General features: G+C 46.4%; 51 protein-coding genes (1 of these 51 running past the window's edge). 31 read left to right on the plus strand and 20 right to left on the minus strand.

Features of this window, described 5'->3' with window-relative positions; genetic code table 11:
* Positions 1 to 370: 370 nt before the first annotated feature.
* Entirely contained in the window at positions 371 to 1,135 is a 765-nt protein-coding gene (locus tag MHO32_RS00005) for a TatD family hydrolase (protein ID WP_239210467.1), read from the minus strand.
* A gap of 186 nt (positions 1,136 to 1,321) precedes the next feature.
* Here MHO32_RS00005 and hemB point away from each other — a divergent pair, with 186 nt between their 5' ends.
* From hemB to MHO32_RS25880, 4 genes are all read left to right on the plus strand, one after another.
* Entirely contained in the window at positions 1,322 to 2,383 is a 1,062-nt protein-coding gene (gene hemB / locus MHO32_RS00010; protein WP_005448548.1) for a porphobilinogen synthase, read from the plus strand.
* 125 nt (positions 2,384 to 2,508) lie between these two features.
* Positions 2,509 to 2,943, plus strand: a complete 435-nt coding sequence (locus MHO32_RS00015; protein ID WP_239210468.1) for a GNAT family N-acetyltransferase — start codon at positions 2,509 to 2,511, stop codon at positions 2,941 to 2,943.
* A 606-nt stretch (positions 2,944 to 3,549) separates the two neighbouring features.
* Positions 3,550 to 6,342, plus strand: a complete 2,793-nt coding sequence (gene polA, locus MHO32_RS00020) for a DNA polymerase I (protein ID WP_050907070.1) — start codon at positions 3,550 to 3,552, stop codon at positions 6,340 to 6,342.
* Between the two features lie 193 nt (positions 6,343 to 6,535).
* The gene (locus MHO32_RS25880; protein ID WP_438356636.1) at positions 6,536 to 6,583 is read left to right on the plus strand and encodes a hypothetical protein; all 48 of its coding nucleotides are present in this window, start codon (positions 6,536 to 6,538) and stop codon (positions 6,581 to 6,583) included.
* A gap of 516 nt (positions 6,584 to 7,099) precedes the next feature.
* On the opposite strand, the gene yihA is transcribed toward MHO32_RS25880, so the two are convergent.
* The gene (yihA, locus tag MHO32_RS00025; protein WP_009698995.1) at positions 7,100 to 7,759 is read right to left on the minus strand and encodes a ribosome biogenesis GTP-binding protein YihA/YsxC; all 660 of its coding nucleotides are present in this window, start codon (positions 7,757 to 7,759) and stop codon (positions 7,100 to 7,102) included.
* A gap of 159 nt (positions 7,760 to 7,918) precedes the next feature.
* On the opposite strand from yihA, the gene MHO32_RS00030 reads away from it, so the two are divergent.
* The 5 genes from MHO32_RS00030 to hemN all read left to right on the plus strand — a co-directional run bounded on the left by MHO32_RS00030 (position 7,919) and on the right by hemN (position 12,536).
* A complete protein-coding gene (locus MHO32_RS00030; protein WP_005448544.1) occupies positions 7,919 to 8,536 on the plus strand; it encodes a c-type cytochrome in 618 nt (205 codons plus the stop codon).
* 743 nt (positions 8,537 to 9,279) lie between these two features.
* Complete coding sequence (locus tag MHO32_RS00035; protein WP_005448542.1) at positions 9,280 to 9,918, plus strand: class I SAM-dependent methyltransferase; 639 nt, start codon at positions 9,280 to 9,282, stop codon at positions 9,916 to 9,918.
* Positions 9,918 to 10,463, plus strand: a complete 546-nt coding sequence (gene yihI, locus MHO32_RS00040) for a Der GTPase-activating protein YihI (protein WP_005448540.1) — start codon at positions 9,918 to 9,920, stop codon at positions 10,461 to 10,463. Before MHO32_RS00035 ends, yihI begins: the two co-directional genes overlap by 1 nt.
* A 7-nt stretch (positions 10,464 to 10,470) precedes the next feature.
* Entirely contained in the window at positions 10,471 to 10,959 is a 489-nt protein-coding gene (locus MHO32_RS00045) for a DUF2489 domain-containing protein (RefSeq protein WP_009702678.1), read from the plus strand.
* A gap of 185 nt (positions 10,960 to 11,144) precedes the next feature.
* On the plus strand, positions 11,145 to 12,536 hold the full coding sequence (hemN, locus tag MHO32_RS00050; protein ID WP_005448537.1) for an oxygen-independent coproporphyrinogen III oxidase: 1,392 nt from the start codon (positions 11,145 to 11,147) through the stop codon (positions 12,534 to 12,536).
* A gap of 67 nt (positions 12,537 to 12,603) precedes the next feature.
* On the opposite strand, the gene add is transcribed toward hemN, so the two are convergent.
* The 6 genes from add to glnA form a co-directional block, all read right to left on the minus strand.
* Positions 12,604 to 13,608 carry an adenosine deaminase gene (gene add / locus MHO32_RS00055; protein ID WP_239210469.1) on the minus strand — a complete coding sequence of 335 codons (1,005 nt, stop codon included), beginning with the start codon at positions 13,606 to 13,608 and terminating at the stop codon, positions 12,604 to 12,606.
* 148 nt (positions 13,609 to 13,756) lie between these two features.
* Positions 13,757 to 16,303 carry a bifunctional diguanylate cyclase/phosphodiesterase gene (locus tag MHO32_RS00060; protein ID WP_239210470.1) on the minus strand — a complete coding sequence of 849 codons (2,547 nt, stop codon included), beginning with the start codon at positions 16,301 to 16,303 and terminating at the stop codon, positions 13,757 to 13,759.
* A 112-nt stretch (positions 16,304 to 16,415) separates the two neighbouring features.
* Positions 16,416 to 17,819 carry a nitrogen regulation protein NR(I) gene (glnG, locus tag MHO32_RS00065; protein ID WP_005448532.1) on the minus strand — a complete coding sequence of 468 codons (1,404 nt, stop codon included), beginning with the start codon at positions 17,817 to 17,819 and terminating at the stop codon, positions 16,416 to 16,418.
* A gap of 60 nt (positions 17,820 to 17,879) precedes the next feature.
* Positions 17,880 to 18,926: a nitrogen regulation protein NR(II) gene (gene glnL / locus MHO32_RS00070; RefSeq protein ID WP_005448530.1), complete on the minus strand. Its 1,047-nt coding sequence runs from the start codon at positions 18,924 to 18,926 to the stop codon at positions 17,880 to 17,882.
* A gap of 130 nt (positions 18,927 to 19,056) precedes the next feature.
* Positions 19,057 to 19,638, minus strand: coding sequence for a DUF4124 domain-containing protein (locus tag MHO32_RS00075; protein WP_239210471.1), 582 nt, complete (start codon positions 19,636 to 19,638; stop codon positions 19,057 to 19,059).
* Between the two features lie 196 nt (positions 19,639 to 19,834).
* Positions 19,835 to 21,244, minus strand: a complete 1,410-nt coding sequence (gene glnA, locus MHO32_RS00080; RefSeq protein ID WP_005448527.1) for a glutamate--ammonia ligase — start codon at positions 21,242 to 21,244, stop codon at positions 19,835 to 19,837.
* Positions 21,245 to 21,774: 530 nt separating this feature from the next.
* Between glnA and typA the strand changes: the two genes are divergently transcribed.
* Together typA and MHO32_RS00090 are read left to right on the plus strand one after the other, a co-directional pair.
* Positions 21,775 to 23,604, plus strand: a complete 1,830-nt coding sequence (gene typA, locus MHO32_RS00085; protein ID WP_005448526.1) for a translational GTPase TypA — start codon at positions 21,775 to 21,777, stop codon at positions 23,602 to 23,604.
* A gap of 75 nt (positions 23,605 to 23,679) precedes the next feature.
* On the plus strand, positions 23,680 to 24,228 hold the full coding sequence (locus MHO32_RS00090; protein WP_239210472.1) for an AAA family ATPase: 549 nt from the start codon (positions 23,680 to 23,682) through the stop codon (positions 24,226 to 24,228).
* Between the two features lie 97 nt (positions 24,229 to 24,325).
* Here the strand turns inward: MHO32_RS00090 and MHO32_RS00095 are convergent, their stop codons facing one another.
* Positions 24,326 to 24,967, minus strand: coding sequence for a DUF2959 domain-containing protein (locus MHO32_RS00095; RefSeq protein ID WP_026138173.1), 642 nt, complete (start codon positions 24,965 to 24,967; stop codon positions 24,326 to 24,328).
* A 35-nt stretch (positions 24,968 to 25,002) separates the two neighbouring features.
* Here MHO32_RS00095 and MHO32_RS00100 point away from each other — a divergent pair, with 35 nt between their 5' ends.
* The 3 genes from MHO32_RS00100 to MHO32_RS00110 all read left to right on the plus strand — a co-directional run bounded on the left by MHO32_RS00100 (position 25,003) and on the right by MHO32_RS00110 (position 27,379).
* Positions 25,003 to 25,947 carry a virulence factor BrkB family protein gene (locus tag MHO32_RS00100; protein WP_005448517.1) on the plus strand — a complete coding sequence of 315 codons (945 nt, stop codon included), beginning with the start codon at positions 25,003 to 25,005 and terminating at the stop codon, positions 25,945 to 25,947.
* Positions 25,919 to 26,353: a D-aminoacyl-tRNA deacylase gene (gene dtd / locus MHO32_RS00105; protein WP_005434513.1), complete on the plus strand. Its 435-nt coding sequence runs from the start codon at positions 25,919 to 25,921 to the stop codon at positions 26,351 to 26,353. The genes MHO32_RS00100 and dtd overlap by 29 nt, the downstream gene beginning before the upstream one ends.
* 108 nt (positions 26,354 to 26,461) lie before the next feature.
* Positions 26,462 to 27,379, plus strand: coding sequence for a bifunctional GNAT family N-acetyltransferase/hotdog fold thioesterase (locus MHO32_RS00110; RefSeq protein WP_005448516.1), 918 nt, complete (start codon positions 26,462 to 26,464; stop codon positions 27,377 to 27,379).
* On the opposite strand, the gene MHO32_RS00115 is transcribed toward MHO32_RS00110, so the two are convergent.
* The 4 genes from MHO32_RS00115 to hslR all read right to left on the minus strand — a co-directional run bounded on the left by MHO32_RS00115 (position 27,365) and on the right by hslR (position 33,008).
* Positions 27,365 to 29,584: an AsmA family protein gene (locus MHO32_RS00115; RefSeq protein ID WP_239210473.1), complete on the minus strand. Its 2,220-nt coding sequence runs from the start codon at positions 29,582 to 29,584 to the stop codon at positions 27,365 to 27,367. The two genes, MHO32_RS00110 and MHO32_RS00115, sit on opposite strands and share 15 nt — an antisense overlap.
* A 164-nt stretch (positions 29,585 to 29,748) precedes the next feature.
* Complete coding sequence (pckA, locus tag MHO32_RS00120; RefSeq protein WP_005448514.1) at positions 29,749 to 31,377, minus strand: phosphoenolpyruvate carboxykinase (ATP); 1,629 nt, start codon at positions 31,375 to 31,377, stop codon at positions 29,749 to 29,751.
* A gap of 337 nt (positions 31,378 to 31,714) precedes the next feature.
* Complete coding sequence (gene hslO, locus MHO32_RS00125; protein ID WP_005448509.1) at positions 31,715 to 32,590, minus strand: Hsp33 family molecular chaperone HslO; 876 nt, start codon at positions 32,588 to 32,590, stop codon at positions 31,715 to 31,717.
* A gap of 31 nt (positions 32,591 to 32,621) precedes the next feature.
* Complete coding sequence (hslR, locus tag MHO32_RS00130; RefSeq protein WP_005448506.1) at positions 32,622 to 33,008, minus strand: ribosome-associated heat shock protein Hsp15; 387 nt, start codon at positions 33,006 to 33,008, stop codon at positions 32,622 to 32,624.
* 256 nt (positions 33,009 to 33,264) lie between these two features.
* Between hslR and gspC the strand changes: the two genes are divergently transcribed.
* Genes gspC through MHO32_RS00190 form a run of 12 tightly spaced genes read left to right on the plus strand, consistent with a single transcriptional unit; the run spans position 33,265 to position 44,632 of the window.
* Positions 33,265 to 34,188, plus strand: coding sequence for a type II secretion system protein GspC (gene gspC / locus MHO32_RS00135; RefSeq protein ID WP_239210474.1), 924 nt, complete (start codon positions 33,265 to 33,267; stop codon positions 34,186 to 34,188).
* A gap of 36 nt (positions 34,189 to 34,224) precedes the next feature.
* On the plus strand, positions 34,225 to 36,258 hold the full coding sequence (gspD, locus tag MHO32_RS00140; RefSeq protein ID WP_239210475.1) for a type II secretion system secretin GspD: 2,034 nt from the start codon (positions 34,225 to 34,227) through the stop codon (positions 36,256 to 36,258).
* Entirely contained in the window at positions 36,251 to 37,753 is a 1,503-nt protein-coding gene (gene gspE, locus MHO32_RS00145) for a type II secretion system ATPase GspE (RefSeq protein WP_005448500.1), read from the plus strand. Before gspD ends, gspE begins: the two co-directional genes overlap by 8 nt.
* The gene (gene gspF, locus MHO32_RS00150) at positions 37,753 to 38,973 is read left to right on the plus strand and encodes a type II secretion system inner membrane protein GspF (protein ID WP_038897937.1); all 1,221 of its coding nucleotides are present in this window, start codon (positions 37,753 to 37,755) and stop codon (positions 38,971 to 38,973) included. Before gspE ends, gspF begins: the two co-directional genes overlap by 1 nt.
* A 60-nt stretch (positions 38,974 to 39,033) precedes the next feature.
* The gene (gspG, locus tag MHO32_RS00155) at positions 39,034 to 39,477 is read left to right on the plus strand and encodes a type II secretion system major pseudopilin GspG (RefSeq protein WP_005434493.1); all 444 of its coding nucleotides are present in this window, start codon (positions 39,034 to 39,036) and stop codon (positions 39,475 to 39,477) included.
* A gap of 31 nt (positions 39,478 to 39,508) precedes the next feature.
* The gene (locus tag MHO32_RS00160; RefSeq protein ID WP_033001300.1) at positions 39,509 to 40,114 is read left to right on the plus strand and encodes a prepilin-type N-terminal cleavage/methylation domain-containing protein; all 606 of its coding nucleotides are present in this window, start codon (positions 39,509 to 39,511) and stop codon (positions 40,112 to 40,114) included.
* Positions 40,095 to 40,490: a type II secretion system minor pseudopilin GspI gene (gene gspI / locus MHO32_RS00165; protein ID WP_020480854.1), complete on the plus strand. Its 396-nt coding sequence runs from the start codon at positions 40,095 to 40,097 to the stop codon at positions 40,488 to 40,490. The genes MHO32_RS00160 and gspI overlap by 20 nt, the downstream gene beginning before the upstream one ends.
* A complete protein-coding gene (gene gspJ / locus MHO32_RS00170; protein WP_009702504.1) occupies positions 40,477 to 41,196 on the plus strand; it encodes a type II secretion system minor pseudopilin GspJ in 720 nt (239 codons plus the stop codon). Before gspI ends, gspJ begins: the two co-directional genes overlap by 14 nt.
* On the plus strand, positions 41,189 to 42,199 hold the full coding sequence (gene gspK, locus MHO32_RS00175; protein ID WP_005448494.1) for a type II secretion system minor pseudopilin GspK: 1,011 nt from the start codon (positions 41,189 to 41,191) through the stop codon (positions 42,197 to 42,199). Before gspJ ends, gspK begins: the two co-directional genes overlap by 8 nt.
* Positions 42,168 to 43,370, plus strand: a complete 1,203-nt coding sequence (gspL, locus tag MHO32_RS00180) for a type II secretion system protein GspL (RefSeq protein WP_239210476.1) — start codon at positions 42,168 to 42,170, stop codon at positions 43,368 to 43,370. The genes gspK and gspL overlap by 32 nt, the downstream gene beginning before the upstream one ends.
* 7 nt (positions 43,371 to 43,377) lie before the next feature.
* Positions 43,378 to 43,869 (plus strand): type II secretion system protein M, encoded by a 492-nt coding sequence (locus MHO32_RS00185; RefSeq protein ID WP_005448492.1) that lies wholly within the window; start codon positions 43,378 to 43,380, stop codon positions 43,867 to 43,869.
* 1 nt (position 43,870) lies between these two features.
* Positions 43,871 to 44,632 carry a type II secretion system protein N gene (locus MHO32_RS00190; protein ID WP_239210477.1) on the plus strand — a complete coding sequence of 254 codons (762 nt, stop codon included), beginning with the start codon at positions 43,871 to 43,873 and terminating at the stop codon, positions 44,630 to 44,632.
* Positions 44,633 to 44,921: 289 nt separating this feature from the next.
* On the opposite strand, the gene cysQ is transcribed toward MHO32_RS00190, so the two are convergent.
* The 4 genes from cysQ to MHO32_RS00210 form a co-directional block, all read right to left on the minus strand.
* Entirely contained in the window at positions 44,922 to 45,749 is an 828-nt protein-coding gene (cysQ, locus tag MHO32_RS00195; protein ID WP_005448488.1) for a 3'(2'),5'-bisphosphate nucleotidase CysQ, read from the minus strand.
* Positions 45,750 to 45,796: 47 nt separating this feature from the next.
* Positions 45,797 to 46,363: an ADP compounds hydrolase NudE gene (gene nudE / locus MHO32_RS00200; RefSeq protein WP_009698975.1), complete on the minus strand. Its 567-nt coding sequence runs from the start codon at positions 46,361 to 46,363 to the stop codon at positions 45,797 to 45,799.
* Between the two features lie 175 nt (positions 46,364 to 46,538).
* Positions 46,539 to 47,123 (minus strand): Fe-S biogenesis protein NfuA, encoded by a 585-nt coding sequence (nfuA, locus tag MHO32_RS00205; RefSeq protein WP_239210478.1) that lies wholly within the window; start codon positions 47,121 to 47,123, stop codon positions 46,539 to 46,541.
* A gap of 97 nt (positions 47,124 to 47,220) precedes the next feature.
* Complete coding sequence (locus MHO32_RS00210; protein WP_239210479.1) at positions 47,221 to 47,946, minus strand: ComF family protein; 726 nt, start codon at positions 47,944 to 47,946, stop codon at positions 47,221 to 47,223.
* Between the two features lie 84 nt (positions 47,947 to 48,030).
* On the opposite strand from MHO32_RS00210, the gene bioH reads away from it, so the two are divergent.
* The gene (gene bioH, locus MHO32_RS00215; RefSeq protein ID WP_005448476.1) at positions 48,031 to 48,795 is read left to right on the plus strand and encodes a pimeloyl-ACP methyl ester esterase BioH; all 765 of its coding nucleotides are present in this window, start codon (positions 48,031 to 48,033) and stop codon (positions 48,793 to 48,795) included.
* A 136-nt stretch (positions 48,796 to 48,931) separates the two neighbouring features.
* Positions 48,932 to 49,396 (plus strand): hypothetical protein, encoded by a 465-nt coding sequence (locus tag MHO32_RS00220; protein WP_009698973.1) that lies wholly within the window; start codon positions 48,932 to 48,934, stop codon positions 49,394 to 49,396.
* Positions 49,397 to 49,499: 103 nt separating this feature from the next.
* On the opposite strand, the gene MHO32_RS00225 is transcribed toward MHO32_RS00220, so the two are convergent.
* The gene (locus MHO32_RS00225) at positions 49,500 to 51,821 is read right to left on the minus strand and encodes a Tex family protein (protein WP_239210480.1); all 2,322 of its coding nucleotides are present in this window, start codon (positions 51,819 to 51,821) and stop codon (positions 49,500 to 49,502) included.
* A 209-nt stretch (positions 51,822 to 52,030) separates the two neighbouring features.
* Here MHO32_RS00225 and MHO32_RS00230 point away from each other — a divergent pair, with 209 nt between their 5' ends.
* Positions 52,031 to 53,914, plus strand: coding sequence for a putative ATP-dependent zinc protease (locus MHO32_RS00230; protein WP_239210481.1), 1,884 nt, complete (start codon positions 52,031 to 52,033; stop codon positions 53,912 to 53,914).
* A gap of 72 nt (positions 53,915 to 53,986) precedes the next feature.
* On the opposite strand, the gene greB is transcribed toward MHO32_RS00230, so the two are convergent.
* Positions 53,987 to 54,472, minus strand: coding sequence for a transcription elongation factor GreB (greB, locus tag MHO32_RS00235; RefSeq protein ID WP_005448472.1), 486 nt, complete (start codon positions 54,470 to 54,472; stop codon positions 53,987 to 53,989).
* A 479-nt stretch (positions 54,473 to 54,951) separates the two neighbouring features.
* On the opposite strand from greB, the gene ompR reads away from it, so the two are divergent.
* Both ompR and envZ read left to right on the plus strand, forming a co-directional pair.
* Complete coding sequence (gene ompR, locus MHO32_RS00240; RefSeq protein ID WP_005430151.1) at positions 54,952 to 55,671, plus strand: osmolarity response regulator transcription factor OmpR; 720 nt, start codon at positions 54,952 to 54,954, stop codon at positions 55,669 to 55,671.
* Positions 55,672 to 55,796: 125 nt separating this feature from the next.
* Positions 55,797 to 57,089 (plus strand): two-component system sensor histidine kinase EnvZ, encoded by a 1,293-nt coding sequence (envZ, locus tag MHO32_RS00245; protein ID WP_239210482.1) that lies wholly within the window; start codon positions 55,797 to 55,799, stop codon positions 57,087 to 57,089.
* A 78-nt stretch (positions 57,090 to 57,167) separates the two neighbouring features.
* On the opposite strand, the gene MHO32_RS00250 is transcribed toward envZ, so the two are convergent.
* Positions 57,168 to 57,671: the 3' end of a uracil-xanthine permease family protein gene (locus MHO32_RS00250; protein WP_050922472.1), read on the minus strand. Its footprint extends 888 nt past the window's final position; the window shows 504 of its 1,392 coding nt (coding positions 889-1,392); its start codon lies off the right edge, out of view — the gene reads right to left on this strand; it ends in the stop codon at positions 57,168 to 57,170.

The raw sequence follows: 57,671 nt of genomic DNA on the forward strand, positions 1-57,671 counted from the left end.
CGATTCTTGATTTAGACCCACTAAACCTTTAAATCGCCGCCGCGTCTACAAACCAAGTCAGTCTCGCTGAACCTAGCATCTCGAGGTTACTTGGGTATACCAAGACTATGTAATTTTGCGGATGTATCCGCACCTTGAGCAGATGTATACCTCTTTGATGCCTATTAGTTTTTGCAATAGGGTGCGTTTTTGACGCTGTAAGTAAATACCGTGCTGGCAAGTGTTCATGAGCAGCCCATACCATTGAATATATGGGCAATAGTTTAGGGAGAGAAGCGCTTATATCTCAATAGCATGTTACTTATATATTTAAGGTTAATGTATTGAATTATAAGGAAATGTTTGATTTTAATTTATGTGAGTACTTACATCACTTCAGGCTAAACAACTCTTCTGCGTTTTTGGTCGTCAGAGCATCAATCGCTTCAAGGCTTTCTCCGCGTAGTTCCGCCACGCGCGCCGCCACTAAAGAAGTGTAAGCTGGTTCGTTACGTTTCCCACGATGTGGAACAGGGGCAAGGTACGGGCAGTCTGTTTCTAGAATTATCCAGTTCATATCCAAATGCGGGATAACCTTATCCATACCGCCGTTTTTGAAGGTTGATACTCCGCCCAGACCTAAGTGGAACCCAAGCTCGTTGATCGCCTGTGCTTCTTCTAAACTGCCGCCAAAACAATGGAATACACCACGCAAGCGACCATCTTGTTCTTGACGAAGTAAGGTCAGTGTTTCTTCAATTGAATCACGAGTGTGGATAACGACAGGCAAATCCATCTCTTTAGCCCAGGTTAACTGAGTCACAAACGCCATCTCTTGTTCTACTCGGAAGGTTTTATCCCAGTACAGATCGATACCGATTTCACCCACTGCAATAAAGTTATGCTTTTCAAACCAGTCACGAATGATTGCCAGTGTTTGCTCAACATTGCCATCGACGTAACATGGATGCAGCCCCATCATTGAACGACAAGTCTCAGGATAAGCCGCTTCGGTTTTTAGCATCGGCTCAATAGACTCAAGATCGATGTTCGGCAGCAGAATTTTATCAATGCCTTGTTCTAAAGCGCGCTTCACCACCTCGTCGCGGTCGTTATCAAATTCGCTAGCGTAAATATGAGCGTGAGTATCGATCATGGTTGGTCTCTATGGTTTATCGGTGTATGGAATTAGTGAGAAGTATACTTGAGTGTGAGTACGGGGTCATTTTCGGTTTTTTTCATGCCGTTTTTCCATATTGCTGCTCGCAAGGTGTATCAAGAGTGATATGATTTTGCCACCAGATGATTTGATCATCGTAACCTTCCAGACAAGGAGAAAGTGGTGTCTGTATCAATTCAAGGTCCATTCCCTGCACGCCGTATGCGTCGTATGCGTAAGCACGATTTTAGTCGTCGTTTGATGGCTGAAAACCAAGTTTCAGTAAACGATTTGATTTACCCAATGTTCATTCTGATGGGTAAAGATCGTCGTGAAAGTGTTGAATCGATGCCGGGTGTAGAACGTTTGTCGATTGATTTAATGCTAGAAGAAGCACAATACCTAGCAAACCTAGGCGTACCAGCAATCGCGCTTTTCCCTGTCGTAAACCAAGACGCTAAAAGCTTATGTGCTGCTGAAGCTTACAACCCTGAAGGTTTGGTTCAGCGCGCAGTACGTGCATTAAAAGAGCACGTACCTCAAATCGGAGTGATCACAGATGTGGCACTTGACCCGTTCACTACTCACGGTCAAGACGGCATCATCGATGAAGATGGCTACGTGATGAATGATGAGACAACCGAAGTACTTGTAAAACAAGCGCTGTCTCACGCAGAAGCGGGTGCAGACGTGGTTGCACCATCAGACATGATGGATGGTCGTATCGGTAAAATCCGTGAAGCACTAGAAGAAGCGGGTCACATCCATACTCAAATCATGGCTTACTCTGCGAAGTACGCATCAAACTACTACGGTCCATTCCGTGATGCAGTTGGTTCATCAGCGAACCTAAAAGGTGGCAACAAGAAAAACTACCAAATGGACCCTGCGAATACGGATGAAGCGCTACATGAAGTGGCGCTTGATATCAATGAAGGCGCTGACATGGTGATGGTTAAGCCAGGTATGCCTTACCTTGATGTGGTTCGTCGTGTTAAGACTGAGCTTCAAGTTCCAACGTTCGCTTACCAAGTTTCTGGTGAGTATGCGATGCATAAAGCAGCCATCATGAATGGTTGGCTAAAAGAGCGCGAGACCGTGATGGAATCTCTGCTTTGCTTCAAACGTGCAGGTGCGGATGGCATCCTGACTTACTTCGCGAAAGATGTAGCAGAGTGGTTAGCGGAAGAAAACGCACAAGCTGCAGAGCACCTAGTAAAGACTCAAGAAGCGACAGACGAGTAATTATCGCTCAATGAGAAAAACCAGACCGACAATTGTTGTCGGTCTGAATATACCCAAGTACCCTCAAGACGGAATACACACGGCTTGAAGTTACTTGGGTATATTTATTTCTGGAGAGTAAGACAATGACAATGCTGATTCGTGAAGGCACGCTGGAAGAAGCGATCCAAGTGGTGGCTCGTGTTACTGAGTTTGCACGTGGTGAGACGGTTGAATCCATGGCGGAGCGTCTTGGGGATAAAAAAAGCTTAATCTTAGTCGCTGAGAAAGCAGGAGCTATCTTTGGCTTTAAAATCGGCTATGAGTTAGATGATTACACCTTTTACAGCTGGTTTGGTGGCGTTGCGCCAGAAGCGCGCAATGAGGGTGTGGCTCAGATGTTATTGGAAGCGCAAGAAGAATGGGTCGCAGAGCAGGGCTACAAAACGTTAAAAGTGAAATCACGCAATCAATTTCCTGCCATGCTTCGTTTGTTGCTAAGAAACGACTATATCATTGAAAAGTTTGAAGAAAAAACCAACTTGCGTGAGTCTCGAGTCCACTTCATTAAGGCGCTATAAAAAATAAATGAGATTTTTTCTCATTTAGGTATTGACTGTTAAATGAGAATCATTATTATTAAACCTGTCTTAGGGAATGAGGAAAGTTCACAAGGACGTTGAGTTGCTAATTAACTGAGTGTTGAGAAGGTAATGAAACATTTTCCCCAGAACTTGCACGAATTCTTTTTGACACGACATTGCTCACATTGCTTCCAGTGTAATTTATAGCTTCTTGGTTAAGCTGCCATATAAATGGAAATAGCTTCACCACTTCTGCTAGGCGACCCAATTGGGTCGCTTTTTTCTTTTCTGAGATTTCTAATTGACGCCTCTATTGGCAACTTTTCCACATGTCATGATCATTTTAGGATCGTTGATCTTCTCGCCTGTTGGTATTTATTTTTATTAAAAACAATATCTTACGTTGGTGTTTTGTTGGTTTTATTTCCGTTGGATAACCAGTGGATAATTTCTATAAACAGAGTTATCCACAAGAAGGTGCAAATTTCGTGAATAACATCGGAAAATTTCCGCGACCTTGATCGAGCGAACAAGATAGATTCGGATCAGCAGTCATGGCATTCTAAGCAGATCTATTAAGTACTGATTTGGATACAGACAATTATGGCAAGTATTCCTGAAAATCCGTTGATTCTGATCGACGGTTCTTCTTATCTATATCGCGCTTTTCACGCTTACCCAGGCACGATGAGTAACGGTGAAATTCCAACTAACGCAGTTTACGGTGTAGTGAACATGTTACGCAGCATGATGCGTCAGTTTGCTTCTGATCGTATCGCAGTGGTTTTCGATGCGAAGGGTAAAACCTTCCGTGACGATATGTACCCGGAATACAAAGCGAATCGTCCACCAATGCCGGACGATCTTCGTTGCCAGATTGAACCTCTGCACAACGTTATTCGCGCTATGGGTCTGCCATTGATCTGTATTCCTGGCGTAGAAGCCGATGACGTGATTGGTACTCTGGCTTATCAAGCATCACAGCAAGGCATGCCTGTTTTGATCAGTACTGGCGATAAAGATATGGCGCAGTTGGTAGATGATAACGTTACGTTGATCAACACCATGACCAACGTTGTGATGGATCGTGAAGGTGTGGTTGAGAAGTTTGGTATCCCACCAGAATTGATCATCGACTACCTAGCGTTGATGGGCGATAAAGTTGATAACATTCCTGGCGTTCCGGGTGTGGGTGATAAAACCGCTACTGCTTTGCTACAAGGCATTGGCGGTCTGACTAAGCTGTATGAAAACCTCGACGATATCGCTGCGCTTGGCTTCCGTGGTTCAAAAACCATGGCTAAGAAGCTAGTCGACAACAAAGACAACGCAATGCTGTCTTACGAGCTAGCGACCATCAAGTTGGATGTGGAGCTGGAGGAGACGCCAGAATCATTGCTAAAAGCAGAACCAAGCACAGATGAACTGATCAAACTGTACGGTCAGTTGACGTTTAAGTCTTGGTTGAACGAGCTATTAGAAGGCGGTACAGGTGTAGTAGAAGCGGATGAATCAACCGGCGCTGCGCGTGGTGGTTCTGCTTCATCTAAAGCAGATATGGATACCTCAGCAGTAAAAATCGACCGTAGCCAGTATGAAACCATCCTAGATGAAGCTTCATTTAATGCTTGGTTAGACAAACTAAAGGCATCTGAATTAATTGCGTTTGATACCGAAACCGACAGCCTAGACTACATGGTGGCAAATCTAGTCGGTCTATCATTTGCGACCGATGAAGGCATTGCGGCTTATGTTCCAGTGGCTCATGACTACCTAGATGCGCCTCAGCAGCTGGATCGTGATTGGGTACTTGAACAGCTGAAGCCGATTCTTGAAGACGACGCTCAAGCGAAAGTCGGTCAAAACCTAAAATACGATGCATCTGTGTTGGCTCGCTACGGCATTGAGATGAAAGGCATCAAGCACGACACTATGTTGGCTTCTTACGTCTACAACAGTGTAGGCGGCAAGCACGATATGGACAGCTTGGCACTGCGCTTCCTACAGCACAGCTGCATTTCATTCGAGCAAATCGCAGGTAAAGGTAAAAACCAACTGACCTTCAACCAAATCGATCTGGATGAAGCTTCACCATATGCTGCAGAAGATGCAGATGTGACACTTCGTCTACATAACCGTTTGTTTGCTAACATCGAACAAGATGAAAAGCTAAAAACCGTATACGAAGAAATCGAAATGCCACTCGTGCCAGTGCTGTCTCGCATTGAACGTACTGGTGTATTGATTGATGACATGAAGCTTAGCGCACAGTCGGTAGAAATTGCTGCACGTCTGGACGAGCTTGAGCAAAAGGCGTACGAGATTGCAGAACAAGAGTTCAATATGAACTCACCGAAGCAACTGCAAGCGCTTCTGTTTGAAAAAATGGGTCTACCAGTTATCAAGAAGACGCCATCAGGCACACCTTCTACCAATGAAGAAGTGCTGCAAGAACTGGCTTTGGATTACCCACTACCAAAACTGATTTTGGAATACCGTGGTCTGGCGAAGCTAAAATCAACGTACACCGACAAACTACCGAAGATGATCAACCCATCAACGGGTCGTGTGCATACTTCTTACCACCAAGCGGTGACAGCAACGGGTCGTCTATCTTCAACCGATCCTAACTTGCAGAACATCCCAATTCGCAATGAAGAAGGTCGTCGTATTCGTCAGGCATTCGTTGCCCCTACGGGTTACAAGATTCTGGCAGTCGACTACTCTCAGATTGAATTGCGTATTATGGCGCATCTATCAGGTGACCAAGCACTGCTTGATGCGTTCCGTGATGGTAAAGATATCCACGCAGCAACGGCAGCAGAAATCATGGGCGTTTCTATTGAAGACGTTTCAAGTGAGCAACGTCGCCGTGCGAAAGCGGTTAACTTCGGTCTAATCTACGGCATGAGTGCATTTGGTTTGGCGAAGCAACTGGGTATTCCTCGTGGTGAAGCTCAAGCGTACATGGACAAGTACTTCGAGCGCTATCCAGGCGTGATGCAGTACATGGAAGACACGCGCAGTGCGGCTTCAGAGCAAGGCTTCGTCGAGACCATCTTTGGTCGCCGTCTACACCTTCCTGAAATTCAATCTCGTAACGGCATGCGTCGTAAGGCGGCAGAACGTGCAGCGATCAATGCACCGATGCAAGGTACCGCTGCGGACATCATCAAGAAAGCGATGTTGTTAGTTGATCAGTGGATTCAAGAAGAAGGCAACGGTCGAGTGAAACTTCTGATGCAAGTACACGATGAACTGGTATTTGAAGTTGAAGAGTCGTCTTTGTCCGAAATTGAAAGTAAAGTACAGAATTTGATGGAATCTGCAGCAGAGCTGAAAGTGCCTCTAGTGGCAGAAGCAGGTCATGGTGACAACTGGGATCAAGCACACTAGTCATTTTTAAGCCAATTTAGCCTATTTAGTATGAGCCAGCGCACAAACGCTGGCTTTTTTGTGTCATTAAAAAAGCAAATCAGATCTGAGATTTAATGTTGCTTAATAAAACTTTCATGAAAAAAAACTACAAAAGTTCTTTGCAAATCTGACCAATTGTTGTACATTATCTCTCGTAGGGTACAGAGGTAAGATGTTCTATCTTTCAGACCTTTTGTTTCACGTTATTGGATTAGGCTGATTCAGCCGCCCCAGTCAGTTTTTGACTGGGGCGTTTTTTATTGGGCGAAAGAAAAATTTTCTTTTTGATCAGTAAGTTAAGCTAAATCCTCAAAAACCTTCTTTTTTGACCTCTCTAAGTCACTGCAAAATCTCGATTTTTCCTTTAAATTTATTGCGTTATTCATGCTGTAAATTTACGCCAGTCACACTATTATTTTTTCTTGAAAGAAACTAAGTTACGTCTTTTTGATACTTCGTTTAACTTAACTATCTGAATGTTAATACTATTGGATGGCTTGGGTGGGGATATTTGTCGGTGAGCAGGAAATAAGATTGCTTTTTAACCTATTGAAATCGAATCTCAGTTCAGTAATGCTTCGCCACATAACAATAATTACCAATTTTTCTCTCCCGTTATCCCTGCCAGGAAGGTGGGGATTTTTATTGCCTGAAATTCACGTTTTTAGATGACAGATAAACAAAAGCCCCACCAAAAGGCAGGGCTGTGTCGAAAAAATTTAACAAATTTTGTTAATTATTCTTCGCCGCTCTCTGGAGCGCCTTGCTCGTCTTCTTCAATCAAGTGTGCAAATGCTGGTGCAAACCAAGTGTCCAGTTTGGCACGTAGCTGATCGACACCTAGACCTTTCAGTGAAGAGAACACGTCAACCGATACGTCACCACCAAATGTTTCCACTTGCTTGCGGATTTTCAGTAGCGTTTGTTTGCGAGCACCGCTTTTCAGTTTGTCTGCTTTAGTCAGAAGAACTTGAACAGGGATGCGGCTGTCGATTGCCCAGAAAATCATTTGTTGGTCGAGATCTTTCATTGGGTGACGGATGTCCATCAGAACCACCAAGCCTTTTAGGCACTCGCGTTTCTGTAGGTATTCACCTAATGATTTTTGCCATTTGTTCTTCATCTCAACCGGTACTTGAGCGAAGCCATATCCTGGCAAATCGACAATGTGACAACCTTCTTCCACTTTGAAAAGGTTGATCAATTGAGTACGACCTGGTGTCTTTGATGTCTTTGCTAAGCTTTTTTGGTTAGTAAGACGGTTAAGTGCACTCGATTTACCAGCGTTTGAGCGTCCTGCAAACGCAATTTCGACACCTTCGTCCTCAGGTAAGTGACGAATATCGGGTGCGCTGGTGATGAAATGCGTGTTTTGGTAATGAATTTTTACGCTCACTGTTAACTCCATCTCGACTTTGTGTAGTCGATTGATTACTTTTTTGTGAAATTGTGTAAAATAACCGTGCTCGGCATAAGGTCGCCTATTGTACCATGAGTGTACGCGGTATGTTCACATTCCGTGGTACTGGAAGCTTGATAATTATAATGGAATGTCATGAAGAAATTAGCGCTAATTTTGAGTCTTTTAGCCAGTTGCTCAGTATGGGCCCAAGGTAATATTGAAGCTGGTAAAGCAAAATCACAAACTTGTGTCGCCTGTCACGGAGCGGACGGTAACAGTGCAATCGCAATGTACCCGAAACTTGCAGGCCAACACGCTAAGTATCTTGAGAAGCAGTTAAAAGATCTAAAACTAGGTATGACTAGTGGTGGTAAGCAAGGTCGTTACGACCCTGTGATGAGTGGTATGGCAATGCCACTGAGCGATGAAGACATCGCTGATCTATCTGCATACTATGCCTCTCTACCAATCTCAGAGAGTTCAACACCAGAAGATGTTGTTGACAAAGGTAAAGTACTTTACACCGCTGGTAACGCAGAACGCGGTCTAACCGCATGTATCGCATGTCACGGCCCTCGTGGTAACGGCACTGAGCTTTCAGGTTTCCCTAAAATTTCTGGTCAGCACTCTGACTACATCAAAGCTCAGCTAGAAAAGTTCCGTGATGGTAACCGTGGTAACGATATGAACGCCATGATGCGTGACATCGCGAAAAAAATGACAGACGAAGACATCGAAGTTCTGTCGAAATACGTTGGCGGTCTGCACTAAACCCCTACATAGTTCGAGCACAGTTATACAAATATGCCCTAGCTTTTTTGCTGGGGCATTTTTGTTAGTGATCTTGATCACATATGGATTTTCATTCACAAGTGATAGTTAGCTAGGTGCTTTGTGAGACATTTGCCATACTTGTTCGATACTATTTCTCATCTTGTTCTTTAAGTTATTGATAGATTGAACTATTTATTTTTGACCCAAAAAAACTATCAATAATTTTTTTCAATGACTTGTCGGTTTTTATCCAGTCCGTAAAGTAGAGGCTGTTCACAAGGAGTGAATGACAGGAATTTAGACCATGGATATAAGGTCTCCAAGGACGCAAACGAAGGACGTTTGATAGTCGGAAAAGGGACTTAGGTAGGCAAGGAGCCTATCAGATATGGATGGTCATCTAGTCTAACGGTTAAGACAGCGAAACGGATCAAGCTCAGGAAGTAGCTCAGTAGACAGGAAGTAAACGGATAGCCAAAACTCATCAGGAAGATGAAGAACAACACTTTTTGGCAAGGAAAGCTCGAAAAACAAAAGGATTCTTGGTGCACCAAATGAGTGCAACACAGTTTCGCCACTATTGGTGGCATTCAGAAAGCGACAGTCTCACTGTCGCTTTTTTTATACCTTCAATTCCGATAAAAACTTTTTTAACAAAAACTGCTGAAAAAGTATCCAGTAACACTCCAATCTGAGTCCACTTTCTGGTATGTTTCGCATCCCTGTTTGAGGAAGTCAGCATGCACACCTGTCCTTTATGCCAGAATCAGCGCACTCACCACTTTTTTGAAGATAAGCAACGCGAGTATCTTCAATGTGAGCAGTGCAGTTTGGTATTCGTCAATCCAGACCAACGTTTGGATGCGGAAACTGAAAAAGCTCACTATGATCTGCATGAGAACAATCCTGAAGATATGGGATATCGCCGTTTTTTGGCACGAATTGCTGACCCAATCGCAGAGCGAATTTCACCACAATCGAACGGAATCGACTTTGGTTGTGGTCCGGGCCCTACGCTTTCCTTAATGTTAGAAGAAGCGGGGCACAACATGGCATTGTACGATCTTTACTATCACCCAGATACTTGTGTGTTGGAAAAGCAGTACGATTTCATGACAGCAACAGAGGTGATCGAACACCTCTACCACCCAGATATGGTGTGGAAGCAATGGTTGAATTTAGTTAAGCCAGGTGGCTGGATAGGCCTGATGACGAAAATGGTCATCGATGTAGAAGCCTTTCGGACATGGCACTATAAGAACGATCCGACGCATGTGGTGTTCTTTAGCCGTGATACGTTCCAGTTCCTAGCAGAGCGGGATAAGCTCGAACTCGAATTTATTGGTAATGATGTAATTTTACTGAGGAAGACCCAGTAATGAGCCGTAAAAAGAAATCAAGAAAGCCAGGTGCCTCTGGCGCACCTGAGTTTGTAGTAACTCGTAACCGTACAGAATCAGATGTAGAAGGTCGTCTACGTAAGCGCGCGAAAAAGCGTAAAGGCTTGAAGACTGGTAGCCGCAATTCTGATGCGGAAGAGCAGAAGAAACAAGCCGCAGCGCAAAAACGCGATCCTCGCTTAGGAAGCAAGAAGAAGATTCCTCTGATTGTTGAGCCAGCGAAGAAGCAAACTAAACAAGAGCGTCGTCTATCTGCTGAGCAAGAGCTAGAGATGCTAGAAAACGATGCGCAATTGAACGTGTTGTTGGATCGTATCGAAGCGGGTGAGAACCTAGGTACTGGTTTACAGAAATATGTAGACGAGAAGCTAGATCGCATCGAGAAGCTAATGGATCAACTAGGTCTACTAGAGCCGGAAGAAGACGACGAAGACTTTACTGCGCCAGCAGTAAAAGGGTCTCGTAACGACGACGATCTACTTGCAGACTTCGACGATATCAACTTCGACGACTACAAAGGATAAGTAATCCATGAACGTAACCTTATTAGCGATTGCGGGTGCAGTGATTATTATCGCGCTGGCTTCTTATGCAGGTTACCTTCTGCTTCAATTGAAAAAGCAAAAGGAATTGCAGCTGAAGCATCAAAAATTGGCGATCGATAAGCGTAACGCCAACATTTTTGAGAACGTGCATACCTTGTGTCAGGCGGGCATCCAAGGGCAATGTGACTTGTCGGAAATCAGTATTCGTGTTTACAACATCATGGATTATGTCCAAGGTGAAGACCGTATCGATTTTGATGCCACATACCCTGCGATTTCTGAGTTGTACCATACCGTGAAAGATATGGCGCGCGGCGAAGAGCGCCAGCAGCTTGCCAAAAAAGAACGTATGCAACAGAACCTGACGCGTCACAAAGCTGAACAGCGCTTAACGGACGCGATCATCGAAGAGCTCAAAGTGTTGCAAAAAGACGTTCAGCCACTGAATAACCAAATCAATATTCAGATGATCTAATTGGTGCCCCCGATGGTTTCCTTATAACCAATGGGGGTATCGTGATCACGCTAGCACTTCTTTGGTTTTATACTTAAAAAGCCGACAGCGACTACCGTAGTTGTCATCGTCGTATGGCAAAATAACGGTTTCTGAATATCGGGCGACGGCTTTCGTCTCCCTAGCATTTAACGGAAAGTACCACCATGTCGAATCAACACACTGAATCGAAACAGCAAATCGTCTGGGATCAAGCGGTATTGGATAAGTACAACTACTCTGGCCCGCGCTACACGTCATACCCGACAGCACTGGAGTTTCATGAAGCGTTTACCATTTCGGACTACGATATGGCATGCACTCAGTACCCAGATCGTCCGCTATCTCTGTACGTTCACATTCCGTTTTGTCATAAGCTTTGCTACTACTGTGGCTGTAATAAAGTCATTACTCGCCATTCGCATAAGGCTGACGAATACTTGGATGTACTTGAGCACGAGATTCGTCAACGCGCGTCACTATTGGGTGAACGCCAGGTGACTCAATTGCACTTTGGTGGTGGTACACCAACTTTCCTATCTGAAAAGCAAATCACGCGTGTGATGAACTTGCTACGCCAAGAGTTTACGTTTAGTGCGGATGCGGAAATCAGTATTGAAGTTGACCCACGTGAAATCGAGCTCACTATGCTGGATCACTTGCGTGGTGAAGGCTTCAACCGTCTGAGCATTGGCGTGCAGGATTTCAATAAAGAAGTTCAACAGCTCGTGAACCGTGAGCAAGATGAAGCATTTATCTTTGCGATGGTTGCTCGCGCAAAAGAACTTGGTTTCCGCTCAACCAACCTTGATTTGATTTATGGTTTACCGAAGCAAACTAAGGCATCTTTTGCGAAGACACTAGAGCAAGTGTTAGAAATGCAGCCAGGTCGTTTGTCTGTGTTTAACTATGCGCACATGCCACAACTGTTTGCTGCGCAGCGTAAGATCAAAGATGAAGATTTGCCAAAAGCGGAAGAGAAGATGGCGATTCTGCAAGACACCATCGCTACGCTAACAGGTGCTGGTTACCAGTTCATCGGTATGGACCACTTTGCTATGCCAGATGATGAGCTTGCTGTTGCTCAACGTGAAGGCATCTTGCACCGCAACTTCCAAGGTTACACGACGCAAGGTGAATGTGACTTGGTAGGCTTTGGTGTTTCTGCAATTTCAATGATTGGTGATGCCTACGCACAAAACCAAAAAGAATTGAAAAAGTACTACGCACAAGTGAATGAATCTCGCCACGCGCTGTGGAAAGGTGTATCACTGGATGCGGATGATTTGCTACGTCGTGAAGTGATCAAACAGCTTATCTGTAACTTTAAGCTGGATAAGAAGGCGATTGAGTCTGAATTTGGCGTTAAGTTTGAGCAATACTTCAAAGAAGACCTAGAGCTACTACAAACCTTCATTAATGACGAGTTAGTGGAAGTGGATGACCGTGAAATTCGCGTTACGCTTCGTGGTCGTCTGTTGATCCGTAACATCTGCATGAGCTTCGATAAATACCTAAGAGCGAAAGCGCGTCAGCAGCAATTCTCGCGCGTTATCTAATCTTTAGCCGATTCTAGATATAAAAAATGCCAGCAAATGCTGGCATTTTTTTATGTTTTTGCGGCAATTAAGCACGATCTTTCACTTTTTCTTTCAGTTCAGTTTTTTCTGCATCTGATAGGAAAGCGATGTCTAGACCGTTGATTTGCGCTTGGCGAATCTGTTCTTGAGTTAGGCCTGCTGCTGGTGCCGCCACTTCGTATTCGTAAGGCAGTTCAATACCTTCCACTGCTGGATCGTCCGTGTTTAGACACGCAAGTACGCCGTGATCTAGGAACTGTTTCAGTGGGTGGTTTGCTAATGATTCAACAGTGCTAGTTTGGAAGTTTGACGTTAGGCACGATTCAATACCAATATGGTTTTCTGCAAGGTAATCCATCAGTTTAGGATCGTGGATTGCTTTCACACCGTGACCGATACGTGTCGCTCCAAGCTCTTGAATAGCTTGCCACATGCTTTCTGCGCCAGCCGCTTCACCTGCGTGCACCGTTACATTCAGACCTGCGTCGCGCACTTGTTTGAAGTGAGACACAAAACGGTCACCTGGTTGACCAAGCTCATCACCAGCAAGGTCAACGGCAACCATGTGGTCTTTTTGGCTAAGGATTGCATCAAGCTCTTGCTGACACGCATCAGTACCGAAAGTACGGCTCATGATACCGATTAGGTTTGCCTTGATACCGAAATCACGCATACCCGCTTGCACGCCATCAACTACTGCTTCTACTACGCCTGCGACTGGTAGTTTGTGTTTCATCGCCATGTAGTATGGAGAGAAACGCAGTTCTGCGTAATCAATTTGCGCGTTTAGTGCGTCTTCAACGTTTTCGTAAGCAACGCGGCGACACGCATCTAGATCCCCCAACACTGCTACGCCCCAATCAAGCTTAGAAAGGAAAGCAACAAGAGATGGCTCAGCTTCAACAATTTGAACGTGTGGTGTTAGTGATTCGATGTCGTAAGCAGGTAGCGCAATACCAAATTGCTGACCAAGCTCAAGAATAGTCTTAGTACGAATGTTGCCGTCAAGGTGACGGTGCAAATCAGTTAGGGGAAGATTCTTAGTTATCATTATGGCGATCCGGGTTTGTTGTGAACAGGAACTCAGCCCAAACATTATCAATGACAATACATGGGGAAGATTTGCAGTTAAGTATAAATAACAGTTAGGCAAGTTGTCAGTAGAGGATGACCAGGAAATCAACGATTTCAGCTGTTTTCTACTTCATGTTAACCAAATGTGTTGGCCATTCTTCCATCGGCATTGGGCGACTGTAGTAGAAGCCCTGAACCTGATTACAGCCAAGTGAACTGAGCAGTTGTGCTTGCGCAGCCGTTTCCACGCCTTCTGCTACTACATTGGTCTTCATGCCTTTGGTGATGTTGATGATCGCTGATACAACAGAGCTGTCGAGGTTCTCTTTAGTCAGACGATTAATAAAGGTGCGGTCTATCTTCAAGCAGGTAAACGGTAATGCGTGTAAGTAAGCCAGAGATGAGTAACCTGTGCCGAAGTCATCAATAGCAATACCTAGTCCCATTTCTCGCAGTTTGAGCAAATTATCCAGTGTCGTTGGTGCGCTGTCGATGATGCGCGACTCGGTGATCTCCAGCGTCACATTGGTGGCAGGCAGACCCGTTGTTCGCAGCACTTTCGCGACGGATTCAACAAAGTTAGGGCTTGAAAGCTGATGAACCGACACATTAACGTGTAATTGGAAGTCTTCAGGCCAACGTCTACTGTCGATTGCTTTACGAGTATCACTACACGCTTGGAATAAGATTTGTTGACCAATGGTCTTGATCATGCCGCTTTCTTCGGCGATTGGGATGAAATCTAACGGAGATACCATTCCTGAATCACTGTGCCAGCGTGCGAGTGCTTCGGCGCCACAAATGTTGCCTGATGCAAGATCAATAATAGGTTGGTAGAAAGGCACAAATTCACGGTTATCGATGCCTGTTTGAATCTTAGCGATCATCTGAGTTCGGAATTTAGACGCGCTCGCCATTTCAGGACTGTAGTGGCAGACGCTGGTGCGAGAATCTTGTTTCGCGTAACTCAACGCAATACTGGCATTACGCAGCCATAAAGACATTGTCTGATCGGGCTGAGTGCGTACGACGCCAATAGAAACTTTAATGACGACCGTTTCACCATCAAGAACAAATGGTGCTGCCAACAGTTGGTGTAAACGGCGCTCAACTAAGCTGATGTCGCTATCACTGTTTGTGTTGGGCATGAATACGGCAAACTCATCACCACCGATGCGCGCTAGTGTCGCTTCATCTTGCAGTTGCTGTTTAAGGCGTTCAGCGATGTGTATCAGAAGCTTATCGCCGTTGTGATGACCAACACTGTCATTGATATCTCTAAATTTGTTGATCCCAATAAGATACAAACTCCCTTGCCCTGAGTGAGGTAAGCTATCACTCACTTCTATTAGCCCTTGGCGGCTATACAGGCGGGTTAGAGAATCAAACTCAAGTTGTTCACGCAGTGCTTTAAAGGACGCTTTGAGGTTGCTTGCCATCTCGTTAAACGCTTGCACCAGAATAGTCGTCTCGTACACATAACCAGGACGAGGCATAGTGCTATCCCAATCGCCTTTCGCAAGGTGTTGGGCTGCTGTCGCTGTGGCATTGATGGGGCGAGTAACTCGGCTGAAGATAAGCATGCTAATGACGATGCCAACCAAGCTAACGAAAATACCCACCATCCAGCTTCTTTGCTGGTTCTTTGGTAGGGTGCCAAGCAGTTCTGTCTCAGAGATCGAAGTGCCAATAAACCAAGTTAAACCGTTAGCATCATGATATGGCGTGACTCGGCTAAAGGTGCGCTGACCGTTGAAGTCGAACTCAAAAGTATAAGGCTTATCGCTGTAGCTTAGGTTTTTGCCACTGACGCGAGCCGCGCTCATCTGAATGACTGGATCTGCGCTTTCTGAAGCGAATAAGCGCTGACCTTTATCTGAGAACTTTGTCCCCCAAGAAATCACACTACCTTGTCCAGAGTGCGCCACTAAGCGTTGCTCTTGGTCCATGATGTAAACCGAGGCATTCGTATCTTGCTTAAGCTTTTGCAAAAATAAGTTAAACGTATTGATGCGCACATCGGTTACCAACACACCAGCAAACTCACCCATTTCATAGATAGGCGTCATCGCTGACAGAGTGATGTCTTGACGTTCGTCGGCATTAGCATAGATGCTCGACCAACGAGGTTTGTTGTCTTGAGCGATGGGTTGGTACCAAGGACGAGTGCGAGGATCGTAAGGCTCGATGATGGTGCGAATGTCATCACTGATGGTTTTACTACCGTAAATCACTAAGTTGCCATTGGTTCGATGGTCTTGAAGCATCAGTGTATAGGCGCCATCAGATTCACGACGAAAACCTGTAAAGTCCCCAGATTCTGAACCGAATGCAATGACATCTAACTGTGGGATCGAATGATACAAATCCTTAAAGGCACTTAACAGATAGTCTTGGATTTCTTTGGTGTCGTGCGGGCGATAAAGATTGTGGTAACTAACGTTGTGACCAAGCGCAGTCACTGCAGTGAAAGGCTTGCGCAGGTAATCATTCAGATGATCGTGAACACTCTCTGTTAATACAGAAAGCTGTTTGTCACTGATGTCGGTAACAACCTCTTCATAGCTCTGTTTCTGGACGTAGACAATCACACTGATAGCCAGCAAAAAAATCATCACAAAAGGGATGAGTACAGCGGTGCGTAGTGTAATTTGAGTCGTTGCGTTTGACATTGCCTAGCCATATAAGGGGTGTCGTACCATAATTGTACTGATACTTAGGTTATCAATCGAGAGCAAAAGTGTGCGCTTGATAACCTTTTGTCAAACTCGTTGCCGCTTAAGGTCAGTACAGTTCTTTCAATTTTCTGGTTAGGGTATTGCGTCCCCAACCTAATACTTTAGCGGCATCTTGCTTATGACCTTTAGTATGTTCTAATGCGGCTTCCAATAAAATGCGCTCAAATTCTGGTAAAGCGTAGGAAAGCAGTTCTTTATCCCCAGCTTCTAGCGCATGGCGTGCCCAATCCGCCAATTGTTCTTGCCAACTGCCGCTGGTGGTTTCAGTTATGATTTTCTTTTCTTCCAGCAATTCGGCAGGCAAATCGCTAGGTAGCACCTCACTTCCGCTGGCCATAACGGTTAACCAGCGACAGATGTTTTCCAGTTGGCGAACGTTACCCGGCCAATCAAGGCGATTAAGAATTTCCACCGAAGATGGATGCAGGGTTTTGGTTTCGACACCGAGTTCATCAGCCGCTCGAACGAGGAAGTGTTGGGTGAGTTTTTCAATGTCTTGCTTACGTTCTCTCAGTGCGGGGATTTGCACACGAATAACGTTCAAACGATGGAATAAATCCTCGCGGAAATCACCCTCATGGACCAATTTTTCAAGGTTTTGGTGGGTGGCTGCGACAATACGAACGTCGACACGGATTGGAGAGTGTCCGCCAACGCGATAAAACTGACCATCCGCCAACACGCGCAATAATCGGGTCTGAATATCTAATGGCATGTCACCGATTTCATCCAAAAACAGCGTGCCACCATTGGCTTGCTCAAAGCGACCTTGACGGACGCTATTGGCACCAGTAAATGCGCCTTTCTCGTGACCAAACAGTTCCGATTCAATCAAGTCTTTTGGGATCGCAGCCATATTGAGGGCAATAAAAGGTTTGTTGGCGCGCGGACTGTGGCGGTGCAAGGCATGAGCAACCAATTCTTTGCCGGTACCCGACTCACCGTTGATCAGAACAGAAATAGAAGAGCGCGATAAACGACCGATAGCACGAAATACTTCTTGCATTGCTGGTGCTTCACCAATGATTTCAGGTGTATCAGTAGGGATATCGTCCGGTAGAAGTTGCTCGCGCTTGTTCTCTTGGCTGTGAGCGATGGCGCGCTCTACCAATGTGAGCGTTTCGTCGATATCAAACGGTTTGGGCAAGTATTCAAAAGCGCCTTTTTGGTAGGCGTTCACTGCCGCATCTAAATCGGAATGCGCCGTCATGATGATGACGGGGAGATCTGGGTAGTCGCGTTGTACTTGTTTTAATAGCTCTAAGCCATCGATACCCGGCATGCGAATGTCAGAAACTAAAACGTCTGGTACTTCACGTTCTAGCGCCATTAAAACGCTTTCCCCATCCGCATAGGTTTCGCATTTGATGTCAGCTGAGGAGAGGGTTTTCTCCATGACCCAACGAATCGAACTGTCGTCATCGACGACCCAAACATATCCTTTACTCATGTAATAAATCCTTGCAGCAAAAGCCTAAAAACTGACGAATAGCAAAGCCAATTAACCAAGTCAGATTGGCAAATAAATAGTAAAAGTGGTGTGACCTGGCCAACTCTCGACATCAATCTTGCCGTTATGCTGGTCGATCAAATTTTGTGAAATAGATAGCCCAAGTCCGGTTCCGCCTTCGCGTCCGCTGACCATGGGGTAGAAAAGCGTGTCTTGCAGTTCGGGTGGAATTCCCGGTCCGTTATCAGTGATTTCAACGCGAGCCGCGAGTTTGCAACGCTGACCATGAATGTTGGCTTGATGCACCGTTCTGGTGCGTATGGTGATTTTACCGTGTTCTTGGTGGGACAGAATTTGTGCCGCATTGCTGACGATGTTGAGCATTGCCTGCTCGATTTGGTCCGCGTCCATCAAAATCTCTGGCAAGCTCGGATCGTAGTCTCGTTCGATGACGATCGAATGCTGTGACTCCAATTCGACTAATTGACGTACCTTCTCCAACACTTGGTGCAGGTTTTCTTGTGCTTTCTTACCCGGCTTTTGCGGTCCAAGAAGACGATCAACCAAGGCTCTCAATCGGTCGGCTTGTTCAATGATGATGTGTGTGTATTCCGTCAAGGAAGGGTCGGGCAGCATTTTTTCCAATAGTTGTGCTGCGCCGCGTAAACCGCCGAGTGGGTTTTTAATTTCATGCGCCAAACCGCGTACTAACAGTTTCGCCGCTTGTTGTTGAGCGTGTTGATTGAGCTCTTGAGTGAGGCGGCGTTGCTGATCAATTTTGCGCATCTCAACCAACAACATCAGCTGTTTTTGCCATGTAATAGGACTGACGGTGACTTCGAGCATCAAAGGACGCCCATCGACGACAAAAGTGACGTCACTGTCAGTGATGCTTTGTCCGCTCTGCAATGGTTGAGTGAGCAGGGCGAGATCCAGTGACGCATGCTGAATTAACTGAGATAACGACTGTTCAACAATGCGTTTAGCACTTTGTGAGAACAACAACTCAGCCGCGGGATTGGCGTAACGTACCGCTAACCCATCATCAAGAATCAGCGTAGCTGTCACCATATTATTGAGAATGGCACTGGAGAGACTGGTATCCACATTACGTCCTTGTTTGCGTTGTGATTGTGCGTTGCACTATATTGGTGCAATAGAACGTAAGTATGGCGAATAAATCTAAGAAGAAAAAGTGAAAAGCGCCATCAGAGTGCGGTTTTTTTCACTTAATATTCTACTTTGCCCCTTTAATGGTCGGCTTGATACTCGCTCTATGTAAATGCACCGTTACAGGGCTAGTAGATGCAATAAGCTTGCCGCTTCTTTTGGCTTTTACCGCAAGGGTGTGCGTGCCACGGTCGATATTGTTTAACTGCCAAGTTAAGCGGCTTTGAGGAGCTCCATAAGGCTTACCATCAAGGATGAGTTGCAGTTGTTCGCCGATGCCTAATTTGCGGTTTGCTTCGAGCTGAATATTGATGACACCAGAGTTACTGCGAATGGTTTCATCGTGTTGTGGAGTGAGCATAGTGAGGGAAAGGGGTAACGGTTTATCCGTTTTAGTTTTTTTCTCTGTGGTCGGCTCCTGAGCTGCATTTGCTTGTGGAGCGAGAGACTCGGTGCTCTCCACTTTAGGGGCTGGAGCGCTGGATTCAAGATTTGGCAGAGAGATGGTCTTTGCGCCTTGGTTTGGTGTGTCACTGAAGTGCACCACACCGTCTTTATCCACCCAAGTGTACGCGACTTGAGCTAAGGCTGTCGTTGCAATCAGTACACTACTGAGGGCGCATAGTGATGGTAAAAGCTGAACTTTCATTGCTCACCTTCTTTTGATAGATGATTTCACGTTTAGGTGCTTAGCTCTTTGACTTATCAAGCAAGAGAGTCTGAGCGTATTTTAGTTATCCCTCCATGTTAAACGCCCAAATAGAGTGAGCGAATACAAAAAAGGCCCGCCTGCGAGGCGAGCCTAATATTTTGTAACTGCGTTTACATTTTACACAGCTGAAACCTTATACAGAGTAGTAAAGTTCGAACTCAAGTGGGTGAGTTGTCATGTTTACTTTCTCTACGTCTTGAGACTTAAGACCGATGTAAGAATCGATGAAGTCGTCAGAGAATACACCACCTGCAGTTAGGAACTCACGGTCTGCATCTAGTTCTTCTAGTGCATCTTTTAGTGAGTATGCAACAGTTGGGATTTCTGCTGCTTCTTCAGCTGGTAGGTCGTAAAGGTCTTTATCCATCGCTTCACCTGGGTGGATCTTGTTCTTAATACCGTCAAGACCAGCCATTAGCATTGCTGCGAAGCATAAGTATGGGTTAGCCGCTGGGTCACCGAAACGAACTTCGATACGACGCGCTTTAGGGCTTGGTACCACTGGGATACGGATAGAAGCAGAACGGTTACGCGCTGAGTAAGCTAGCATTACTGGTGCTTCGAAGCCTGGTACAAGACGCTTGTACGAGTTAGTTGATGGGTTCGCAAATGCGTTGATTGCGCGAGCGTGCTTGATGATACCGCCGATGTAGTAAAGTGCAGTTTCAGATAGACCGCCGTACTTGTCACCAGCAAATAGGTTTACGCCATCTTTTGCTAGAGATTGGTGAACGTGCATGCCGCTACCGTTGTCGCCAACTAGTGGTTTAGGCATGAATGTCGCCGTCTTACCAAATGCGTGAGCAACGTTGTGTACAACGTACTTGTAGATTTGAATTTCGTCAGCTTTCGTTGTTAGCGTGTTGAAGCGAGTTGCGATTTCGTTTTGACCCGCAGTTGCTACTTCGTGGTGGTGCGCTTCTACAACTAGACCCATTTCTTCCATTACTAGACACATTGCAGAACGGATGTCTTGAGATGAATCTACTGGAGCTACTGGGAAGTAACCACCTTTAACGCCTGGACGGTGACCTTTGTTACCTTCTTCGTAATCAGAACCTGTGTTCCATGCTGCTTCTACGTCATCAATCTTGAAGAAAGAACCAGACATGTCAGTTGCGAACTTAACGTCGTCGAATAGGAAGAACTCTGGCTCAGGACCGATAAGAACGGTGTCTGCAATACCAGTAGAGCGCATGAAGTCTTCTGCGCGCTTAGCGATAGAGCGTGGGTCGCGGTCGTAGCCTTGCATTGTTGCAGGCTCAAGGATGTCACAACGGATGTTTAGCGTTGCATCTTCAGTGAATGGGTCAAGCACTGCAGAAGATGCGTCTGGCATCATAACCATGTCTGATTCGTTAATGCCTTTCCAGCCAGCAACTGATGAACCATCGAACATTTTACCTTCTTCGAAGAAGTCTGCGTCGATTTGGTGAGCAGGGATAGAGATGTGCTGCTCTTTACCTTTTGTATCAGTGAAGCGTAGGTCAACAAACTTAACTTCGTTTTCTTGGATCAGTGATAAAACGTTTTCTACTGACATCTTGGATAACCTCCAGTGTTAATAAAGCGGTAAAAGCTCGATTTATGAAACATTAATTAAATCCAGCATTGATTAATCTGTTTGACATTTTATTAATCGATGCTGGTTTCTCTAAAGCCAAAACCGTGCCAAAAAAATTATTCCATTAATTTCAATGGATTGCGTTTTTATACGCGAGTTTGGTGCAAACGATTGCACCAAAATGATCTGTAGGTGCACCGTTATGGTGCATTATTTTATTATTGCACCACAATGTGACAACTACGTTGCTTATTCAGCCCAGTTTTTGAGCAAGAGTCAATTTGTAATATGCGCGATTGGAATAAAGTTGCGTTGAATCAATTCGCATGGCGCTCTAAAGCGGGTGTTAAGCGTAAATTTGACAGAAATGCTCGGGAGTAGATCACATATCTCTATGCTTTTTGCTAGAATCTGGTACATTATGGCCGTTTTTTTAATCAGTAAATGTCGTCAGAGAGCACCCGTTCTCAGCATGAGGGCATTTCATCTATCTAAGTGAATCAATATCCATGGCTACTCCACAGATTGATAAATTAAGAAATATCGCGATTATCGCGCACGTTGACCACGGTAAAACAACGTTGGTTGACAAGCTGCTACAACAATCAGGCACGCTTGAGTCTCGCGGTGAAGCTGAAGAGCGAGTCATGGACTCGAACGACATTGAAAAAGAGCGTGGCATTACCATTCTTGCTAAGAACACAGCAATTAACTGGAATGACTACCGCATCAACATCGTAGATACTCCGGGACACGCGGACTTCGGTGGCGAAGTAGAACGTATCATGTCGATGGTAGACTCAGTTCTACTTATCGTTGACGCTGTTGATGGTCCAATGCCGCAAACTCGCTTCGTAACTCAAAAAGCATTTGCTCACGGTCTTAAACCAATCGTTGTAATCAACAAGATTGACCGTCCTGGTGCACGTCCTGATTGGGTTATGGACCAAGTCTTCGACCTATTCGACAACCTAGGTGCAACTGACGAACAGCTAGACTTTAAAGTTGTTTACGCGTCAGCACTTAACGGTTGGGCTTCTCTAGAAGAAGGCGAAACTGGCGAAAACATGGAACCTCTATTCGAAACTATCGTTGAAGAAGTAGCGGCTCCAGAAGTTGACCTAGACGGTCCACTACAGATGCAAGTTTCTCAGCTAGACTACAGCTCTTACGTTGGTGTTATCGGTGTTGCTCGTGTAACTCGTGGTAGCGTGAAAGCAAACCAACAAGTAACAGTTATCGGTGCTGACGGTAAAACTCGCAACGGTAAAGTGGGTACAGTAATGGGCTACCTTGGCCTTGAGCGTCACGAAGTTGAGCAAGCTAACGCTGGTGATATCATTGCAATCACAGGTCTTGGCGAGCTAAAAATCTCTGACACTATCTGTGCGCAAAACGCAGTAGAAGCACTACCGCCGCTGTCTGTTGATGAACCAACAGTAACAATGACGTTCCAAGTAAACACGTCTCCATTCGCGGGTAAAGAAGGTAAGTTCGTTACTTCACGTAACATCCTTGAGCGTCTAGAGAAGGAATTGGTACACAACGTTGCATTGCGTGTAGAGCAAACAGACGATCCAGACAAATTCCGCGTATCAGGTCGTGGTGAGCTTCACCTATCTATCCTGATCGAAAACATGCGTCGTGAAGGCTTCGAGCTTGCTGTATCTCGTCCAGAAGTAATCATCAAAGAAGAAGATGGTCAGCTATTGGAACCGTTCGAAACGGTAACTATCGACGTTATGGAAGAGCACCAAGGCGGCATCATGGAGAACATCGGCCTACGTAAAGGTGAGCTGAAAGACATGTCTCCAGATGGTAAAGGTCGTGTACGTATGGACTTCGAAATGCCATCTCGTGGTCTGATCGGCTTCCAAACTGAGTTCATGACGCTGACTTCTGGTTCTGGTCTTCTATACCATACGTTTGATCGCTACGCGCCACACAAAGGCGGTAACATCGGTCAACGTGTAAACGGTGTACTAATTGCTAACGCAATGGGTAAAGCGCTAACTAACGCACTATTCAACCTTCAAGAACGTGGTCGTCTATTTATCGGTCACGGTGTTGAAGTTTACGAAGGCATGGTTATCGGTATTCACAGCCGCGACAACGACCTAACAGTAAACGCACTGAAAGGTAAGCAGCTAACCAACGTTCGTGCATCTGGTACAGATGACGCACAGGTTCTTACTCCACCAATCAAGATGACTCTTGAGCAAGCACTAGAGTTCATCGATGATGACGAACTAGTAGAAGTAACACCTGAAAGCATCCGTATCCGTAAGAAATTCCTAACGGAAAGCGATCGTAAACGTGCTTCACGTTCAGCAAAATAATTTGCTGTAACGGATTCGATTAAGAATAAGCCCCGAGTTATGCTCGGGGCTTTTTGTATCTGAAGGAATAAGACGATGACGCCAATTGTTATCACTGGTGGTCCGGGTGCAGGTAAAACCACCTTGTTGAATGCGTTAGGCGAGTTGGGGTACGCCACCTTTGCTGAAGGTTCACGTACCTTGATTGAGCAGCAAAGCCAATTGAACAATGGTATTTTGCCTTGGACGAATTTACCTGAGTTTGCCAGCTTATGCCTTGAGTTAATGGGCAAGCAAAAGCGAGAAGCGCTGAATCATCCGGTCGCTTTTGTTGACCGTGCTATCCCAGACATCGTGGCATATTTAAAAGTGGGCGGCTGTCCCGTTGAACAAGCCTTTTTGATTGAGAGTGCAGGGTACCAGAGTAAGGTGCTCACATGTCGACCTGAAGCCTCTATTTATGTTCAAGATGATGTGCGTCCACACAGTTTTGAAGAGGCGCTACAAATCCATCAAACCTTAGTCGATACCTATACTGAACTGGGGTATGAAGTGGTTGAAGTGCCATGGGGAAGCGTAGCTGAATGGGTGGCGTTTGTTCGACAAGTAATGGGCTTAGTTGCTGAGGTAGAAGGTGGGGAGTAAAGATAGAGCTTGGTAGGTATGCCGGTAACTGACGGAGCGAGGGATAGCTTGGTCGCTAGATAGCAAAACCTCCTCACGAGGAGGAGGCTTTGTCGAATTACTTTTGATTCAGCTGCTGTAAGAACTTATCTGACTCAGTAATCGCGGCATTCATTTGTTTGATTGCGTATTGAATGTCTTTCTCTAGGCTAGAGAATTCACCTTTCAATGAACCAATCGCGCTTGCGTTCAAGTTATGCTTTAGATAAAGCGTGTTGTCACGCAGCGTATTTAATACTGGCGTCATTTTGTCTTCTGCACGCTTCATAGCGTTAAGCATGGTTTTGTAAGACGCTTTGGTTTCACGCAACTTCTGTTCGCTAGAGCGACGCAGTTTCGCACTGGTGTATAGGTCTAGCTCGCCTTGCCATTCATCAAACAGAGCATCTGACACATCTTCAATTGCAGCAATGCGGTCGCGTACATCTTGCGCCGCTTTTTCACTGTCTTCGTATTTGTCGTTAATGTTGTTGTAGACGCTTTCTAGCTCACCGCCGTCAAAGTTAGTTAACGCAGAAAGAGCTTCTAGCGCGCTGGTGAACTCTTCTTGTGCGTCTTGCTGCGATTCTTTGGCGTCTTCCACACGATCAACCATAATGTCACGTTTGTGGTAACCCACTTGTTCCATTGCTGAATAATATGCGGACTGACATCCTGTCAAAGTGAAAATTGATAGTACAATTGCTAATAAATAAGGCATTCTTATGTCCTCGACGCTAATTTATGGGATGAACTATGAACCAGTTATCAGAGAGTTACAAGGTGAGATTGAGCAAGCTCGTGCCGGGGAGCGTCGCGTTTTTCAAATATTTGCTCAAGCGTATGACGCACGATCGCGTCAACGTTAATGCAGGCTATTTAGCTTACATCACTTTGTTGTCTATTGTGCCGATGTTGACGGTATTGCTGTCGATATTGTCGAAGTTTCCGGTATTTGAGAATGTGGGCGAAACCTTGCAAGGTTACATCATTGATAACTTTGTCCCTGCTTCTGGTGATGCAGTCAGAGTTGCGTTGCAAGAGTTTGTCTCAAACACAGGCAAGATGACCGCCGTAGGTGGTGCGTTCTTGTTTGTTGCCGCTTTGATGCTGATTTCGAATATCGACAAGAACTTAAACTACATTTGGCGAGTGAAAGATAAACGTCGTCCTGTGTTTTCTTTCTCCATGTATTGGATGGTGTTGACCCTTGGTCCGATTCTAGTCGGCGCGAGTATTGCAGCGACCTCCTACGTGACATCGCTAAAGCTGATTGAAAACGAAACCTTATCGGGCGCTTACAACCTGTTTTTACGTTGGTTACCTTTACTGTTGTCCTTCTTTGCGTTCATGGGGTTGTACTTCTTAGTGCCAAACAAAAAGGTTTATCTATCCCATGGTGCGGTTGGTGCCGCCATTGCCGCTGTGCTGTTTGAACTGAGTAAGAAAGGCTTTGCTTTCTACATTACTCAATTCCCGTCATATCAGCTGATTTACGGTGCGCTCGCTGCGATTCCGATCCTGTTTGTGTGGGTGTATCTGTGCTGGCTGATCGTATTGATTGGCGCAGAAGTGACTGCAGCTCTGGGGGAAAGAGAGCACTGGAGTGACGACCTAGAAATGATACACTCGACCGCTGAATTGCAATTAACAGATGAAGGAAGCGAGAGTCGTGATAGCGCTAATTCAACGAGTCAGTGAAGCCGCCGTTCGTGTAGACGGTGAAGTTGTCGGTGAAATCGACCAAGGTCTACTTGTCCTACTTGGTGTAGAGAAGGACGATGATGAAGCAAAAGCAAAACGTTTGATGGAGCGCGTAACCACGTATCGTGTGTTTGAAGACGATGAAGGTAAAATGAACCTTAACGTCAAACAAGTGAACGGTAAGGTTTTGGTGGTGTCTCAATTTACGTTACCAGCGGATACCAAAAAAGGCACTCGCGCAGGCTTTTCTCGTGGCGCGCACCCTGCGGATGCAGAACGTCTGTATGACTACTTCTCGGACTTGTGTGAGCAAGAACTGCCAACACAACGCGGTCGCTTCGCGGCAGATATGAAAGTGTCATTAATTAATGACGGTCCAGTGACTTTTTGGCTACAGGTCTAATCTGGCAACCACAACATCATGGTCTAAGCTTTAAGCCCAAGTAAATTGAATTTGCTTGGGTATTTTCTCCTAAGGCTTTCATTTGATTTGTACTTTCAAAGGATTGATATGTTCAAACTCATAACTCCAAAAACAGAAAATCAGCTCAACAAGTACTATCAATTTCGTTGGCAGTTGCTGCGCGAACCTTGGCGTATGCCTGTAGGCTCCGAGCGTGATGAGTACGATGGCATGAGCCATCACCGCATGATTACCGACAGTCGTGGTCGTCCGATGGCGATTGGTCGTTTGTACATTACCCCAGATAACGATGGTCAGATCCGCTATATGGCGGTGAAGAATAACCGTCGTAGTAAAGGCATGGGCTCATTAGTGCTGGTGGCGCTTGAGTCGTTAGCTCGACAAGAAGGGGCGAAGCGTCTGGTGTGTAATGCCCGTGAAGATGCGATTGCCTTCTATGAGAAGAATGGTTTTGAGCGTCGCGGTGAGCTGACCGATGAACGTGGTCCCGTGCGTCACCAACAAATGGTTAAACAGCTTGACCCAATGGCGGATGTGCTACGTCGTCCTGATTGGTGTACCGAGCTGCAACAGCGTTGGGAAGCGCAGATCCCGATTGCAGACAAAATGGGGATCAAAATTAACCAGTACACTGGCTATCAGTTTGAATGCAGTGCGCAGCTCAATCCAAACCTGAACCCGCACAACACCATGTTTGCCGGTTCTGCGTTTACCCTAGCAACGCTAACTGGCTGGGGCATGACGTGGCTGTTGATGAAAGAGCGCGGTTTGCACGGTGATATTGTGTTGGCGGATAGCTCGATTCGTTATCGCCATCCTGTTGAAGAGAACCCAGTCGCGAGCACGTCGTTAGATGGTATCAGTGGTGACTTGGATAGACTTGCTTCAGGTCGTAAAGCGCGTATCGTTATCCACGTAGTGATTTACAGTGGAGATGTGCCTGCCGTGGATTTTGTAGGCACATACATGCTGCTGCCAAATTACTCTAAGCTACTCAGCTGTTAGATTATTAGGCGCTGGTGCTTCTTGTGGCGCATCTTGGTTTTCTGATGCGCCTAGTTCTGTCTTGGTTTTATCTGTTGCTTGATTGGCACGTTCTTCGGAGACCTTTTCTTCTGAGGTCTGCGCTTCAAGGCTTGAATTTTTAGTTACGTCTTTTTGTTCTGAGATAAGTTGCTCTTCTGAATGCGGCGCTACGGCTGATTCTTGTTCTTCCTCTACAACCTCACTTAACTCTTCCTCATATTGTTCTAAGTTGATGGGATCAATACTGGTGCGGCTTGTTGTTTTTGACGAGCTCTGTTCTGATTCTGCTGGTTTTACTGATTCAGTCTGTTTTGATGTATTTGTGCATTCATTTGTTCTGACTTCGCCACTTAGCACATCACCTTGGATCGAACCACATGCTTCTTGGAGTTGGTAAATCACGCCACTTAACGGGTTGTTCGCCATATCAAACTCACCAGACAGATTGCCCGAGATGGCTTCGCCTGAAATGGTCACCGGTTGAAGCTCAACAGCACCACGTTGAGCTGCCAAACGCAAAGGGCTCAAAGTGATCGCTGTGAGTGAATCATCCGCTTGTGACTTTAAGGTGGTATCACGTAAGTTGGCTTCCACTTCGCCCGATAAGCTGTAAGCAAGCATGTTTTGATCGCCGGCTAAGCCTTTTAAGTCGAGACTTAGATCTGAGAAGCCATTGACCGCGAGCACCGTTGGCAAATAGGGGTGAAGCAATTGCAAGGGAATCCCATCGGCGTTGAGGCTCAACGCCCAAGGTTGACTGGTGGTGCTGAGATCGATTTGTCCTAAGCCTTCGATATAGCCTTGCTCTAACGGTGCAAACAAACGTGTCAGTTGCCACAAGCCATTGTCACTCTGTGTAGAAATGGCTGCGTGTGATGTGATTACTTGATCGTAACTTGCGTTTACCACGCTAGCATCAAGCTTACCGTTCCAAATTCCCCAGTGACCATTGCGGTGTTTTACTTCGAGCTGGTCACCTTCCAAATTCAAACCAGAAAGCTGCCAGTAAGGTTGTTTAGATAACTGGATAACTTGGGTGCGTTCAATCTCTAACTGCTTCACATCGACTTGCTGGAGCCTTTCTGTGGCGATTTGCCACCAGTCGGTCTTATCGTCAGGTTGGATAGCCCATTTCAATCCATTGATGGTTGCGCTGTTGATTTTCCAATGCTGTGGCTCGAACTCACCAGATACCTGCACACTACCTTGCTGCCAATCAAAGCTTAGCTCTTGTAGTTGGATTGACTCTGGCTTGAGTTGGGCGTTCAAACGAGGCTCAACTGCGGTTTGGTCTTGGAAACTGGCGCTGTCAGCTTGCAAAGAAACCTGTGCTGTTGTTTTCCAAAATGACAGTGGCAGAGAGGCGTTTTCTACTGATAACTCAAGGTTGTGCCAATGCCAATCTCCGTACTCAATATCTGCATTCAGGAGATCGAGGCTGTTGATATGGTTGATATTAATTGGCAACGCTTGCCATGGTTTAGCGAGTAAAGATTGCAACTGTAGGTTATCGATTTTCAGCTTATCAAGGGTCACATTCACCAGTGACCAGCCTTGTGGGTACTGTTCGCCTTGTCCTGAGACTTCACTGCCACGCCAGTTAAATGAAGCGCCGTAAAGCGTGCTGTCTTGGGCTTTGTAATCCAAGTCTATAAGCAACTTATCGAAAGCTTCGCCATTCCAATACAATTGATCAGCCGAAAGTTGAACCTCACCATAAGGTATTTGCTGAGCATCGCTCGACCAAATTGGGTTTTGGATCTGTACATTCAAGCCATTAATGCTGAATGCATCATCTGCGTAATCGATGTTCTTTAACGCGATTTGATGGAAATAAACATTGTTGAGCGTCGGCAATGTTGGTGTGCCGTGTTGCAGGTTCAGACCATCAATCAACAGACTGTCGACAATCCAATTTCCGTCACGACGAACATCGGGGTTCAGCCATAGATCGACTTGCTCAATGAACGGCAAGTTTTTTTGTTTTGTCGCCACTCCATTGAGGGTGAGGTGATAAGGAAATTCGTATTGCACGTTATCTGCATGCAGCGGTAGGTCGACTAGATCAGAAAATAGATTCCATGTTTGGCGAGAATAAGAGGTGGTCAGCATCCCCACAAAGACAACCGGAATTGCAATCGTCACTATGAGTATAAGAAGTAGAATTCGAACTGCTGTTTTCATCCCTGCCAAAACCTGTAAGTAATATGAAGTAAGTGTAAGAGTCTCGACTTACTAAGATAGGTTTAAGCTTGTATCAATCTTGAGGCAGATTCAATAAAAAGCCCCTCAAAAGAGGGGCTTGACGATTATTTTTGTAGCTAAGTCACGAAGAGTTAGCGAGTGGTCTAGTCGAGTTGAGGACCTGCAGCCACTAGTGATTTACCTTCTGCGTTGTCAGTGTACTTATCAAAGTTGTTGATGAAGCGCTCTGCCAAGTCTTTTGCTTTGCTTTCCCATTGTAGTGGGTCAACGTAGGTATCACGTGGGTCAAGGATGCTTGGGTCCACGCCAGGAAGTGAAGTAGGCACTTCTAGGTTGAAGATAGGAATATGCTTAGTCTTCGCATCTTCAATTGAGCCATCAAGGATTGCATCGATGATGCCGCGTGTATCTTGGATAGAGATACGCTTGCCGCTGCCGTTCCAGCCTGTGTTCACTAGGTAAGCTTCTGCACCTGCTGCTTCCATGCGTTTCACTAGCACTTCTGCGTACTTAGTTGGGTGTAGAGTTAGGAATGCTGCACCAAAACATGCTGAGAACGTTGGCGTCGGCTCCGTGATGCCACGCTCAGTACCAGCCAGCTTAGCGGTGAAGCCAGATAGGAAGTGGTACTTCGTTTGCTCAGGTGTCAGTTTAGAAACCGGAGGAAGTACGCCGAACGCATCAGCCGATAGGAAGATCACTTTGTTTGCGTGACCGCCTTTCGATACTGGTTTAACGATATTGTCGATGTGATGCAGTGGGTAAGACACACGAGTGTTTTCAGTCTTAGAACCATCATCAAAGTCGATAGAACCATCGCTACGAACCGTTACGTTCTCTAATAGCGCATCACGGCGGATAGCATTGTAGATATCAGGCTCAGCTTCTTTAGATAGCTTGATGGTCTTCGCGTAACAGCCGCCTTCGAAGTTGAATACGCCGTCGTCATCCCAACCATGCTCGTCATCACCAATTAGTGCACGTTTAGGATCAGTAGATAGGGTAGTTTTACCTGTGCCAGACAGACCGAAGAAGATTGCTACATCGCCTTCTTCACCCATATTTGCACTACAGTGCATTGATGCGATGTCTTTCAGCGGAAGGAAGTAGTTCATCATGGCGAACATACCTTTCTTCATTTCGCCGCCGTACCAAGTACCGCCGATCAACTGAGTGCGCTCTGTTAGGTTGAATACGGTGAAGTTTTCAGAGTTCAAACCGTGCTCTTCCCACTTCTCGTTCGTGCATTTCGCGCCGTTCATTACGACGAAATCAGGTTCAAACGTTGCCAACTCTTCTTCTGTTGGACGGATGAACATGTTTTTCACGAAGTGTGCTTGCCATGCAACTTCTGTGATCACTCGAATGCTCAAACGAGTGTCTGGGTTTGCACCACAATAACCGTCAATCACAAATAGACGCTTACCTGAAAGCTGGTTGGTCACTAGCTCTTTTAGGTCGTCCCATACTTCTTTGTTGATTGGTTTGTTGTCGTTTTTCACTGCGTCAGAAGTCCACCACATGTGCTCTTCTGTCGTTGCATCTTTAACAATGTACTTATCTTTTGGTGAGCGACCAGTAAAGATACCAGTGTCTACGGCAACCGCGCCGAGTTCTGTAACCACACCACGTTCATAACCTGTTAGGTCAGCACGGGTCTCTTCCTCAAACAGCATTTCGTAGCTTGGGTTGCGAACAACCTCTTTAACGTTATGCAGTCCGTGTTTGGTTAGATCAAGTGTTGCAGCCTTTGTATGTTCCATAACGGTCATAGGTGCTCCTTATAAGGATTTTTGTAGGGATTTTGTAAGAATGTTTTAATTTTTATCTGCTCACCATGCTAGCAACGGGGCGGGGAGAAAACAGGGATATAGTTCAAAAATTATCCATGATTTCAATGTGGTTTTAGGTAACCCGTCACATATTGGTGCGAATAGTTTATCGTGGGCGCAAACCTTTGCGCTAGGGCAAAAGAATTATTAATTATTTAAAATTAAGCGGTTGCTTTATTACGTGGAAAGCCAAGTTATACGAGGGTTTGATCACAAAAAGGCCAGCGTTGCGCTGGCCTTTTGAAGGGTAAATTACATGCTTGTTAAGCTATGAAAATTAATGCACGGTTTTATTGTCTGAAGTTGCCTGCGTATACAGTTCGGTAATTTCAGGTTCGTCGAACGTGTATGACGTGCCGCAGTAATCACAATGTAAAGAAATTGATCCTTCTTCGGCTAAAATGTCATAAATTTCAGTTTTATCAACAGTAATGATCGCTGCACCGCTACGCTCACGAGAACAACCACAGTGGAATTCCACCGGTTGCGGTTCGTATAGGCGAACAGAATCTTGGTTGTATAGACGGTAAAGCAGTTCATTTGCAGGTAGTGTGAACAGCTCTTCGTTTTTCACTGTCGCAGTCAGTTGCTCTAGGTGCTCAAAGTCTTCAGGTGTACCCGTACCATCTGGCATTACCTGAATCATCATACCTGCTGCGTGCTTTTTGCCCTCATGTTCACCAGTGCGGATCCAAAGACGTGTTTTTAGCTGTTCTGAGTTTGCGAAGTAACCTTCGATAACGTCAGCTAGCGTTTCACCTTCTAGACCAACCACGCCTTGGTAGCGTTCGCCTTTTTTAGGTTCGATGGTGATCACCAGGTAGCCTTTACCCATCATGTCGTGCAGGCTTGCGTCTTCAGCAATGTCGCCTTCCCAACGTGCAACGCCGCGGATCTTCTGATCGTGGTCGCCGTTAATGACAGCTAGTGATACAGGACCATCACCTTGTAGTTGGATAGTGATTGAGCCTTCGAACTTCAAAGTTGCAGTTAAAAGAGTGGTTGAAACGAGTAGCTCACCCAACAGTTTTTGCAGTGCTGCCGGATATTCCTTGCTGGAGATAATACGTTGGTATGCTTCATCCAATTGAACCAACTCGCCACGTACTGAAAGATCTTCGAATAGGTAGCGGTTTAAAACATTATTTGCCATGGAGTGCTTTCCTCGTCGGTAATTCCGGCTTTTATTGGTGTTTGAACTTGATGATGTCGCGGCGCTGCTTCTTATCTGGGCGGCGTTCCGGACTTGGGTTGTGGGCGTTGAGTTTGCGCTGCATCGCATGCTCTTCACGTTGGCTGATGCTTGATTCAGTCTCGCGATATAGCGTTTGAGCGATAGGTGCGCCTCGGCGTTGATCAGAGATTTTCTCGATGATCACCGTCTTCTCTTCGTTACCTTGACGAAGGCGAATCTCAGCACCCAATTCAACGATTTTACTTGGTTTGCTTCGTTGCCCATTATAGTGGACTTTACCGCCATCGACCATATTACGAGCGATAGAGCGGGTTTTATAGAATCTGGCAGCCCACAGCCATTTATCTAGCCTTACGGCTTCATTTACGGAACTCATAGAACTCTGTGCAATCTAATCACTGCATTAATGGCGCAGTGACTGGTGGATTATTCACCTACAGATGGTGCCAAGGCTGTTTTTTTTCAAGGGAGTTGGCAAAAACGGCATAAGAAAAAGGTATGAAAAGGAACTTGTGATATAGTTCACTGCTCTTTGTTGAGTAGTAATTTTATTGCAATTTTAGCAAGATAGGGTCGACATTCTTTGACTTATACTTAAGGTCGACGGACGTAAGAATAAAGGAATCAATTCAGTGAAGCGTTTAGAGCTAAGTGCAGGATTAGCAAGCAGCCCGCTACTGGCTCAGATTAAGTCCAACAATCACACCATTCAAGCGAAACTTAGTGTGCTTCTTACTTGTCTATTTATAGCAATGACGGGTTGGATACTTGGCAAAGTGGTGTGGCTAGCAATGCCTCAAACTTCTGATGTGGCTCAATGGAAGCCGTCAGCAAGTGCTGTTGCGTCAACGAGTAAAAAAGACGCGATTGATTTTAGCGCCCTCCAAAATGCCAATTTGTTCGGGAAGTACACTGAGCAAAAGCCGGTCGTAATAGAACAACCTGTCGTGCAAGATGCGCCTAAAACCCGCTTAAACCTAACACTTGTTGGTGCAGTTGCGAGCAGCAACGCAAAAACGAGTTTGGCGGTTATTGCCAATCGAGGTAAGCAAGCGACATATGGTATTGGCGAAGAAATTGACGGCACACGAGCAGAATTAAAAGCGGTATTGGTCGATCGCGTGATCATTGACAACCAAGGTCGAGACGAAACCTTGATGCTACAAGGCATTGAGTACAGCAAACTGTCTGAAAGTCGACCGGTTAATCAACCCAAAGCTCAAAAAGCAAATAACTCATCCGCAGTGAGTGAAAAGGTTGATCAAATCCGCGCGGAAATTGCTAAAGATCCGCAAAGCGTATTCAAGTACATCAACATTTCTCCGGTTAAGAAAGACGGAGGGATTGTCGGCTATCGCGTTTCACCAGGACGTGATGCGGCACTGTTTAATGATGTCGGTCTAAAAGCTGGTGATATTGCGGTGCAATTAAACGGGATCGATTTAAGTGATCCATCATCTTCAGTAGAACTGATGCAAGTGATGAACGATCCGCAAGAATTGAATTTGACTGTTGAGCGTGATGGCCAACAGTACGACATCTATATCCAATTGTAATACTTAGGCAACCAGCGTAAGTTCAGGGAGACATACGTGAAACATTGGTTTAGCAAAAGTGCTTGGTTACTAGCAGGTACACTACTCTGCGCACCGGGTGCGATGGCGAACGAGTTTAGTGCTAGCTTCAAAGGCACAGACATTCAAGAATTCATCAACATTGTTGGTCGTAACCTAGAGAAGACCATCATCGTTGACCCATCGGTACGCGGCAAAATCGACGTACGCAGCTACGACGTTCTTAACGAAAAGCAATACTATAGCTTCTTCCTCAACGTTCTTGAGGTGTATGGCTATGCTGTTGTGGAAATGGACAACGGCGTACTGAAAGTCATCAAGGCGAAAGATTCAAAAACCTCTGCGATTCCAGTTTTGGGCGATGACAGTGCGCAAGGCGACAGCGTGATTACACGTGTGGTAGCGGTGCGTAACGTATCGGTTCGTGAGTTATCGCCGCTACTGCGTCAACTTATCGATAATGCGGGCGCGGGTAACGTCGTGCACTATGACCCTGCTAACATCATTTTGATCACAGGTCGTGCTGCGGTAGTTAACCGCCTTGCTGAAATCATCAAGCGTGTTGACCAAGCGGGTGACAAAGAGATCGAAGTGGTTGAGCTGCGTAATGCATCTGCTTCTGAAATGGTTCGTATCGTTGATGCCCTGAACAAAACGACGAACCAAAAAAGCACACCTGAATTCCTAGAACCAAAAATCGTAGCGGATGAGCGTACCAACTCAATCCTGATTTCTGGTGACCCAAAAGTACGTGCTCGTCTGAAGCGTTTGATTCGTCAACTTGATGTCGAAATGGCGACTAAAGGTAACAACCGCGTGGTGTACCTCAAGTACGCTAAAGCAGAAGACCTAGTTGATGTACTAAAAGGTGTCTCTGACAACCTACAGGCTGAGAAGCAAGCAGGTCAAAAAGGTGGTTCATCTTCTGCAAAACGTGGTGAAGTGGTGATTGCAGCTCATGAGGCAACTAACTCGCTCGTACTGACGGCTCCGCCAGATATCATGATGGCACTGCAGGACGTGATTTCTCAGTTGGATATCCGTCGTGCGCAAGTATTGATTGAAGCGCTGATTGTCGATATGTCTGAGGGGGACGGTATTAACCTTGGCGTTCAATGGGGCTCGTTGGAAACGGGTGCGGTTATCCAATACGGCAACACTGGTGCACCGATTGGTCAGGTGATGGTTGGTCTGGAAGAAGCGAAAGACGTCACTAAAACAGAAAGTTACTGGAACAGTGACAGCAATAAGTTTGAAACTCGGGAGTACACCGAAGAAGGTGACTATTCGACCCTAGCATCCGCTCTTGGTGGTGTTAACGGTGCTGCAATGAGCATCATGATGGGTGACTGGACAGCACTGATTACGGCAGTGTCATCGGACTCAAACTCAAACATTCTATCCTCTCCAAGCATTACTGTAATGGATAACGGTGAAGCGTCATTCATTGTTGGTGAGGAAGTGCCAGTAATTACTGGTTCTACTGCAGGCTCAAATAATGACAACCCATTCCAAACAGTGGAGCGTAAGGAAGTGGGTATCAAACTGAAAGTGGTTCCTCAGATCAACGAAGGTGACTCTGTTCAACTGAACATTGAACAAGAAGTTTCTAACGTATTGAGCCCAAATGGTGCAATTGACGTACGTTTTGGTAAGCGCCAACTAAACACCTCAGTAATCATTCAAGACGGTCAAATGCTGGTTCTTGGTGGTCTAGTTGATGAGCAGGCACAAGAAAGCGAGTCTAAAGTGCCACTGCTGGGTGATATCCCAGTACTTGGTCATCTGTTTAAATCAACCAGCACACAAACAGTAAAGCGTAACTTGATGGTGTTCATCAAGCCGACCATTATCCGTGATGGTATGACGGCCGATGGCATTACGCAGCGTAAGTACAACTTCATCCGTGCTGAGCAGCTATACAAAGCGCAAGAAGGTTTGAAACTGATGGATGACTCAAAAGTTCCAGTGATGCCTGAATTTGGTCAAGAACGTAAGCACCCTGCTGAAATCCAAGCCTTCATCGATCAGATGGTAAAGAATAATGGTTGATATGTTAGACACTGCGCCAAGTATGCGCCGTCTGCCATTCAGTTTTGCCAACCGCTTTAAACTGGTATTGGAGACGGAGCACCCTGAGCGCCCTCCAATTCTGTATTACGTAGAGCCGCTCAATCCTGCGGCTCTCGTTGAAGTACGCCGAGTTCTAAAACAAAACTTTATCCCTCAAGCGATGGATAAAGAAGCGTTCGACAAAAAGCTCACTGAAGCTTATCAGCGAGACTCTTCGGAAGCTCGTCAGTTGATGGAAGACATTGGTGCAGACAGTGATGACTTCTTCTCTTTAGCGGAAGAATTGCCGCACGATGAAGACTTGTTGGAGTCTGAAGATGATGCACCAATCATCAAATTGATTAACGCCATGCTTGGTGAAGCGATCAAAGAAGGGGCGTCGGATATCCATATCGAGACGTTTGAGAAAACCCTTTCGATTCGTTTCCGTGTTGATGGTGTATTGCGTGAAGTCTTAACCCCAAGCCGTAAGCTCGCTCCTTTGCTGGTTTCTCGTGTGAAGGTAATGGCGAAGCTTGATATTGCAGAAAAACGCGTACCTCAAGATGGTCGTATTTCGCTGCGTATTGGTGGTCGTGCAGTAGACGTGCGTGTATCGACCATGCCTTCATCACATGGTGAACGTGTCGTAATGCGTCTGTTGGATAAGAACGCGACTCGTCTTGATCTACACAGCTTAGGTATGACGCCGTCTGTGCATGATAACTTCCGTCATTTGATTGGTCGTCCTCATGGCATCATATTGGTGACCGGTCCGACAGGCTCGGGTAAGTCGACCACCTTGTATGCTGGCTTACAAGAGATCAACAGCAACGAGCGCAACATTCTTACCGTTGAAGACCCGATTGAATTTGATATCGATGGCATCGGTCAAACGCAAGTGAACCCGAAGGTCGACATGACTTTTGCGCGTGGTTTGCGTGCGATTCTTCGTCAAGACCCAGACGTCGTGATGGTCGGTGAGATCCGTGACTTAGAAACCGCACAGATTGCCGTACAAGCGTCTTTGACTGGTCACTTAGTAATGTCAACGCTACACACCAATACCGCAGTTGGCGCAATCACGCGTCTGCGCGATATGGGTATCGAACCATTCCTGATTTCTTCTTCGCTATTGGGCGTGCTAGCTCAGCGCCTAGTTCGTACACTTTGTTCTGACTGTAAAGAACCATACGAAGCGGATAAAGAACAGAAGAAGCTGTTTGGTTTAGAAGAACACGAATCATTGACTTTGCATCGTGCTAAAGGTTGTGAAGTGTGTAACCAGAAAGGTTACCGTGGACGTACTGGTATTCATGAACTGCTGATGGTGGATGAGAAGGTTCAAGAGCTGATCCACAGTGAAGCGGGTGAGCAAGAAATTGAGAAAGCCGTACGTGCACACACACCAAGTATTCGTAGTGATGGTTTAAGTAAGGTTCACCGTGGTATCACTTCTCTTGAAGAAGTCATGCGAGTGACCAAGGAAGCGTAATGGCAGCATTTGAATACAAAGCGCTGGATGCGAGAGGCAAACAAAAGAAAGGCACTATTGAAGGGGATAACGCCCGTCAGGTGCGCCAACGCCTAAAAGAGCAGGGCATGATCCCTGTTGAGGTGATGGAAGCCAAAGCGAAAGCCGCTAAGTCTTCAGGTGGTTCGGTTGGCTTCAAACGTGGTATCAAAACCGCAGAACTTGCCTTGATTACGCGTCAGCTATCAACGCTTGTACAATCTGGTATGCCCTTGGAAGAGTGTTTAAAAGCTGTTTCTGAGCAAGCTGAAAAGCCGCGTATTCGTTCGATGATCGCAGCAGTGCGCTCAAAAGTGACTGAGGGTTATCCGCTGGCAGACAGTTTGGGTGATTACCCACATGTGTTTGATGAGCTATTTCGTTCTATGGTGGCTGCTGGTGAAAAATCCGGTCACTTAGATGCGGTATTGGAGCGATTAGCGGAATACGTAGAAAACCGCCAGAAGATGCGTAATAAACTGCTTCAAGCCATGATTTACCCTGTGGTACTTGTGGTGTTTGCGGTGGGTATCGTGTCGTTACTGCTTTCTTCAGTGGTGCCGAAAATCATCGAACCAATCATTCAAATGGGGCAAGAGCTACCACAGTCGACGCAAGTATTGTTGTCAGCCAGTGAATTTGTCCAAGAATGGGGTTTAATCATCTTTGTTGTGTTGGTGGTGTTTTTCTATGGCTTGAAGCTCGCACTGCAAAGACCCAACTTCCGTTTAGCATGGGACAGAAAAATCCTCAGTCTGCCTTTGCTAGGCAAAATCTCTCGAGGTCTTAATACGTCTCGATTTGCACGCACGTTATCGATTTGTACTTCAAGTGCGATTCCTATTCTTGAAGGTATGCGCGTCGCGGTGGACGTTATGTCAAACCGATACGTGAAACAACAGGTCTTAGTGGCGGCTGACAACGTACGTGAAGGTGCAAGTCTGCGCAAAGCGTTGGATCAAACTCGCTTGTTTCCACCAATGATGTTGCACATGATTTCTAGTGGTGAGCAGAGTGGTGAACTAGAGAGCATGCTAACCCGCGCGGCTGACAACCAAGACCAAAACTTTGAATCTACAGTGAATATCGCTTTGGGGATTTTCACTCCAGTGTTAATTGCACTGATGGCTGGTCTCGTTCTTTTCATCGTAATGGCGACATTGATGCCAATGTTGGAAATGAATAACTTGATGAGCGGATAAAATTCGAGTTAAGTCGTGTCTATTGATGGCACGGCTTGAATCTAACTTTCGGAGAAAATAATGAAATTTAAGCGCAGTAAGCAACAAGGCTTCACTCTATTAGAAGTAATGGTTGTTGTTGTTATTCTAGGTATTTTGGCGAGTGTTGTTGTTCCTAACCTACTAGGTAACAAAGAAAAAGCAGACCAACAAAAGGCGATCACAGACATCGTGGCATTGGAAAACGCGTTGGACATGTACAAGCTGGATAACAGCGTTTACCCAACGACAGACCAAGGTCTAGATGCATTGGTGAATAAGCCTTCTAACCCAGAGCCACGTAACTACCGTGACGGTGGTTACATCAAGCGTCTACCATCTGACCCATGGGGCAACGAGTACCAGTACCTAAGCCCTGGTGACAATGGCACGATTGATATCTTTACTCTAGGCGCTGATGGTCAAGAAGGTGGCGAAGGTCCGGCTGCAGATATCGGCAACTGGAACATGCAAGATTTCCAATAAGCCCTCGCTTAAACCAGCACTAATGAAAAAAATGCAAAAACACCTCGGTTTTACATTGATAGAAATTCTATTGGTGCTGGTTTTGTTATCCCTTACCGCTGTCGCGGTGATCGCAACTTTGCCTACCAGTCAAAAAGACCTTTCCAAACAATACGCGCACAGTTTTTTTCAGCGCTTACAACTGCTTAATGAAGAAGCAGTACTAAGTGGCAAAGATTTTGGTTTGCGTGTTGATGACGTTAAATCTACCTACACTTTGTTGAGCTTGACCCAAGATGGCTGGCAACCACTGGAATTAAAGCAGATCCCAAGTGAAACCAAGCTTGAGGGGGATATTTCTCTGCAGTTGGATTTAGGTGGTGGTGCGTGGGATAAAGACGATCGACTGTTCGAACCTGGCTCCTTGTTTGATGAAGACATGTTTGCCGAGGAAGAGGACAAAAAGAAAAAGAAAGTGAAGCCACCTCAAGTGTTCATTTTCTCTAGTGCAGAGATTACGCCTTTCACCCTGTCATTCTTCCCTGAAGAGGGAGATGCATTTAACGATGGCTGGCGGATCATTGGTAAAGAGACTGGCGAGATAGAGTTATTAGCGCCAGGAGAAGAAGCAGAAGACGATGACAATACGACATTCTAAGCCAAATCGTATTGGCACATCGCACTGCAATACTCGAGGTATGACATTACTTGAGGTGTTAGTCGCACTTGCGATTTTTGCCACAGCCGCGATCAGTGTGATCCGCTCTGTGAGCCAACACATCAATACGGTCAGTTATTTAGAAGAAAAAATGTTTGCAGCTATGGTTGTGGATAACCAAATGGCGAATGTGATGCTCTCAACGGAAAAGCTTAAAGCAAAGAACGGTACTGAAGAGCTAGCAGGGCGCACTTGGTATTGGAAAATCACACCCGTTGCCACCACGCAGCCATTGCTGAAAGCATTTGATGTCAGTGTCGCGACTGAGAAAAACGCGAGCCCAGTGGTTACGGTGAGAAGTTATGTTGCGCAGTAAGATTCAACGTATCAACAAACACCGCAAACGCAATCAACGTGGTTTTACTTTGATTGAAGTACTGGTGTCGATTGCCATTTTTGCCAGCATGAGTGTTGCTGCTTACCAAGTCGTGTCACAAGTGCAGCGCAGCAATGTGTTGTCCCAAGAGCGTACTCAGCGCCTTAATGAGCTGCAACGTGCGATGGTGATGATGGATAACGATTTTCGCCAAATGGCAATGCGTCAGATGCGTACCAATGGCGAAGAACCATCAAAGCAACTACTGTTTTGGTCAGATTATCTGCTTGATTCAGATGCAAAAGGCGTGATGTTTGCTCGTCTAGGTTGGCACAACCCACAACAGCAATTTCCACGTGGTGAAGTCACGAAAGTGGGCTATCGCATTAAAGATGAAGTGCTGCAACGTGTGTGGTGGCGATACCCAGATACGCCAACAGGGCAAGAAGGGATCGTGACGCCTTTACTCACTCAGGTCGAAGAATTCGATATGCGCTTTTATGATGGAAAGTCATGGAAGAAAGAATGGGCAAGTAGCAGTGAGTTACCTAAAGCGGTATCGGTTATTTTGAAGCTAAAAGACTATGGTGAGATCACTCGCACCTATCTGACGCCGGATGGAAAACTTGCGTCAAGTAGCCAAGATAACTCTGGCGGTAGCAACTCGTCTGGGGGTAACAACTCCTCTGGAGGTAATAATGGCTAGTCGTCAACGTGGGGTCGCGCTCCTTATCGTTTTGATGCTACTTGCCATCATGACGACAGTTGCCGCAAGTATGTCAGAGCGACTGTTTTTGCAGTTTCAACGCGCTTCAAACCAGATTAATTATCAGCAGGCGTATTGGTACAGCTTAGGGGTAGAGGCTCTAGCCGAAATTGGTATTGAGCAAAGTTACAAAGACAGCGATACCATTAATTTAAGTCAGCCGTGGGCGATCAAAGAGCAGGTTTATCCGCTCGACTATGGTCAAGCCGCTGGTCGTATTATCGATAAACAGGCGTGCTTTAACTTGAACGTATTGGCAAGTGTCCAACCTAACGGCGCGCAAGCAACTCGTCCATACTTAGTGCAAGTTTTTCAACGCTTGATGGAAGAAATGGACGTTGAACCTTACCAAGCTGAAGTGATTGCCGATTCAACATGGGAATATGTTGATAGTGATAGCACAGTGCGTTCTACGACAGGTGTGGAAGACAGCACCTATGAAGCGATGAAACCCCAATACTTGCCACCAAATGGTTGGATGGCGGATGCGAGTGAGTTACGCGCGGTTTACCAAGTGAGTGGCGATATCTATCAGAAGATAGCCCCAATGGTTTGTGCGCTCCCAAGCGATGATTGGCGTTTGAACGTAAACACAATTGACGTTGAACAAGCACCGATCTTAGTTGCGATGTTTACGCCCGGCTTGAGTAGCAGCGATGCGGTGCAACTGATAGAAAAGCGTCCTTTTGATGGTTGGGATAGCGTTGATGAATTTTTAGCTGAGTCGGAATTAGCTGGCTTAAGTGGTGATGTAAAGAAAAATGCCAAAGGTTATTTGGGAGTAGACAGTTCCTTCTTTGAACTGGATGCACAGGTGTTGGTGGATGAATCCCGAGTGCGTATTCGAAGCCTTTTGCAAAGTACAAATAGAGAAACGGTGACTGTCGTTCGCCGTCGTTTTGGAGGAATCAGTGAGCGAGTTTCTGACCGTTCGGCTGAGTAGCGAACAACAAAGTACCATTCCATGGTTGGTGTGGTCGACACAACAGCAAGAAGTGATTGCCAGTGGTGAAATTGCCGGATGGGAGCATCTGGACGAACTGGTAGCCTACGCTGATCAGCGCCAAATTGTTGCGCTATTAGCCAGTAATGATGTTGTGTTAACAGAAGTAGATATCCCACCAGGCGCATCGCGTCAGTTTGACAGCATGCTGCCATATCTGGTGGAAGACGAAGTCGCGCAAGACGTGGACAACCTGCATTTCACAGTATTAAACAAGCAAGCAGAAACAGCACAAGTGTGTGCAGTGGAGCGAGCTTGGATTCAGACCATTTTGCAGCGTTTCTCCAGCCAAGGTCTTGTGATCAAGCGTATGTTGCCTGATGTTTTGGCAATGCCTGCGAATGATGAAAACAGTTCGGCTGCAATGCTAGGCGAGCAATGGTTAATTCGTCATTCTGACACTCAAGGTGCTGTGGTGGATGCATCCTGGCTTGATCTGTATTTATCCGCTTACCTTCAAAGTCATGAAGGTTGGGAGCTTGATTGCTACAGCTCTGTACCAGAATCAACGGTGCCAGATATCTGGGTAGCAAAACCAGAAGAAATGACCATGGCACTGCTGGCTAAAGGGGTTGCAGAGAGCAAAATCAATCTCCTTACTGGCGCTTTTAAACCGAAATCCTCGTGGGGCAAGTACGTTAAGGTGTGGCAGAAAACGGCGATTGCCGCTGGTGTGTTGTTGGTAGTACTTGTTGGTCAACAATTGTTGATGGTTCATAAATACGAAGCGCAAGCACAAGCGTATCGCGAAGAAAGTGAACGTATTTTCCGTCAAATATTCCCGAATAAGCGTCGTATCCCGACGGTCAGCTACTTGAAGCGTCAAATGACCGATGAAGAACGCCGTTTATCTGGTGGTTCGAGTGATGTGGCGATGCTGTCTTGGATCGCGGCACTGCCAACGACTCTGGGACAGGTGAATGATCTGCAAATCACCAGTTTTAAATATGACGGTCAACGTGGCGAAGTTCGTATTCAAGCGAGCAGCTCTGACTTCCAGCCATTTGAACAAGCACGTGTGAAACTGGCGGAGAAGTTTAACGTCGAACAAGGTCAACTGAACCGCAACGGCAACGTTGTGATGGGCAGTTTTGTGTTGAAGCGTCAGTGAGGTGATGATGAAGAATTTAATCGCACAAGCTCAAGCTTGGTGGAGCAGCATCTCGCAACGTGAGCAACGTCTGGTGATGGGCGGTAGCATTATTGCTGTCCTTGGCATCATTTACTGGGGCCTTTTACAGCCAATGAATCAACGAGCTGAATTAGCTCAGTCTCGAATTCAAAGTGAGAAACAACTGCTAACTTGGGTACAAGATAAAGCCGATGATATTACCGCACTACGTAAAAGTGGCGGTGTTAGCTTTTCCAATCAACCATTGAACCAAGTGGTGTCTTCATCTGCGCGCCGCTACAAAGTTGAACTGATCCGTGTACAACCGCGTAATGATAGCGTTCAGGTGTGGATTAAGCCTCTGGCATTCAATCAGATGGTGGATTGGTTGCGTTATCTAAAAGAACAACAAGGGATTGAGGTGGAATTCCTAGACATCGACCGTACTGAGCAAGCAGGTATGATCGACGTAAACCGCCTGCAATTTAAGCGAGGTTAAGGTGAAAAAAGCTTTTCTTTACGTTGTTATTTTTATTGCCTTTTTCTCGACTAGTTTAATTGCTGGTTTGCCAATCTCTTGGCTACTACAACAAGTGCCTATGGTGCGAGGTTTAGATATTCAAGGTGCGCAAGGCACGGTTTGGCAAGGTAGCGCATCCAATGTGCGTTGGCAGCGTCAAAACCTGGGAGAATTGAACTGGGACTTCCAACTGTCGGGGTTATTTACCGGTAAAGCCGAGTTTGCGGTACGTTTTGGTCGCGGTAGCGATATGGACGTTCGTGGACGAGGTTTGGTTGGCTACAGCCTTACCAGTGGTCCGTATGCTGAAAACTTAGTCGCATCTATTCCTGCGGCAAAAGTGGTTGAGCAGGCACGCCTTCCAGTTCCTGTTGGGGTGGAAGGGCAACTTGAACTGAACATCCGCCATGCGACATACGCAGCACCTTGGTGTAAGACTGCGGAAGGCACGTTAGTTTGGAGTGCGAGTGGTATTCAAAGCCCGCTAGGTAGCCTTGAACTTGGACCTGTCATTGCCGATTTAAACTGTAAAGACAGCGTATTATCAGCGTCTGGCGAACAGAAGAGTCAACAAGTATCAGCGGCGTTTTCCGCTGAGCTCATGCCAAATCAGCGTTACTCAACGAAAGCTTGGTTTAAACCAGGAGCGGAGTTCCCATCGGGTATGAGCGACCAACTAAAATGGCTGGGTAACCCTAACTCGCAAGGTCAATACGAGTTTGATTACAAAGGGCGTTTCTAGCCAAATCTGTCATTCAGAACATTATCAAAGAGCTGCCAGTGTGCAGCTCTTTTTGCTTTTGGATCATGGTAGGCTAAACCCTCTATTTGCTGTACGAAAACTTAGTTGGTTATTAGTTTGATCTTTAACCTTATGATTTTTATGTGAATAATGCGGCTTTGTGCAGGTTGGTAAGCATTTGGATCATAGTGGGCCAAATACTCCTAACGCTGTACAAAAGGCAAAAAGAAAGGCCACGAAGTGAATTCGTGACCTTCTTTCTCATTGATATAGTCAGGTTGAGTGGCGATCAATCTTTGTGTTGTAGAATCTCATTCCAAGGCAAATCAGCATCGCCAAGTACGATAAAGTTTGGGTTCTCCAACGTCTCGCGCTCATTGTAAGATAGCGGTTCAAGTTGCGTACTGAGAATTCGTCCGCCCGCTTCTTCTACAATGCATTGTGTAGCAGCGGTATCCCACTCGCCAGTTGGACCTAGACGTAAATAACAGTCCACTGCACCTTCAGCAACAAGGCACGCTTTGAGTGCGGCAGAGCCAAGTGGAATCAAATCGTAATTCCAAGCGCTACTCATGCGGCTCGTGATGCGGTTAATGTCTTGACGACGGCTGATCGCGATAGCAATGTTTTGTCCAGGTTGCTCATGTTTATGAGTGTGGATTTTTACACTTTCAGACATGTCTGGAATCTTCCACGCGCCCTTACCGTTGTATGCATAATACGTAACACCAGAAACCGGACCGTAGACTACGCCCATGGTGGGTTTGTTGTTGTCGATAAGCGCAATAATGGTTGCAAAGTCGCCGCTGCGTGCGATGAACTCTTGTGTGCCATCAAGTGGGTCGACTAACCAGTAGCGTTCCCATTGTGCACGCTGCTCTAAGCTGATATCTGCAGCTTCTTCAGAAAGCACCGGGATATCTGGCGTCAACTCACTTAAACGCTCGGTGATCAGCTTGTGCGCCGCGATATCTGCGCTGGTGACTGGGGTCTCGTCACTTTTAGTGTATGCTTCGTACTGCTTTTTCTCGTAAATATCGAGAATCAATTGTCCTGCGCTGCGAGCAATTTCGATGACTTGCGGAAGCAGGTGAGATAAATCTTTTGTCATTGGCATAAGTAATGGTCCTTTCTCACGATTATGGTCCAGCTCTTCGGCTGTGATTAATTTTGTTTGTGAGTGGTGTTTTGTAAGTGTTTCAGTGCCAACATCAACGCTGTGATGCTTCGTGCTTCACAAAAATCTAAGTGCGTTAATAGTTCTTCCGCTTGCGCTAATGGCCAGCGAACGATTTCTAATGGTTCTGGCTCATCACCTTCTTGTTTCTCTGGGTATAGGTTTTGTCCCAAGAACAGCGTCATTTTGCTCGAGAAGTAAGAAGGCGCAAGGATCACTTGTTTTAAGGGGGTTAGCTCATGAGAACCAAAACCAATTTCTTCTTTTAACTCTCGATCTGCTGCTTCTATCGGTGTTTCTCCAGGGTCGATAAGACCTTTCGGAAAGCCGAGTTCGTAGCGTTCTGTGCCCGCCGCGTATTCACGTACTAGCAGTAAGTCACCTTGCTCAGTGATAGGCACTACCATCACGGCATCGCGACCACTTGGTTTCATGCGCTCGTAAGTACGCAGTTCACCATTAGAGAAGCGAAGGTCGAGGGCTTCCACTGCAAACAGCTTAGATTGTGCGACCGTCTGACAAGAGAGTATCTCTGGTGGGGTCCTTTTCGACATAGCGCTGGCTCCTTAGTGTCGTTTACTCAGCGAGAGAAATGAGATTTCTTAATATATGAGAAGAAAGCTCGAGTTTCTAGCGTGATGATTCAGCTTAACTCAATTGAAAACAAAAATGGGAGGCAAACGCCTCCCATTTCTCGTTGATATGCATCGCTAACAAGCCATGAACGACTTAGTAGTAAGAGTGATCACCACGATCGTGCTCTGTTGCATCGCGAACTGCCGTCAGTTCACCAACGAATTGGTTTAGAAGTTCTTTTTCAATGCCTTCTTTTAGCGTTACATCGACCATTGAACAACCGTTACAACCGCCGCCGAATGCTACGATTGCGATGCCATCGTCTGTGATTTCAACTAGATTTACGTGACCACCGTGACCTGCAAGTTGTGGGTTCACTTGAGTTTGGATTACGTACTCAACACGTTCTACAAGTGGAGCGTCGTCCGCCACTTTACGCATTTTTGCGTTTGGCGCTTTTAGTGTTAGCTGAGAACCCATTTTGTCTGTCACAAAGTCGATTTCAGCGTCTTCTAGAAACGGTAGGCTTAGCTCGTCAACGTAAGCTGAAAAACCGCTGTAAGGGATTTCAGTGTCAGTTCCTTCAATGGCTTCTAGTGGGCAGTAAGACACGCCACACTCTGCGTTTTGTGTTCCTGGGTTCACGACGAAAATACGAATGTTTGTGCCTTCAGGCTGTTGACCTAAAAGGTTGGCGAAATGCGTTTGCGCAGTTTCTGTAATAGTAATATTTGACACGACGAATACCTGAGTAATTTTGTAGGCTATTGCTGCTATTCTACTCCTGTTGGCGCCTCGGTCTAGTCTTTTTGATGCTAAGACATGGCGAAGCGATCTAGATTGAGCCGGGGGCAGGAGTTCTGCAGATGCAGTAAATATCGATGCTTTCTACGCCAACTTCAAGTAGTAAATGACATAATTGTCGGACCGTACTACCTGTTGTAACCACATCATCCACAATCGCGATGTGGGAAAAGTCCACCTCACCTTGTAGGGCAAATGCCCCTTGCAGATTTTGCTCGCGACTGGCTTTTTTGTTTCCTCGCTGCGACTGAGCGCTTTTGACACGTTTAAATACCTTGCTTTCATATCGCACATCTAAATGGCGGGCGAGGTGTTTGGTTAAGATATGGCTCTGATTGAAGCCTCGTTTTATGTAGCGCTGCCAGTGAATGGGTACGCTGGTGATGACGGGTGCAGGCTGCTCAATTCGTTCTGCTAATAGTTGAGTAAGCGCACTCACCTGCCATGCCTCGCCGTGATCTTTAAAGCGCTGTACTTGTTGAGAGAGCGGAAAGTCATAGTCACCTAAGGTATACAAACGCCGCCATGGTGGTGGCTCTTTCAGGCATTCTCCGCACTCTGCGGAGGATTGTGATTCCTCTTCTGTCATTTTTAAACCACAACGTGAGCAGCGTTTGATTGGTGTGAGGTGGTCAAAACAGCTGTCACACCAACGCATTAGGTTGGGCGTTTGGCGGTGAGGTATGGGAAATCGGCATAATCCGCATTGGCTACTGAGTACGCGATGCATGATGTTTTGCCATTGATGAGATAACATACAATCCATCCAAGGTGAGCGAGCCATCAGACTAAAGCTTGGATTGCGTTGTAAGGAATAAGATAAGTGGGAGAGAACGAGAGCATGAGCACGAATTTACACTGGCAGTCATTTGGTCAAGGACCAGATTTGGTGTTGCTTCATGGTTGGGGTATGAATGGTGCGGTATGGCAGCAGACCGTCGAGTCTCTTCAACCTTATTTCCGAGTGCATGTGGTCGATCTTCCGGGATACGGACACAGCGCAGAATCTCACGCTGAAGATTTAGCAAAAATCGCTGACCTTGTTTTGCAAGACGCACCAGAGAAAGCAGTTTGGCTTGGCTGGTCATTAGGTGGCTTGGTGGCAACCCACATTGCACTTAATGCTCCGCAACGTGTGAGCAAGTTAATCACGGTAGCAAGTTCACCAAAATTTGCTGCTGAGCGTCCTTGGCGTGGTATTCAACCTAACGTGTTAACCGCATTCACCGATCAATTGCTGGAAGACTTCTCTGTCACTATTGAGCGTTTTATGGCGCTGCAAGCGATGGGCAGTCCGTCAGCACGCAAAGACGTTAAACAACTCAAACAAGCGGTGCTATCGCGTCCGCAGCCGAACCCTGATTCGTTGTTGGTGGGTTTGAACATTCTTGCCGATGTGGATCTGCGCGATGCGCTGACTTCCCTTTCTATGCCGATGCTGCGCCTTTATGGTCGACTTGATGGCTTAGTGCCAATCAAAGTGGCAAGTGACTTAAGCGAGCAGTTGCCAAGCACTCAGCAGTTTGTTTTCAATCAATCCTCTCATGCGCCGTTCATGACCGAACATGAAGCGTTTTGTCTCCAAGTGAGAGAATTTGCCGCTTAACGGTTAGGCCTGCACATCTAAACGAATAAAACTCCTAAAGCTGATTAAAAATTGGTCGATATAAGTTTTAGCGAACTCTTCTTGTGCGAGGAGTTTGCTGTATTGACGAGTTGGGCGACTCTGAGGAGGGTTCGCAATGATTGTGTCACCGGCTAACGTTAGCGTGCCACTGATCGCCCCATCCGTTAATGTGCAGACGGAACAAGCTGCTCGTGACAATAAAGTCCGAGAACCTGTGACGCCAACAGTCGCACTGGCGAAAACCAATGCGGAGCGCAAAGTAAAAAGTGATGAGAAACGGCGACGCCAATCCTCGTGGGACCCATCGGAGCATCCTGACTACGAAGTGGAACCCGAGGTGGATACCCGTTATCACGAAGAACCGAAAGACACGCTAGAACGTCTTTTCGGTTTGCTAGCGCTCAAGAGTTACAGCGAAGATCAGGGTAAGGGCTACGCGATACGCTTTCGATTACCTAAGCGCATTTTGGATGCTGCGGTCAAAGAGGGATTGATGGAAAAGCGCAGGAAGGTGATTAAGTTTCATTATGGTCACTCGGTCGCGCCCCATACACCGTCAGAAGTGATAGCAGTATTATGACGACTCAATATCCTACTCAAATAAAAACGCTCCGAGCAGATTACCTGACCGGAGCGTTTCTTTTTAGCTATGAAAACGAGCTAGCGGTGAAGCCTAGGCGAGATTACTTTTTCGCTTTAGCAAACGCTGCTGCAAAAGCACCGCCCATCGCGCTGTTAGATGACGAGTCATCACGGCGAGGCTGACGACGTTGCGGTTGGTCATTACGACGCGGTGCTGCTGATGAGCGTTGGCTGCGGTTGTCTTGACCCGGCTCGTCGTTCATACGCATCGATAAACCAATACGCTTACGCTGCACGTCCACTTCCATCACTTTGACTTTTACGATATCGCCTGCTTTCACCACTTCTCGTGGATCAGACACAAAACGATCTGTCAGTGAAGAAATATGCACAAGACCATCTTGGTGAACGCCGATATCAACGAAAGCACCAAAGTTGGCTACGTTAGACACCACGCCTTCTAGAATCATGCCTGGCTCCAAGTCAGATACCGAGTTTACGCCTTCTGCAAACGTCGCCGTTTTGAATTCTGGACGCGGGTCACGACCTGGTTTATCCAGCTCTTTGATGATGTCTGTAATGGTTGGCACACCGAAGTTATCGTCGGTGTAATCGACCGCATGCAGACCTTTTAGGAAGCTTGAATCACCAATCAGTGCTTTAATGTCTTTGTTGTTCTTCTCAGAAATCGCTTTTACCACTGGGTACGCTTCTGGGTGAACCGCAGACGCATCAAGAGGGTTCTTACCATCCATAATACGTAGGAAACCTGCACACTGCTCGAACGCCTTAGGACCCAAGCGAGGCACTTTCTTCAAGGTCGTACGTGCTTCGAAACGACCGTTTTCATCACGGAAGTCGACAATGTTCTGCGCGATGGTGCTCGACAAGCCCGCTACGCGCGTCAGTAGCGCTGCAGAAGCGGTATTCACGTCTACGCCGACCGCGTTTACACAGTCTTCCACAATCGCATCTAGGCGTTTTGCCAACATTGATTGGCTAACATCATGCTGGTACTGACCCACGCCAATTGATTTAGGATCGATTTTCACTAGCTCAGCCAGTGGGTCTTGTAGACGACGAGCAATCGACACCGCACCACGCAGAGACACGTCCATATTTGGGAATTCTTTTGCTGCAAGCTCAGACGCTGAGTAAACCGATGCTCCCGCTTCACTCACGATGATTTTCTGAACTTTCAAGTTGCCACGTTTGATGACGTCGGCGACAAAGCTGTCGGTTTCACGTGAAGCCGTGCCGTTGCCGATCGCAATTAAATCCACATTGTACTTGCGTACCAACTGATCAACGATTTGTGCTGATTTGTCGTATTGCTTTTGTGGTGGGTGAGGGTAGATGGTTTCGGTTGCAAGCACCTTACCAGTCGGATCGACAATAGCGATCTTCGAGCCTGTACGCAGACCCGGATCGAGACCAAGTGTTGCGCGAGGACCTGCCGGTGCTGCCATCAACAAGTCTTTTAGGTTAGTGGCAAATACTTCAATCGCTTCGATTTCTGCGCGCTCTTTCATTGCGCCCATTAGCTCGGTTTCCATGTGCATCGATACTTTGATGCGCCATGCCCAGCTGATCACTTGCTTACGCCACGTATCCGCAGGTGCGCTGCTAAGTGTCACGCCGTAGTGGTCAGCGATAATCGTTTCGCAGTAAGACTGACGCGCGCCTTCTTCCTGTTCTGGATCGGCATTCATTGCCAATGTCAGGAAGCCTTCGTTACGACCACGTAGCATTGCCAGTGCGCGGTGCGATGGTACTTTGCTTAATGGTTCGTTGTGGTTGAAGTAATCTTTAAACTTCTCACCTTCTTGCTCTTTGCCTTCAACGACGCGAGCACCCATTTCCGCATTGCGGTTTAGGTGACCACGGATTTTCTCCAGTAGGTTTGCGTCTTCCGCGATGCGTTCCATGATGATTGCGCGAGCGCCATCCAGTGCGGCTTTGGTGTCTGCCACGCCTTTGTCTGCATCAAGGTATTTGCTTGCTTCGCTTTCTGGCTCAGTTTGCGGATGATTCCAAAGCTGGTCTGCAAGTGGCTCAAGACCCGCTTCAATCGCGATCTGACCTTTGGTGCGACGCTTTGGTTTGTAAGGTAAGTACAAGTCTTCAAGACGAGTTTTGCTGTCTGCCTGAGTGATCTCTTGTTCTAGCTCTGGTGTAAGTTTGCCTTGTTCTTGGATCGACTTCAGGATGGTTTGACGACGATCGTCAAGCTCACGAAGGTAAGACAGACGGCTGTCTAGAGTACGCAGTTGGGTATCATCAAGTCCGCCTGTTACCTCTTTACGGTAACGTGCAATAAATGGGACCGTGTTACCGTCATCGATAAGGGTTACAGCAGCGTTGACTTGCTCAGGGCGAACATTCAGCTCTTGAGCAATCATGCGACAGATAGCTTGGCTCATCCGTGTATTCTCTTTAATTCTGTTTAGGTATTGGTTGTGTATAGAACATTGGGGTCATTCATGGAATTTGCAATGTTTTAAACTAGTCACGCGAAAATTTACCGAGCGCTGGTGGACATCAGTCAGATTTGTGTCAAAACTGTAAGTAAATTGAGAACTTATACATTTGGTTATCGACTAACCCTGTACCTTAGCTCATACGGAAAATAATGATGAAGAAAATGTCTTTGGCTTTGGCGCTCTCTGGTGCCTTATTGGCGACGCCGCTCGCTTGGTCGCAAACACTTTCCGCGACCACTCAAAATCCGATTTACCAACTTGATGATAAAGTCGTATTGGGGCGAGTAGAGAGTGTTTACTACAGCGAAATTCCTGAGCTAAGCGATGTGCCTTTTATCGGTAAGATTGATACCGGTGCAGATACCACCTCAATGCACGCAGAAAACATCCACGTTAGCAGTAGTAATCCTGAATACAAGAGCCTTAAAGATGACAAGCTGATGTGGGCCATCATTGATGATCTTGGCGGCACCAAAGCCAAATGGGATGCCGATAGCTTCGAGCCGTATCAAGTCACCGTGAGCTTCACTATTCATCATCCGTACACAGGTAAAGAAATTAAGATCACTGATGATCTTGAACGCATCAGTGCGATCCGTAGTCGTACCAGTGAAAAACCAATTTTACGTCCGACAGTGAAAATGCCGATGACCATTGCAGGGCACACTGTGGACACCGTGGTCAACCTGACCAAGCGCACTCAATTCTCAGCACCTATCTTGATTGGTAAGACTTACCTCGATAACAACGCGTGGGTGTTTGCTGGTTACGATTACCTGCAAGAGCAACAAAAGGCGCAGATGATCGGCAAGAAAGAAACGGTGGAAGTGGAAGGGGTGCCATACAAGGTAAGCATTTCGACCACCAGTCGTTACACCAACGTACATGCGCTGAACATCAAAGTCAATAAGAAGAAAAAACAAGTTTCTTTCACCCTTGAAGGCGAAAACGGTAAGCGTCACCCAATGACATTGCCACTCGTGCGTATGTTGAAAACCAGCAAGAGTGAGCGCCCTTTGGTTTACCTTCCGGTGCAAGTGAGCGAAACCGAGACGCAACAATGGCTGGTATACCTGCGTGATCGCAGCGGCTTCAGCTCACAAATCCGTCTGGGCAAAGACGTGGCAAGCCAGCACTTCGTGATCGATACCGACAAAGAGAACTTGCTCGGTGGTGTTGAAAAGTCATTTAAGAATGCTCTGAAATCTAAGCCATTGGTTATCTCACCAGAAGAGTCAGTCAACATTGATGGTCATGTACTGCCTGCGTATCCAACTTTCGCGGTGAAAACGCCGCTGTTGCGTGTCGATGGCTTTGAATTGACGGAAAAAGACAAGAAAGAAGTGGTGACCTTCTACCTGCCAAGCGCGAACGGCAAGGAAGAGAAAATCACTAAACGCGTATTGAAGAAGCTCAAAGTGGGGGATTCGGTTCGCCCAGTCGTCGAAGGTGACTTCCTGTTTGGTGATGAAGAGAAGAGTATCGAATTTGCCATCGATGTACTGGAGAAAGACGATCAAGCACAGCCGTTCTTTGTCTTTGGGCATAACATGGCGAAAGGCGGCGTATTGCTAAATACACGTGCAGACCACTTACTAGATGCGCGCCCGTTGTTTAGAGCGGGCCACATTGAGGTGGCGGAAGTGGAAGGCATGTCTTTCCCTGTGAAATTGGATACGGGCGCGGATGTGAGCTCAATTAATGCTCATAACATCAAGCAGTTCGAGAAAGATGGTAAAGACATGGTGAGCTTCACCTACGAGAACGACAGCGGCATGAAGAAAGAATTTACCAAGCCCGTTGTCGACGTGATGCGCATCAAAGCCAAGAAAGGTGAGAAAGCCAACGTACGCCCTGTGGTGGAAATGCACGTTAAGCTGGGCGAACTAGAGAAGAAGATTCGCGTTAACTTGCAAGATCGTAGCCGCTTCCATTACAGCATGATTCTAGGTAAGAACTTCTTGAAGCACGGTGCGATCGTTGCCAGCGATACCAACTACATTGTGACCGAGAAGCCAGACTACGAAGAGTAATCCTCAAGATTGGTACCTTAAAACGCAAAAGCCGCACTAAAAAGTGCGGCTTTCTTTTATCCGGTCGCAGAATCAATGTTCTTCGGCTTGGTAGCGAATGCTGTTGATAAACCATTCTTTGTAGCCTTCCGGCGTTCTTACTGCGAATTCGTCATCGACTTCTTTTTTTAGTAGTGCACGAGCCATTGGGGAATCAATCGAGATATAGCCTTTCGCATCACCATAGATTTCATCGGGACCAACGATGCGGAAATTCTTCACATCGCCCGCTTCATTCTCAATTTCCACCCAAGCACCAAAGAACACTTTGCCTTCTTGCTGAGGTGAGTAATCCACCACTTTGACTTGCTCTAGGCGCTTACGTAAGTATCTGACACGACGGTCAATTTCACGCAGGCGTTTTTTGTTGTACTGATAATCTGCGTTTTCGCTTCGGTCGCCCAAACTTGCTGCCCAAGTAACTTTTTTGGTGACTTCTGGGCGTTCTTCTCGCCATAAAAAGTCGAGTTCGGTTTTTAGGCGATTGTAGCCTTCACGGGTAATTAAATTGGTTTTCATTAGAAGTAAATCAGCCGTTATTGGATTCTGTTGATCATATACCCAAGTAACCTCAAGATGCTAGGTTCAGCGAGAATGACTTGGTTTGTAGACGCGGCGGCGATTTAAAGGTCTAGTGGGCCTAAACCAAGAATCGGCAACAAAGTATACAAGCCAAGACAACTCGCCCTTCGGGAGCGTGTCATTGACCCGACTTCTGCGTCAAACAACTTGGGAAGAGCTGGCTATTACACTGCGTTGTTTTCCTTGACCTCGAATCAATGACAGCGCTCTGAATCCTGTATCTTGATGTCACTTGGGTATAGCAGCCTTGATTTTGTCTGACTGTAAATTGTTGTGGTGAGAAGAAAAATAATGCGAAACGTCGAAATAAATCATCAAAACCGTGGCTAAGATAAAAAGAGTAACAATTTGCACAAGCACGTTTGAAAAAACAGTGATACATTTTTGACTATAGATGCCTCTGAAAGGATGTTTCAATGCAGGAAAATCATAAAATATTAGTGGTTGATGACGATGCTCGTTTGCGTGCTCTTTTGGAGCGTTACCTTTCTGAGCAAGGTTTTCAGGTGAGAAGTGTCGCTAACGGCGAGCAGATGGATCGTCTTCTGACCCGTGAAAACTTCCACCTTATGGTGCTGGATTTAATGTTGCCGGGCGAAGATGGCTTATCGATTTGTCGTCGTCTACGTCACGCCAACAACATGCTGCCTATCCTTATGCTGACGGCGAAAGGCGATGAAGTTGATCGTATCGTTGGTCTTGAAGTAGGTGCAGACGATTACTTACCAAAGCCGTTCAACCCGCGTGAACTGCTAGCTCGTATTAAAGCAGTACTTCGCCGCCAAACGGTTGAACTGCCAGGTGCGCCAAGCACGGAAGAGAAAGTGGTTGAGTTCGGTGACTTCCGTCTGAACCTCGGTACGCGTGAAATGTTCCGTGGTGATGAAGCGATGCCACTGACGTCGGGTGAATTCGCGGTGCTGAAAGCGCTTGTGACCAACGCTCGGGAGCCGATGTCGCGCGATAAGCTGATGAATATGGCTCGTGGTCGTGAATACTCAGCGATGGAGCGTTCTATCGACGTTCAAATCTCGCGTCTACGCCGAATGCTAGAGGATGATCCAAGCAAGCCGCGCTACATCCAAACGGTATGGGGCTTAGGTTACGTGTTCGTCCCAGACGGCAAAGAAGCGTAATTACCTCTAAGGTCTGCCGATAATACTCGGCTGCTCATATTCCACCCTCAAACCCCCTTCCTGTTTGAGGGCTGGAAACTCGCAATTAATGTTGTTCACTAGGAACAGTCCATTAGGAACTCTCCATGCGAATCCGAAGTTCATTTACACAATCCATTCTGCTGTTCATCTCTTTGCTTCTCGCTAGCCAAGTCTTTTCTTACTACGCCGTTTTTAACTACGCGTTGATGCCAAGTTTGCAGCAGTTCAACAAAATTCTCGCTCACGAATTGAATCTAGTGCTCGATGAAGATGGTTTACTCAAGTCCGATGCGCCACTCCGTCATCAACTGCTGGAAAACTTGGGCGTGACGGTACATAGCGTCGATAGCGAGATGATGAATGAGTTCAATCATGCGATGTCGATTGATTTGATGTCGGAAGAGATGACGCAAGAGCTCGGCTCACCAACGGAAGTGCGTTTGCTGCTTGGCAGTGAAAGCTACATTCTGTGGATGCGTATCGATCAGTTGCCGAACTCCATCATCCGTATTCCGCTCTCTGAACTGCAAGAAGAAGATTTTGCTCCGCTGTTCCGTAACAGCTTGATCATGGCGCTTCTGATCATTGCTGGTGGCTGGTTGTTTATCCGTTTGCAAAACCGACCTTTGATTGCGCTAGAAAAAGCCGCAAAAGGAGTAGGTCGAGGTGAAATTCCGCCGCCATTGCCAGAGAAAGGTGCTTCAGAAATCCGCTCTGTAACTCGCGCATTCAACCAGATGTCGAAAGGCATTCAAGAACTGGAAGAAGATCGTGCGCTACTGATGGCAGGCATCAGCCACGACTTACGCACGCCGCTGACGCGTATTCGCCTGGCGACAGAAATGATGTCACCTGAAGACAGTTACTTAGCTGAAGGCATCATCAGTGATACCGAAGAGTGTAACGAGATCATCAGTCAGTTTATGGACTACCTCAAGCCAGTAAATAAAGAGTCGTTTGAGCAGGTGGACATCAATACCATTACCAGCGATGTAGCAACGTCGGAAGGGGGTTATGAAGTCGAAATCGAAACTGACCTCAACCCTACGATGCCAACCGCGAAAGGCAGTTCAATCGCGATTAAACGCGCGGTGAGTAACCTTGTGGTTAATGCTCTGCGTTATGGTAATGGCTGGGTGAAAATCAGTACGGGCGTCACCGCCGACAAACAGTTGGTGTGGGTTTGCGTTGAAGACAATGGTCCAGGCATTGAGCAATCACAAATCGCACGCTTGTTTGAACCTTTTACTCGTGGTGATACTGCTCGTGGCAGTGAAGGGACAGGCTTGGGCTTAGCCATTGTTAAGCGCATCGTCAGTCAACACTCTGGCTCGGTTGTGGTGCGTAACCGCAGTGAAGGCGGGTTAAGCGCGCAAATCAGCTTCCCAACCAAGTAAGCTTTCTTCGCTCAACTGATTCCAATAAAAAAGCCCAACCTATGGCTAGGTTGGGCTCCCCGATCATCCTAGGCAAGGTTAGGATTCTTTTATCTCTTGAGCTACCAGCTCATCTTCCTCTTCCAATTTCTCAGGAAGCAGTAGGTTCAATACGATAGCGGTGATGCCGCCTGCTGCCACACCTGTTGAGAAAATGCTCTTAATAAACTCAGGCATGAATTGCAGAATTTCAGGTTTTTGTGCAATGCCCAAACCCATCGAGAATGACAGTGCCATGATTAGGATTGCGCGGCGATCAAGGTCGACACGAGAGATGATGCGTACGCCCGCTGCAGCAATGGTACCGAACATCACGATAGTCGCGCCGCCCAGAACTGGCTCAGGAATCAGTTGAACAAAGCTTGCCACGCCCGGGAACAGCCCCAAAATTACTAGCATGCCTGAGATGAAGTAACCCACATAACGACTTGCTACACCAGTGAGCATGATGATGCCGTTGTTTTGGCTGAAGGTAGAGTTCGGGAAGCTGTTGAATACCGCAGCAATGGCTGAGTTTAGACCATCTGCCAATACGCCACCTTT

Source organism: Vibrio sp. MMH1-50 (genome assembly GCF_022347645.1).
GTDB classification, from domain to species: domain Bacteria; phylum Pseudomonadota; class Gammaproteobacteria; order Enterobacterales; family Vibrionaceae; genus Vibrio; species Vibrio harveyi.

What these genes read in the sequence shown, in the direction of transcription:
- MHO32_RS00005 (WP_239210467.1), bottom strand. Translation starts at nt 1,135, where the DNA reads ATGATCGATACTCACGCTCATATTTACGCTAGCGAATTTGATAACGAC.
- MHO32_RS00015 (WP_239210468.1), top strand. Translation starts at nt 2,509, where the DNA reads ATGACAATGCTGATTCGTGAAGGCACGCTGGAAGAAGCGATCCAAGTG.
- polA (WP_050907070.1), top strand. Translation starts at nt 3,550, where the DNA reads ATGGCAAGTATTCCTGAAAATCCGTTGATTCTGATCGACGGTTCTTCT.
- MHO32_RS00030 (WP_005448544.1), top strand. Translation starts at nt 7,919, where the DNA reads ATGAAGAAATTAGCGCTAATTTTGAGTCTTTTAGCCAGTTGCTCAGTA.
- MHO32_RS00035 (WP_005448542.1), top strand. Translation starts at nt 9,280, where the DNA reads ATGCACACCTGTCCTTTATGCCAGAATCAGCGCACTCACCACTTTTTT.
- yihI (WP_005448540.1), top strand. Translation starts at nt 9,918, where the DNA reads ATGAGCCGTAAAAAGAAATCAAGAAAGCCAGGTGCCTCTGGCGCACCT.
- MHO32_RS00045 (WP_009702678.1), top strand. Translation starts at nt 10,471, where the DNA reads ATGAACGTAACCTTATTAGCGATTGCGGGTGCAGTGATTATTATCGCG.
- hemN (WP_005448537.1), top strand. Translation starts at nt 11,145, where the DNA reads ATGTCGAATCAACACACTGAATCGAAACAGCAAATCGTCTGGGATCAA.
- add (WP_239210469.1), bottom strand. Translation starts at nt 13,608, where the DNA reads ATGATAACTAAGAATCTTCCCCTAACTGATTTGCACCGTCACCTTGAC.
- MHO32_RS00060 (WP_239210470.1), bottom strand. Translation starts at nt 16,303, where the DNA reads ATGTCAAACGCAACGACTCAAATTACACTACGCACCGCTGTACTCATC.
- glnG (WP_005448532.1), bottom strand. Translation starts at nt 17,819, where the DNA reads ATGAGTAAAGGATATGTTTGGGTCGTCGATGACGACAGTTCGATTCGT.
- MHO32_RS00075 (WP_239210471.1), bottom strand. Translation starts at nt 19,638, where the DNA reads ATGAAAGTTCAGCTTTTACCATCACTATGCGCCCTCAGTAGTGTACTG.
- glnA (WP_005448527.1), bottom strand. Translation starts at nt 21,244, where the DNA reads ATGTCAGTAGAAAACGTTTTATCACTGATCCAAGAAAACGAAGTTAAG.
- typA (WP_005448526.1), top strand. Translation starts at nt 21,775, where the DNA reads ATGGCTACTCCACAGATTGATAAATTAAGAAATATCGCGATTATCGCG.
- MHO32_RS00090 (WP_239210472.1), top strand. Translation starts at nt 23,680, where the DNA reads ATGACGCCAATTGTTATCACTGGTGGTCCGGGTGCAGGTAAAACCACC.
- MHO32_RS00095 (WP_026138173.1), bottom strand. Translation starts at nt 24,967, where the DNA reads ATGCCTTATTTATTAGCAATTGTACTATCAATTTTCACTTTGACAGGA.
- MHO32_RS00100 (WP_005448517.1), top strand. Translation starts at nt 25,003, where the DNA reads ATGAACCAGTTATCAGAGAGTTACAAGGTGAGATTGAGCAAGCTCGTG.
- MHO32_RS00110 (WP_005448516.1), top strand. Translation starts at nt 26,462, where the DNA reads ATGTTCAAACTCATAACTCCAAAAACAGAAAATCAGCTCAACAAGTAC.
- MHO32_RS00115 (WP_239210473.1), bottom strand. Translation starts at nt 29,584, where the DNA reads ATGAAAACAGCAGTTCGAATTCTACTTCTTATACTCATAGTGACGATT.
- pckA (WP_005448514.1), bottom strand. Translation starts at nt 31,377, where the DNA reads ATGACCGTTATGGAACATACAAAGGCTGCAACACTTGATCTAACCAAA.
- hslO (WP_005448509.1), bottom strand. Translation starts at nt 32,590, where the DNA reads ATGGCAAATAATGTTTTAAACCGCTACCTATTCGAAGATCTTTCAGTA.
- hslR (WP_005448506.1), bottom strand. Translation starts at nt 33,008, where the DNA reads ATGAGTTCCGTAAATGAAGCCGTAAGGCTAGATAAATGGCTGTGGGCT.
- gspE (WP_005448500.1), top strand. Translation starts at nt 36,251, where the DNA reads ATGGTTGATATGTTAGACACTGCGCCAAGTATGCGCCGTCTGCCATTC.
- gspF (WP_038897937.1), top strand. Translation starts at nt 37,753, where the DNA reads ATGGCAGCATTTGAATACAAAGCGCTGGATGCGAGAGGCAAACAAAAG.
- gspG (WP_005434493.1), top strand. Translation starts at nt 39,034, where the DNA reads ATGAAATTTAAGCGCAGTAAGCAACAAGGCTTCACTCTATTAGAAGTA.
- MHO32_RS00160 (WP_033001300.1), top strand. Translation starts at nt 39,509, where the DNA reads ATGCAAAAACACCTCGGTTTTACATTGATAGAAATTCTATTGGTGCTG.
- gspI (WP_020480854.1), top strand. Translation starts at nt 40,095, where the DNA reads ATGACAATACGACATTCTAAGCCAAATCGTATTGGCACATCGCACTGC.
- gspJ (WP_009702504.1), top strand. Translation starts at nt 40,477, where the DNA reads ATGTTGCGCAGTAAGATTCAACGTATCAACAAACACCGCAAACGCAAT.
- gspK (WP_005448494.1), top strand. Translation starts at nt 41,189, where the DNA reads ATGGCTAGTCGTCAACGTGGGGTCGCGCTCCTTATCGTTTTGATGCTA.
- MHO32_RS00185 (WP_005448492.1), top strand. Translation starts at nt 43,378, where the DNA reads ATGAAGAATTTAATCGCACAAGCTCAAGCTTGGTGGAGCAGCATCTCG.
- cysQ (WP_005448488.1), bottom strand. Translation starts at nt 45,749, where the DNA reads ATGCCAATGACAAAAGATTTATCTCACCTGCTTCCGCAAGTCATCGAA.
- nudE (WP_009698975.1), bottom strand. Translation starts at nt 46,363, where the DNA reads ATGTCGAAAAGGACCCCACCAGAGATACTCTCTTGTCAGACGGTCGCA.
- MHO32_RS00210 (WP_239210479.1), bottom strand. Translation starts at nt 47,946, where the DNA reads ATGTTATCTCATCAATGGCAAAACATCATGCATCGCGTACTCAGTAGC.
- bioH (WP_005448476.1), top strand. Translation starts at nt 48,031, where the DNA reads ATGAGCACGAATTTACACTGGCAGTCATTTGGTCAAGGACCAGATTTG.
- MHO32_RS00220 (WP_009698973.1), top strand. Translation starts at nt 48,932, where the DNA reads ATGATTGTGTCACCGGCTAACGTTAGCGTGCCACTGATCGCCCCATCC.
- MHO32_RS00225 (WP_239210480.1), bottom strand. Translation starts at nt 51,821, where the DNA reads ATGAGCCAAGCTATCTGTCGCATGATTGCTCAAGAGCTGAATGTTCGC.
- MHO32_RS00230 (WP_239210481.1), top strand. Translation starts at nt 52,031, where the DNA reads ATGATGAAGAAAATGTCTTTGGCTTTGGCGCTCTCTGGTGCCTTATTG.
- greB (WP_005448472.1), bottom strand. Translation starts at nt 54,472, where the DNA reads ATGAAAACCAATTTAATTACCCGTGAAGGCTACAATCGCCTAAAAACC.
- ompR (WP_005430151.1), top strand. Translation starts at nt 54,952, where the DNA reads ATGCAGGAAAATCATAAAATATTAGTGGTTGATGACGATGCTCGTTTG.
- envZ (WP_239210482.1), top strand. Translation starts at nt 55,797, where the DNA reads ATGCGAATCCGAAGTTCATTTACACAATCCATTCTGCTGTTCATCTCT.